This window comes from Micromonospora halophytica (genome assembly GCF_900090245.1).
In the GTDB taxonomy this organism is placed as follows: Bacteria; Actinomycetota; Actinomycetes; order Mycobacteriales; family Micromonosporaceae; genus Micromonospora; species Micromonospora halophytica.
Window position 1 is genome coordinate 115,344 of record NZ_FMDN01000013.1, and the last position, 57,671, is coordinate 173,014.

At 73.8% G+C, this 57,671-nt stretch carries 34 protein-coding genes and 2 pseudogenes (2 of these 36 cut by a window edge); 10 read left to right on the plus strand and 26 right to left on the minus strand.

The annotated features are described in order from the left end of the window. The 5 genes in view from GA0070560_RS17830 to GA0070560_RS17850 are tightly spaced (each overlapping or abutting the next) and all read left to right on the plus strand, a layout consistent with a single transcriptional unit that may run on beyond the window. A protein-coding gene (locus GA0070560_RS17830; RefSeq protein ID WP_091298749.1) for an HAD family hydrolase crosses the window boundary here: on the plus strand, window positions 1-689 show its 3' portion. 76 nt of this gene lie to the left of the window's left edge; the window shows 689 of its 765 coding nt (coding positions 77-765); the start codon falls outside the window, past its left edge; its stop codon occupies window positions 687-689. After that, the gene (locus GA0070560_RS17835; RefSeq protein ID WP_091298752.1) at window positions 686-1,837 is read left to right on the plus strand and encodes a hypothetical protein; all 1,152 of its coding nucleotides are present in this window, start codon (window positions 686-688) and stop codon (window positions 1,835-1,837) included. The genes GA0070560_RS17830 and GA0070560_RS17835 overlap by 4 nt, the downstream gene beginning before the upstream one ends. Next, window positions 1,834-2,568: an SDR family oxidoreductase gene (locus GA0070560_RS17840; protein ID WP_091298753.1), complete on the plus strand. Its 735-nt coding sequence runs from the start codon at window positions 1,834-1,836 to the stop codon at window positions 2,566-2,568. Before GA0070560_RS17835 ends, GA0070560_RS17840 begins: the two co-directional genes overlap by 4 nt. Further along, the gene (locus GA0070560_RS17845) at window positions 2,565-3,509 is read left to right on the plus strand and encodes an ACP S-malonyltransferase (protein ID WP_091298756.1); all 945 of its coding nucleotides are present in this window, start codon (window positions 2,565-2,567) and stop codon (window positions 3,507-3,509) included. The genes GA0070560_RS17840 and GA0070560_RS17845 overlap by 4 nt, the downstream gene beginning before the upstream one ends. Further along, a complete protein-coding gene (locus GA0070560_RS17850) occupies window positions 3,506-4,768 on the plus strand; it encodes a glycosyltransferase (protein WP_091298759.1) in 1,263 nt (420 codons plus the stop codon). The genes GA0070560_RS17845 and GA0070560_RS17850 overlap by 4 nt, the downstream gene beginning before the upstream one ends. 49 nt (window positions 4,769-4,817) lie before the next feature. On the opposite strand, the gene GA0070560_RS17855 is transcribed toward GA0070560_RS17850, so the two are convergent. The 9 genes from GA0070560_RS17855 to GA0070560_RS17895 form a co-directional block, all read right to left on the minus strand. Continuing rightward, window positions 4,818-6,197, minus strand: coding sequence for a class I adenylate-forming enzyme family protein (locus GA0070560_RS17855; protein ID WP_091298762.1), 1,380 nt, complete (start codon window positions 6,195-6,197; stop codon window positions 4,818-4,820). Further along, the gene (locus GA0070560_RS17860; RefSeq protein ID WP_091298764.1) at window positions 6,194-7,099 is read right to left on the minus strand and encodes a beta-ketoacyl synthase N-terminal-like domain-containing protein; all 906 of its coding nucleotides are present in this window, start codon (window positions 7,097-7,099) and stop codon (window positions 6,194-6,196) included. Before GA0070560_RS17860 ends, GA0070560_RS17855 begins: the two co-directional genes overlap by 4 nt. After that, entirely contained in the window at window positions 7,096-8,484 is a 1,389-nt protein-coding gene (locus tag GA0070560_RS17865) for a beta-ketoacyl synthase N-terminal-like domain-containing protein (RefSeq protein WP_091298767.1), read from the minus strand. Before GA0070560_RS17865 ends, GA0070560_RS17860 begins: the two co-directional genes overlap by 4 nt. After that, window positions 8,477-9,715, minus strand: coding sequence for an aspartate aminotransferase family protein (locus GA0070560_RS17870; protein ID WP_091298770.1), 1,239 nt, complete (start codon window positions 9,713-9,715; stop codon window positions 8,477-8,479). The genes GA0070560_RS17865 and GA0070560_RS17870 overlap by 8 nt, the downstream gene beginning before the upstream one ends. After that, window positions 9,712-10,761, minus strand: coding sequence for a hypothetical protein (locus GA0070560_RS17875; protein ID WP_139131517.1), 1,050 nt, complete (start codon window positions 10,759-10,761; stop codon window positions 9,712-9,714). The genes GA0070560_RS17870 and GA0070560_RS17875 overlap by 4 nt, the downstream gene beginning before the upstream one ends. Then, a complete protein-coding gene (locus GA0070560_RS17880; RefSeq protein ID WP_091298776.1) occupies window positions 10,754-11,005 on the minus strand; it encodes an acyl carrier protein in 252 nt (83 codons plus the stop codon). The genes GA0070560_RS17875 and GA0070560_RS17880 overlap by 8 nt, the downstream gene beginning before the upstream one ends. Before the next feature lies 1 nt (window position 11,006). Beyond that, window positions 11,007-12,128, minus strand: coding sequence for a 3-dehydroquinate synthase II domain-containing protein (locus GA0070560_RS17885; protein WP_091298780.1), 1,122 nt, complete (start codon window positions 12,126-12,128; stop codon window positions 11,007-11,009). A 21-nt stretch (window positions 12,129-12,149) separates the two neighbouring features. Next, window positions 12,150-13,247, minus strand: coding sequence for a class I fructose-bisphosphate aldolase (locus GA0070560_RS17890; RefSeq protein ID WP_091298784.1), 1,098 nt, complete (start codon window positions 13,245-13,247; stop codon window positions 12,150-12,152). Between the two features lie 791 nt (window positions 13,248-14,038). Next, on the minus strand, window positions 14,039-15,502 hold the full coding sequence (locus GA0070560_RS17895) for a multicopper oxidase family protein (protein ID WP_091298787.1): 1,464 nt from the start codon (window positions 15,500-15,502) through the stop codon (window positions 14,039-14,041). Between the two features lie 186 nt (window positions 15,503-15,688). Between GA0070560_RS17895 and GA0070560_RS17900 the strand changes: the two genes are divergently transcribed. Next, window positions 15,689-15,892 carry a glycosyltransferase family protein gene (locus GA0070560_RS17900; RefSeq protein ID WP_091298792.1) on the plus strand — a complete coding sequence of 68 codons (204 nt, stop codon included), beginning with the start codon at window positions 15,689-15,691 and terminating at the stop codon, window positions 15,890-15,892. On the opposite strand, the gene GA0070560_RS17905 is transcribed toward GA0070560_RS17900, so the two are convergent. The 5 genes from GA0070560_RS17905 to GA0070560_RS17925 all read right to left on the minus strand — a co-directional run bounded on the left by GA0070560_RS17905 (window position 15,882) and on the right by GA0070560_RS17925 (window position 19,939). Beyond that, on the minus strand, window positions 15,882-16,247 hold the full coding sequence (locus GA0070560_RS17905; protein WP_211565894.1) for a DsrE/DsrF/TusD sulfur relay family protein: 366 nt from the start codon (window positions 16,245-16,247) through the stop codon (window positions 15,882-15,884). The genes GA0070560_RS17900 and GA0070560_RS17905 overlap by 11 nt on opposite strands. Before the next feature lie 122 nt (window positions 16,248-16,369). After that, entirely contained in the window at window positions 16,370-17,035 is a 666-nt protein-coding gene (locus GA0070560_RS17910) for an ArsR/SmtB family transcription factor (RefSeq protein ID WP_091298796.1), read from the minus strand. Continuing rightward, window positions 17,028-18,335, minus strand: coding sequence for an MFS transporter (locus GA0070560_RS17915; RefSeq protein ID WP_091298800.1), 1,308 nt, complete (start codon window positions 18,333-18,335; stop codon window positions 17,028-17,030). Before GA0070560_RS17915 ends, GA0070560_RS17910 begins: the two co-directional genes overlap by 8 nt. Continuing rightward, window positions 18,332-18,973 (minus strand): rhodanese-like domain-containing protein, encoded by a 642-nt coding sequence (locus tag GA0070560_RS28205; protein ID WP_139131518.1) that lies wholly within the window; start codon window positions 18,971-18,973, stop codon window positions 18,332-18,334. Before GA0070560_RS28205 ends, GA0070560_RS17915 begins: the two co-directional genes overlap by 4 nt. A 354-nt stretch (window positions 18,974-19,327) precedes the next feature. Continuing rightward, window positions 19,328-19,939: a TetR/AcrR family transcriptional regulator gene (locus GA0070560_RS17925; protein WP_091298803.1), complete on the minus strand. Its 612-nt coding sequence runs from the start codon at window positions 19,937-19,939 to the stop codon at window positions 19,328-19,330. On the opposite strand from GA0070560_RS17925, the gene GA0070560_RS17930 reads away from it, so the two are divergent. The 4 genes and pseudogenes from GA0070560_RS17930 to GA0070560_RS29080 all read left to right on the plus strand — a co-directional run bounded on the left by GA0070560_RS17930 (window position 19,901) and on the right by GA0070560_RS29080 (window position 22,613). After that, window positions 19,901-21,397, plus strand: coding sequence for an MFS transporter (locus tag GA0070560_RS17930; protein WP_211565895.1), 1,497 nt, complete (start codon window positions 19,901-19,903; stop codon window positions 21,395-21,397). The genes GA0070560_RS17925 and GA0070560_RS17930 overlap by 39 nt on opposite strands. 58 nt (window positions 21,398-21,455) lie before the next feature. Next, complete coding sequence (locus GA0070560_RS29070; RefSeq protein WP_211565897.1) at window positions 21,456-21,743, plus strand: ATP-grasp domain-containing protein; 288 nt, start codon at window positions 21,456-21,458, stop codon at window positions 21,741-21,743. Then, a pseudogene (locus GA0070560_RS30070) lies at window positions 21,740-22,066 on the plus strand (ATP-grasp domain-containing protein); the annotation flags it as partial. The gene GA0070560_RS29070 and the pseudogene GA0070560_RS30070, both read left to right, overlap by 4 nt. Before the next feature lie 127 nt (window positions 22,067-22,193). After that, on the plus strand, window positions 22,194-22,613 hold the full coding sequence (locus GA0070560_RS29080; protein ID WP_211565899.1) for a hypothetical protein: 420 nt from the start codon (window positions 22,194-22,196) through the stop codon (window positions 22,611-22,613). Window positions 22,614-22,628: 15 nt separating this feature from the next. Here GA0070560_RS29080 and GA0070560_RS17940 read toward each other — a convergent pair whose 3' ends face one another. The 12 genes and pseudogenes from GA0070560_RS17940 to GA0070560_RS18025 form a co-directional block, all read right to left on the minus strand. Then, window positions 22,629-23,108 carry a peptidylprolyl isomerase gene (locus GA0070560_RS17940; RefSeq protein WP_091298807.1) on the minus strand — a complete coding sequence of 160 codons (480 nt, stop codon included), beginning with the start codon at window positions 23,106-23,108 and terminating at the stop codon, window positions 22,629-22,631. A 78-nt stretch (window positions 23,109-23,186) separates the two neighbouring features. Next, window positions 23,187-24,308: a cytochrome P450 gene (locus GA0070560_RS17945; protein ID WP_170839461.1), complete on the minus strand. Its 1,122-nt coding sequence runs from the start codon at window positions 24,306-24,308 to the stop codon at window positions 23,187-23,189. A gap of 64 nt (window positions 24,309-24,372) precedes the next feature. After that, a complete protein-coding gene (locus GA0070560_RS17950) occupies window positions 24,373-25,419 on the minus strand; it encodes an SAM-dependent methyltransferase (RefSeq protein WP_091298862.1) in 1,047 nt (348 codons plus the stop codon). After that, window positions 25,409-26,605, minus strand: a complete 1,197-nt coding sequence (locus tag GA0070560_RS17955) for a pyridoxal phosphate-dependent aminotransferase (RefSeq protein WP_245675576.1) — start codon at window positions 26,603-26,605, stop codon at window positions 25,409-25,411. Before GA0070560_RS17955 ends, GA0070560_RS17950 begins: the two co-directional genes overlap by 11 nt. Further along, complete coding sequence (locus tag GA0070560_RS17960) at window positions 26,589-27,617, minus strand: isocitrate/isopropylmalate dehydrogenase family protein (RefSeq protein WP_091298814.1); 1,029 nt, start codon at window positions 27,615-27,617, stop codon at window positions 26,589-26,591. Before GA0070560_RS17960 ends, GA0070560_RS17955 begins: the two co-directional genes overlap by 17 nt. Window positions 27,618-27,622: 5 nt before the next feature. Next, window positions 27,623-28,225: a 3-isopropylmalate dehydratase small subunit gene (leuD, locus tag GA0070560_RS17965; protein WP_091298817.1), complete on the minus strand. Its 603-nt coding sequence runs from the start codon at window positions 28,223-28,225 to the stop codon at window positions 27,623-27,625. A 28-nt stretch (window positions 28,226-28,253) separates the two neighbouring features. Next, entirely contained in the window at window positions 28,254-29,654 is a 1,401-nt protein-coding gene (gene leuC, locus GA0070560_RS17970; RefSeq protein ID WP_091298820.1) for a 3-isopropylmalate dehydratase large subunit, read from the minus strand. Next, the gene (locus GA0070560_RS17975; protein WP_091298823.1) at window positions 29,651-30,823 is read right to left on the minus strand and encodes a LeuA family protein; all 1,173 of its coding nucleotides are present in this window, start codon (window positions 30,821-30,823) and stop codon (window positions 29,651-29,653) included. The genes leuC and GA0070560_RS17975 overlap by 4 nt, the downstream gene beginning before the upstream one ends. Window positions 30,824-30,828: 5 nt before the next feature. Continuing rightward, window positions 30,829-31,635 (minus strand): SAM-dependent methyltransferase, encoded by an 807-nt coding sequence (locus tag GA0070560_RS17980; protein ID WP_091298826.1) that lies wholly within the window; start codon window positions 31,633-31,635, stop codon window positions 30,829-30,831. Window positions 31,636-31,658: 23 nt separating this feature from the next. Next, window positions 31,659-32,930, minus strand: a complete 1,272-nt coding sequence (locus GA0070560_RS17985) for a lysine N(6)-hydroxylase/L-ornithine N(5)-oxygenase family protein (protein ID WP_091298829.1) — start codon at window positions 32,928-32,930, stop codon at window positions 31,659-31,661. A 211-nt stretch (window positions 32,931-33,141) separates the two neighbouring features. Beyond that, window positions 33,142-51,627 (minus strand): annotated as a pseudogene (locus GA0070560_RS29085) (SDR family NAD(P)-dependent oxidoreductase); the annotation flags it as partial. A 41-nt stretch (window positions 51,628-51,668) separates the two neighbouring features. Continuing rightward, window positions 51,669-57,671, minus strand: the 3' portion of a protein-coding gene (locus tag GA0070560_RS18025) for a type I polyketide synthase (RefSeq protein WP_091298831.1). Its footprint extends 2,997 nt past the window's final position; 6,003 of the gene's 9,000 nt are visible here — the last part of the coding sequence; its start codon lies beyond the right edge, outside the window; it ends in the stop codon at window positions 51,669-51,671.

Genomic DNA, 57,671 nt, shown 5'->3' on the forward strand with positions numbered 1-57,671 from the left:
ACATGTCCGCGATGGCCGCCGCCATCGCCGACGTCTGCGGAACGGCCGAGGAGTTCCGCTACGCGGGCGGCCAGCTCTGGTACGCCGACATCGACCTCGCGGGTTTCACCGACGCCGGCACGGTGTGCGCGGCCCTCCGTCATCACGGGATCGGGGCGGCTCGGGTGCGGCACCTCACCCGGCAGGTCATGGCCGCCCTCGATGCGCGCCTGGGCCAGGACCCGGAGCAGATCGGCAACCAGGCGGGGGACCTGCTTCCCGGCTGCCGCGCGCTGCTGGAGGCGCTGCGCGGGCACGGCTGCCCCCTGGGCATGAGCACCGGCAACGCCCGGTCGGTGGCCCGGTGGAAGATGCGCCGTACCGGCCTGGCGGACCTGCTGTACGACGGCGGCTTCGGCGACACCGCGCGGGACCGCGACGACGTCGTGGCGGCGGGGGTGGCCGCGCTGGGCGCACCGGGCAACGGCGTCGTGATCGGCGACACCGCCAAGGACGTCACCGCGGCGCACGCGGCCGGCCTGCGCTGCCTCGCGGTCACCACCGGGGCGACCTCGCCGGAGGACCTGCACGCGGCCGGGGCGGACTCGGTCGTCACCGACCTGACCGGTGGCCGCGCGTTGGACGCGGTGCTCCGGCTGCTCGCCAATCCGACGGGCTTCCCGAGGCCACGAAAGGTCTGCCACCTATGAGCGAGACACTCCCCCGCGTCGACGTCGTGATGACGACCATCGGTGACGGCGCCGCGTTCCTGTCGGCCTACCGCACACTGTTGGGCCGCATCGACGCGTCCGACCGCGTGCGAATCGTCATCATCCCGGACCGCAAGACGCCGGCCAGCCTGTTCGAGACCGTCGAGCAGGCACGGCGATCCGGCCTCGACGTGGTCTGCCCGACGGTCGCCGAGCAGGACGCGATGCTGGCCGCGCTGGGCGCGCCCACCCTCGTTCCCTACGACTCCGACAACCGGCGCAACATCGGCTACCTGATGTCCTGGCAGTCCGACGCCGACTTCCTCATCTCGGTCGACGACGACAACTTCCCCGTGGACGACCAGTTCTTCGCCGCGCACGCCGTGGTCGCCGCGGGTCCCCGTCCCGCACGGGTCGTCTCCGCCGACTCCGGCTGGTGGAATCCGTGCGACCAGCTCGCGGTCGAGCCGATGCCGGTGTACCCGCGCGGCTTCCCCTACGCGCACCGCACGCCCACCCCGACCACGGAGCGCACCGAGACCGTCGACGTGCGGATCAACGCCGGACTGTGGCTCGGCGATCCCGACGTCGACGCGATCACCCGGATCGCCGTGCGACCGGACGTGACCGCGATGCCGGCCCCGGCCGTGGTCTTCGACACGGACACCTGGGCGCCGGTGAACTCGCAGAACACCGCCGTGCACCGGGACGCCCTGCCGGCCTACTACTTCCCCCGGATGGGCTACCGGCACCACGGCCAGGAGATCGACCGGTACGCCGACATCTTCAGCGGCTACTTCGTCCAGGCGTGCGCGAAACATCTCGGTCACGCCGTACGCTTCGGCGACCCTCTGGCCATGCACGCCCGCAACGAGCACCTGCTCCTGCGCGACCTCCAGCAGGAGCTGACCGCGATCGCGCTGCTGGAGGACGTCCTCGCCTGGCTGCCCGGCTGCAAGCTCGACGGCGACACCTACACCGAGGCGTACCTGTCGCTGTCGTACCAGCTCCAGGATGCCGTGGAAGGGATGTCCGGCCGGTTGTGGACCCACGAGCTGCGAGGTTTCGTCCACCAGATGGCCCACCTGATGCGGCAGTGGATCGGTGTGCTCCAGCGCTGCCAGGGCACCGGTCCGGCGCCGGCATGACGCGCCGTACCGTACTCGTGACCGGCGCGACCGGGGCCATCGGTCAGGCGGTCGCCGCAGCCTTGGCCGACGCGGACACGTCCCTGGTGCTGCACTACCACCGCGACGCCGAGACGGCTGCGCGGCTCACGGACGAGCTGGCGCCGCGCGCCGCCGCTGTCACCACGGTCCGCGCCGACGTCGGCTCCGCGGCCGGGCTCGCCACACTCCTGGCGGCTGCGCGGCGGGCCGGGCCGGTGGACGTGCTCGTCAGCAACGCGGCGACGCTGCGCCCCGCCGCCGTGTCGCGGCTGCGCGACGAGGACTGGTCCGCGAGCCTGGCGGTCAACCTGACGGCGGCGATGACGCTCATCCGAGGGGTGGCGCCCGACATGACCAGCCGGGGCTACGGCCGGATCGTGGTCACCACCTCCGTGGCCGGGCTGCGGGGTTGGCCGTTCCAGGCCGCGTACGCCAGCGCCAAGGCCGGCCTGGTGGGTCTGGTCAAGTCGGTGGCCCGGGAGACCGCGCGGTTCGGGGTGACGGCGAACGCGGTGGCCCCCGGCTACGTCCCGTCGGCGATGAGCACCCAGGGTGGCGAACGGGCGCGCGAGGCGATCCTGGCCCAGACACCGATGGGGCGGGTCGGTACGCCCGCCGAGGTGGCGGCGGCGGTGGCGTTCCTGGCCTCGCCCGCAGCCTCGTACATCACCGGCCAGGTCCTGGCGGTCGACGGAGGGATGAGCGCATGAGGTCGCCCCGGTATGCCCTGCTCTTCCCGGGACAGGGCGCGCAGTTCCCCGGCATGGCCGAGCGGTTCCACGACAGGTCGCCGACGGTGCGCGACCTGTTCGACACGGCCGAGCGGCAGACCGGCCTGCCGCTGCGCCAGATCTGTTTCCACACCGACCGGATCGACCAGGCGCGTACGGACTGGAATCAGCCGGCGGTGTTCCTGGCCGGGCTCGCCGGTTGGTACGCGCTGACCGAGGAGTGGGAGCGCCGCGGCGTGACCAACCCACCGGTCTGCGTGGCCGGGCACAGCCTCGGTCATTTCACCGCCCTGGCCGCGGCCGGTGCGCTGTCCACGCCCGACGCTCTCGAACTGGTCCGCCGCCGGGGTGAGCTGATGCACGCGGCGAGCCTCGCCTCGGGGGGCGCGATGGCCACCCTGGTCGGGCTGGCCGAGTCGACCGTCGCCCGCCTCGTTCGGGAAGCCGACGACCGGGCCGTGTCGGTGGCCGCCGTGAACGGTCCCGACCAGGTGGTGGTCTCCGGCGCGGACAGCGCCGTCGAGAAGGTGATGGACCGCGCGCTGCACGCGGGCGCCGAGCGGGTCGTCCGGCTCGCCATCGCCCTCGCCGCGCACTCACCGTTGATGGCCTCGGCCGCCGCGCAGTTCGCGCCGTTGGTGTCCGCCGCCGCCCTGCGCGAACCCCGGACGCCGGTGCTGCTCAACACCACCGGCCACGCCAGCCGCGACGTCGCGGAGATCCGGGCCGACCTGCACCGGCACATGCTGGCTCCGGTGCAGTGGTGGCGGTGCCTGCAGACCGCCCGGGACGCCGGCGTCGAGCTGCTGGTCGACGGAGGACCTGGCCGCACGCTGAGCAAGGTCATGCGCCGGGATCTACCGGCCGGCGCCGTGCATTCGCTGGATCATCCCCGTGGAGCGGAGGCGTTGCTGCCATGAGCCCCAGAGTTCTCTTCTGCCCCTGGTCGGCCGGGGGCGGCGCCGGGTACACCGGGCGGGCACTGGCCGCCGCGGCACGCCTGGACGGGCGCTTCGAGTGCGCCTTCGGCCCGTCCGGAGTGGCCCGGATGGTCGCCGAGGGCGGCCACCGGATGATCGGCGAACCGGCCGGCGACACCGCGCCGGAGGTCGTGCCCGCGTTCCTGCCGTTCGCCAACGTCGAGCGGGTCTTCGCGGTCACCGCGCGCTACTACCGTCCGCGTGTGCTCTCCGAGCACCTGCGGCGCGACCTGGCCGCGATCGACGAGTACCGGCCGGACATCGTGGTCACCGACATGCAGCCGACGGCGGTGCTGGCCGCGCGGCTGCGCGGGCTGCCACTGGTGTCGATCGCCGACACCGACTTCCTCGACCCGTCTCCGAACTCGTGGATGCCGTGGAGCTGCGCCCCACCGACGGCCCTGCTGCCGCATCCCAGCGCCCTGGACGCCATCAACAGCGTCGCCACCGGGCTGGGGCTGGACCCGATCGGGAGTGTCCCCGAGCTGTTGTGGGGTGACCTGACGGTGGTGCCGAGTTCGCCGTTGGTGGAGGCGCCACCCCCGGCGCCGCCGGGACGTGCTGGCCCGGTCTACGTCGGCCCGCTCTACTGGGACCCGCCCGGAGCGCCGTACCTGCCTCGCGCGGCTGCCGGTACCCGGCGGGTGTACGTCTCCATCGGCAGCGGCGGTATGGTCACCGACACGGCACTGCGCGAGGTGCTGGCCGCCTGCGACCGTCCCGACCTGTCGGTCTTCCTCTCGGCCGGCTTCCAGCGGCGGGACTGGCTGGCCCGCCACTCGAACGTCGAGCTCGGTGGCTTCACCGGGATCACCGGACCCATCACCTGGGCGGATCTGATGGTCAACCACGGCGGCTACTCCACGGTGATCGCCGGCCTGCTGCACGGCACCCCGCAGGTGGTCCTGCCGTTCATGTCCGAACAGGAGGCCAACGGGCGGCTGTTCCTGGCCGACCACGGAGCGGGCCTGGTGGCGCGGACGACCCGGGTGGAGCAGGACGGCCGGATCCGGTACGTCAACCGGCACTCCGGGGACACCGACGACCCGGTGGTGCCGGCGGCCGACCTGCGGCTGACGATCCAGGAGGCCCTCGACGACCCGACGCTGGCGCAGCGGGCCGACTACGCTCGCGACAGCCTGACCCGGCTCCGCGCCGACGCCGATCTGGCGGAGCTGTTCGCCACGCTGCTGCGCTGACGGAGCGCGCCTGCTCGGCGACGAGCGGGGCTGCCCGCCGGCCGGCCGGTCAGCGCCACGTCCCGTCGGCCAGCCCGCGCAGCAGTTCGGAGCGGAGCAGCTTGCCGTTCGGGTTGCGGGGCAGCCGGTCGACGACCACGATCCGGGTCGGCACCTTGTACGGTGCCAGCCGTCCGCGCAGGAACGAGACGAGCGAGCGGTGGTCCAGCTCGTGCCCGGTCTCCACGAACGCCACGACCTCCTGGTCCCCCACGGCGCCCGGCGCACCCACGACCGCGCACTCCCGTACGGCGGGGAACAGCCGCAGCGCTTCCTCCACCTCGACGGTCGAGACCTTGTTGCCGGCCACGTTGAGCGTGCCGCCGCGGCGTCCGAGCAGGTAGAGCCGGCCGTCGGTGTCGAGCCGGCCGATGTCGCCGGTGGAGGTCGGGCCGTCCGGCGCACCGACGGTGACGCCCGTCGACGGTCCGCCGGTGTGCACCCGGGTCGCCGGGCCGGCGCAGCGTACGACGACGTCACCGGGGCCGGGGGCGGGATCGACGCCGAGGGTGACCCCGGCGAGTGGCCGCCCCACCGAGCCGGGCACCGACTCGGTGTCGAGCGTCAGCATCCCGTGCTCCGAGGTGCCGTAGTGCTCGCCGATGGGCCAGCCGACCGTCGCCGTCCAGCGCTGCCGGTCTTCAGGCGGCAGCGGCGCGCCCGCCGAGACACACAGCCGGGGCCGCTGTCGGGTGCTGAGTCCGGCGGAGAACCACCGGTACAGCAGCGGTACGGAGAGCAGCACCGCCACCCGGCGTCGGTCGAGGGCGGCGGCCACGGTACGGGGACCGGGCTGCCGGTCCAGGGCCACGTAGGTGGCGCCGGCGGTCAGCGTCGTGACGATGCCACCGCAGAGGGCGTAGCTGTGGTGCGGCGGCGTGGTGCAGGCGAGAGTCTCGCCCTCGGACAGTTCCAGCGCTTCGGCGAACGCGCGGGAGTTGGCGGTCACGGCCGCCCAGGGTCGCTCCACGCATTTCGGCCAGCCCTCGCTGCCGGAGGTGGACAGCCCCAGGCCGGCGGGGCTGCCCGGCTCGGGCGTGCCGCCCTGCTCGGGACGGTGCGGCGCCCGGACCGGCTCTGCGTCCAGGGGCAGGATGTGGTCGGCGCGGAACAGCGCAGCCGCGCGGGTGCGTTCGGCCTCGCTGGCCTTCGGGTCGCCGACCAGCAACGGCACATCCGCGATCGTGGCGGCCGTGACCGCCTCGGCGACCCGGGCGGCACACCGCGCGAGGACGGCCGGTCGGCCGCCCAGGCGCGACGCGAGTCGCTCCGCCCTTCGCATCAGCTCGGCATAGGTGAGGATCTCCTCGGCGGTGACGACCGCTGGCCGGCCGGGATGGCGGCGGGCGACCTCGGCCAGCGCGTCCACGAACCAGGGCGCGTCGCTCATCGCAGCAGCACCACGTCCCACGTGCGGGCCCGGCCGGCCACCACGATGACCGCGCCGGGGGGTTCGTCGCCCGGCGGACCGACGGCCTCGGCCAGGGCTCTGATCGGGCCGACCGCCGGCGAGGAAGCACCGCCGACCCAGGTCCGGACCCGGGGCAGGGTCACCGCGAAGTCGGCCCTGGCGGCGTGCTGATCGGCGACGGTGCCGCCACACAACCGAGCATCGGAGACGGCGTCCGGCGCGACCCCGGCGGCGTCCAGCACGTCGTGCAGGTCCCGGCTGTTCGTCACCCCCCGAGCGACGAAGAGCCGGCGGCCGGCTCCGTCGGCCTCCCGGCCGAGCAACACCGCCGCCACCTCGCCGAACTCGGCGTGATGCGGCACCGCGAGCCGATCCAGCGCCGCGTCGGCGAACGGGGTCAACGCCTCGTAGCCGCCCACCACGACCGTCTCGGCCTGACCGGTCGTCAGCCGCCGGACGGCGTGGCCGAGGGCCTGTGTCCCGCCGTCGCGCCCGAGCAGCGTGGTCGCCGCGCCGCCCAGCCCGTGCGCCATCGCCGCGGCGGAGACCAGCGAGTGCGGCGAATAGTAGACGAACATCTCCGGCGCCAACCACCTCGGGCCGGCGAGGTCGAGCTGCTCGTGCATGACCTCGCCGACCCGCGCCATGCCGTACAGGGTGCCCACCGCCATCTCGGTGTCCCGGCGAGCGGCCTCGTCCAGCCCTGCCGCCTTGACGACCCGACCGACGACGTCGGTGAACCGGTCGACCACGATGCGAGCGAACGCGGGCTCGGCGGGCCAGCCGTCGCGCCCCCGCCGCCGGTTCGCCGTCGCCTCGTCGAGGTCGAATCGATCGCTGCCACCGGCGGCCAACCACGCCGTGGAGATCGTGGCCGTCATGCCCGCTCCCACACCAGGGCGGTGTTGACGCCGCCGAGGCCGCAGGAGACGGAGATGGCCGACCGGGCGTCGGCGACCTCACGTTGCTCTGTCACGATGTCGTAGCCCTCCCACTCCGGATCGAGCGGTTCCGCCCCGGTCGTCGCGGTCAGCGTCCCGTGCCGCAGCGACAGCAGACAGGCCAGCGACTCGATGATCCCCGCCGCGCCCTGGCAGTGCCAGAGCAGGCCCTTGACGCTGTTGATCGGCAGCGTGCGCACGCGGTCCCCGAAGACGTCCGCCAGCGCCCGCATCTCGGCGACGTCGCCGAGCTTCGTGCCGGGGCCGTGGGCGTTGACGAACGAGACGTCCGACGGCGTCAGCGCCGCGGCGGCCAGCGCCCGGCGCAGCGCCAGCTCGATCCCGGCGGACTCGGGCGCCGCCATGTGGGTCGTCCAGCTGCTCGCCCCGTACCCGGCGAGACGGCCGAGGACGGTGTCGCCCGCCTCCGGGGTCGGGCGCCGCAGCAGGCAGGCCGCGGCGGCCTCGGACAGGGCGATGCCACGCCGGTTCGCGTGGAACGGCCGGCAGCCGTCCACCCCGAGCGTTCGCAGCGCCGCCAGCCCGTGAAAGGCCGATCGGGACACCGTGTCGGCGCCGACGACGAGCACCTCCTCGGCCTCGTCGGCGAGGAGCAGGTCCCGCGCGTAACCCAGCGCCACGGCACCGGAGGCGGAGGCGCTTCCGACGGTGGCCGCCGCACCGAGACCGAGCTGTTCCGCAGCCCGATCGGCGATCCAGCCGGCCAGCGCCGCCGCGTCGTCGCCCTGCGCCCGCAGCGCGTGCCCCAGGGCGTTGCCGCCGGTGTCGGTGGTCCCGACGACGAGTGTGACACCGCTGCGCCGGTCCGGATGCCGGCCGCTGAGACACTCCTGCGCCGCGACGAGGACCAGCTCCAGCAGACGGTCGGGCGCCACCACGTCGGCAGGGGACGCGCCGGGCACCGCGCCGAGGCGGTGCCCGCGGGCGGGCTCGTACGGCATGGGCAGCCGGTACGCCCGTTCGGACAGCAGGCCCGCCCAGAGTGCCGGCACGCCACGGCCGGCGGGTCCGACCGCGCCCATGCCGACCACGTCGAGTCGGCCGTCGTCCCGGCCGGCCGGTGCGACAGCCGCGTCGGCGAGGGACGCCAGTGAGGCGGCGGGATCGAGCACGGCGTCGTCCGGGACCGTCAGATCCCACCGCTGGTTCAGCTCGGCGGCGATGGTGATCAGGGTGACGGAGTCGATTCCGAGCACGGCCACCGGCTCGTGCTCGCCGAGTTCGTCGACCTCGGTTCGGGTGCGTTGCCGGGCAAGCAGCTCGCGGATCCGGTCGACGACCTCTCGCCGGCGCGACTCAGCCATGGGCGGCCCTCTCGGCGGCACGGAAGCCCGCTGCGGTCGCCTCCAGCGCGGCGTCGACGTCGTCGTCGGTCATCGCTGCCGACACGTACCAGTGGTGGTTGGGATGCAGCAGCAGACCGCGACGGGTGGTCTCGGTGTAGAACGCGTCGTGCGCGCGGGTCCGCGTCGCCTCGTCGGGGTCGGTGAACCGCAGGAACGGCATCTGGGGCACCCCGAGCACCCGTCCCGGCACCCCGTGCCCGGCGAGTTGGTCACGCAGACCCGCCTGGAGCCGCTCGCCGAGACGCTCGACGTGGGTGAGGAGACGACCGTCGCGGAGCTGGTTGATGGTCGCCACCGCGGCTGCCATCTCGGCGCCGTTGACGTGGAACGTGGAACTGATGTGCACCTCGCCCACGGCCCGCATGACCTCCTCGCGACCGACCAGGGCGGCGATGGGGTAGCCGTTCGCCATGGCCTTGCTGAAGGTCACCAGGTCGGCCCGGACGTCGTAGCGCTCCTGCGCCCCACCCGGCGCCATCCGGAAACCGGAACGCATCTCGTCGAGCACGAAGAGCGCACCGTGCTCCCGGGCCAGCTCCGCCGCGCCGGCCAGGAATCCCGGCGCGGGCGGCTCCACCTCGAACGGCATCATCAGCAGACACGCCGTCTGACCGGGATGCTTCTCGAACACCCGCCGCAGGCTGTCCAGGTCGTTGTAGTCGAAGGTGTCCACCACGGCCTGGGCCTCGGGGGGCACCCCGCCCGGTCTGGTGGCGCACCAGTCGTGCCAGCCGTTGTATCCCCACCGGATCACCCGGTCACGTCCGGTGTGCACGCGACTGAGCCGGACCGCGGCGCTGGTGGCGTCCGATCCGGTCTTGAGCAGGAACACCTTCTCCGCATGGGGGATCATCGCGGTGAGCAGCTCCGCGAGTTCGACCTGGACCCGCTTGCGCAGGGTGATGGCGAAGCCGTCGCGGATCTCCCGCACCACCGCCTCGGAGACCACCGGGTCGGCGTGACCCAGGATGATCGTGCCGTAGGCCAGGATGAGGTCGAGGTAGCGGTTACCGTCGACGTCCCAGACGTGGGCGCCGGATGCCCGCTCGCCGAACAGCGGGTACGCGCCGTCCACCAGACGGTCGCGCTGCAGGACGTAGCCCTCGTAGGCGAGGGTGGCGTCCACCGCCACCGCGCGCCGCCGCAGCGCCGCGGATTCGCTCAGGTCGAGTGGCGCGGCTCCGGTCATCGCGTGCTCTCCTCGCTCCGGGCCGGGGCGACCTGGTCGCCGTAGCACCACGCCTGGTTGCGCACGACCCGTCGCCAGACGCCGTCGTCATCCTGGTCCGGGTCGGCGGCGGGCGGCGGTTGCAGGCCGAGTTGCCGGTGCAGCTCGTCGCTGAGCCGGGTGAGCGCCGCCTCGCAGGCGGTGAAGGCGCCGAGCACCGGGTCGTAGACGGACGTGTCGTCGGCCTGCGCCCCGGCCCACCGGTGCGCCCCGATCAGGGCCTTGCCGAGCCGCTGCGCCGCCCGTGAGGCGGTCAGCAGCTCGTCGGCCAGCCCGGGGTGGGTCTGGCGGACGGCCGTGGCGATCAGGAACAGCGATGGCTGCACCGCGCCCAGTACCACCACGTGCAGGGCTCGGGCGGCGGAGCCGGTGAGGCCGTCGCGTCGCCACCGCCGCTCGATCGTGCGCAGCGCCGGCAGGTCCTCCCCCAGCGCGGTCGCGGTCGGCTCCAGCAGCGTGGCACGCAAGGTGGCGGCGTCATCCGGCACCGGTGTGACGTGCACGGTGGCGAACCGGCAGCAGCCACGCACCACCTCCGGTGTGACCGGGATCCACCGTCGGTACCCGTCGGACGGCGGCGCGTCGGTGTCCAGCACCTCGAGCACCCCGTCGGCGTGTGCGACCGCCAGGACCATGTGGTCGAGGAAGTGCTTGACCCCCTCGAACTCGTCGCCGGGCCAGTAGTAGCGGTCCGGCATCAGCACGCAGGGCGTGCCGGATTCGACCAACGCGACGAACTCGGCCCAGTGCTGCCGGCCGTCCACGGCGTTGCGCCAGTGCAGGTGTCCGTGCCGGAACGACGAGGACCTCCGCCGGTCACCGCGCAGGTCCAACGGCACCGCGAGGGCCTGCGCGATCTCCGGATTGGAGAGGCCCTGCGCCCGCAGCGCCGACTCGACGCAGCGCAGCAGACAGCTCAGGCCGTCCAGCGGACCGTCATCCCAGCCGAGGGAGAGTTCCGGGTCGAGCACCGGGGGGCGGCGGAGAGCCGCCGCACCGTCAACCATGGATCCGCGCGTCGATCGCCTTGGCCAGGTCGGCCACCGTGACGTACCGGGTCAGCTCGAAGTCCTCGTCGGCGAAGTCGGCGTCGTAGCGGCGCTCGAAGTGCGACATCAGGTATGCCATGTCGATCGAGTCGACCCCCAGGTCGAGCAGCCGGTCGTCGGCGCCGATCGAGTCGGCCGGGTTGCCCTGCCGTTGCAGCAGCAGCGACACGAGCTGGTTGAGGGTGCTGTCGCCGTCGGCCATGTCAGTTCTCCTTGATCGCTTCGCTGACCGGAATGCCGACGTGACGACCGGGTGCGGCGGCCATCGCCAGCATCCGGTCACCGACGGCGATGGAGGTGCAGTTGCGTACCGCGCCGTCGGCGTCGAACAGCCGTACGTGCCAGTCGTCCTGGACGATGGTGTTGATGGTGGAGTCGCCGAGCCGGCACTCGATCAGGCGCAGCGGGCGCATCTCGGACTTGATCCGGCCGACCAGCACCGGCCGGGCGCGCCCGGTGGTGGAGACGGCGAGCACCTGCTCACCCGCGCTGAGGTCGGTGATGTAGGCGGTTCGTCCGGCCGGGGTCCAGACGTAGGAGTGCACCGCGCCGGCGTTGACCCGGAACGGACGCAGGTTCATGTACGGCAGGTAGTGCACCTCGGCGCAGACCAGCAACCCGCCCGAGGAGGTCGAGCCGACGAGGATCCCCTCGTCCGGCTCGAACAGGTCGGCGGTGTCGACGCAGCCCCGCATGCCCATGCCGATGGAGCGGACGGCGGTCACCTCGGCGGCGACCAGGTCGAGCTGCTCGGTGCGGCGCTCCAGCAGCTCGCGGGAGAGCCTGGCCACCTCGCCGGCGTTGTCGACGCGCAGCAGCATCGCGTCCGGACCGTGTTGGAGTACGCCCCGGGTGACCATGGCGTCCACCGCGTTGTGCACCCGCTTGACGACCGTGGTGCGTCGTGACTGCGCCTCGGCCACGATGAGTTCCAGCGGGATGTTCGTCTCGTCGGCGAAGCTGACCAGGAGGACGTCGACCTGGCCCAGAGCCGCCACGGCCTCCTGCATCGTCTCGGCGTCGGTGACGTCGATCCAGCGGCCTCGGCGCCAACGGCCGCCGCCCGGGATCGCGGCCAGTGTCGCGGTGTCAGCCGCGATGACGGTCAGCGCCCGGGACGGGTCGAGTTTGTCGAGCTGAGCCGGCTCGGTGGCCAGCACCGCCACCTCCACCCGCTCGGGCAGCGCGGTCTCGGGCACCGCGTCCGGCGGCACCATGACGCCCCGGACGGGTGCCTGCACGACTGCGGCCACCATGTCGTGCAAGCCCTCGCGCAGGTGCGACAGGTCGCACCAGAGGGGGATCAGCGGATCGCTGTCAGACACGGTCGTGCCTCCTTCGTCGGGTCAGCCGAGGTTGTTCGCGTGCACCAGCGCATGCAGATCCGCCAGGGCCTCGTCGGGCGCACTGTGCTGCTGCACCTTGCGCCCGATGCAGACACCCGCGGCTCCGGCCGACAGGGCGTCCTTGACGTCGAGCAGGACGTCTTCCCAGGAGTCGGAGGGCTCACCTCCAGCCATCACCACGGGCGCGAAGCAGCCGGCGACGACGGTCGCGAAGGAGTCGGCGGAGCCGGTGTAGGGAACCTTGACGATGTCGCTGCCCAACTCCGCCGCGGCGCGAGCACCGTGCGCGATCTTCTCCGGAGCCTCGGCCGGATCGATGCCCGCCACGTACACCATCGCCAGCAGCGGCATGCCCCACCGAGAGCAGCCGGCGGCCACCTGTGCGAGGTCGTGCAGCATGTCGGTCTCCTCGGGTACGCCGAAGGTGACCTGCACCGAGACCGCGTCGGCACCGAGCTGTACGGCTTCGACGACGTCACCGGTGAGCTTCTTGACGTGACCGCGACCCGACAGGGCGGTGCCGGCGGAGAGGTGCATGACGACGCTCGTGGAGCGAGCAGCCTCGGCCGGAACGCGGCGCAGCACACCGCGATGACCGATGATGGCGTTCGGCGCGCCTGCCAGCAGCCGGGTGAGCTGCGCGTCGATGGCGTCGAGTCCGGCGATCGGTCCCATCGTCACCGGTTGGTCGATCGGCATGAGCACGGTGCGCCCGCTGACCGAACCCCACAGCCGTCGCAGTCGCCGATCCCGACCCGTTGCCTCCATCTGTGCCTCCTTCGGGTGGACATGCACGACCAGCGAATCAGTGACGAGTGACCAGGCCTGCGCTCCGGACTGGCAGCCGGCTGCGGCGCACGACCCTGTGCGTCGATGCCTGCCGATCGATGGACACGGCGGTGCAGAGATCCCGGAGCGGTCGGGTGGCAGGTGCGACGGTGCGGCCGACGGCATCGACCCGTGCCACCTCCGGGCGGCGCGAGCGGCACTGCACGCGATCCCGCCATTCCCCCGCGCGAACCAGCATCGTTGGTTGCCAACCGCCTGTCGTAGCCAATTCGATTGCCGCCAGAGCAGCGACAGTCCATCGATCAACATGGACGTTCGCCGGGCCAGTGTAGCGAGGATCTTGGTGCGATACACCCCTCAGTTTCAGGCGCTGCACGCCCCGGCGAACCCAACTGGCCCATACACGGCAGCCCGCGCATTGCAATCACATGCTTAAATCTGTCGCGTTGCGTGGCAGATCGATGGCGGTCAGACCGGCGACATTGCTGGAATCACCGATCCATTCCGGCCTGACGTGCACCTCAGGCCGGAAGAGCGGGGGTGGCGAATCGAGGAGGACGAGACCCACGAGGTGGGGGTGGCAGATGCGGGGGTTCACCTTCCGGGTCCGGGTCAGTCCGGTGCCCGTGCTGTTCCTGCTGGCCGGTGCCGTCACGCCCGCCGTCGCGGTCACGCCCGACCGCCCGCGCCCCGATGTTCCCAGGCCGAGCGGGCCGTGCCGACGTCGGCAGGGAGGTTGCCCGCCACGGACAGCGTCGACACCAGCCTGGCGCCTCGCGGTCGACCGGTCGGGTGGCGCCGGACATGCCGCCACTCAGGGTCGGCCACGCCGGCGTCGCGGCGTGCGCGGCGGCAGGAACTGCCGGGACCCCGCCCACCCGGTCCGGACCGTCACCAGTATCAGGACGGCGGTGAACATCTGCCAGAGTTGAACAAGCGGCGAAACGCTATCGCCAAGCCTCCGCGAGCCGGGCCGCCCGCAGGACGTCGCTCACGGCGGCCCGGAGGCCGCCGTGAGCCCGCCGCCGCACGCACGCTGGCCGCCGGCCCCGGCGCCGCCGACCAACGTTACGCGCAGCCACCCTTCTCAAGGTCCTGGATCAGATGATCCTGAGATTGGCCATCATGCCCATCGCGCTGTGGTCGACCATGTGGCAGTGGTACGGGTAGACGCCACGCCAGGTGTCGAAGGTGGCCTGCAGCCGCACGCTCTGCCCGGGCCAGACGATCACCGTGTCCTTCAGGCCGGACTCGGTGGGATCGGCCGGTGCGCCGTTGCGGTCGAGCACCCGGAACTGCACCAGGTGCATATGGAAGTTGTGCGGCATGAGGACGTTGGCGTTGGTCACCGTCCACTCCTCGGTGCTGCCCCAGGCGATGGTGGTGTCGATCCGGGCCGGATCGAAGACCTTCCCGTCGATGTACGCCTGGTGTCCCCCGGAGCCCGGCTCGTCCATCCGCAGCTCGATGTTGCGGCGCACGGTCGGTGTCGGCAGCGGAGGCAGGGCACGTAGCCGCTGCGGCACCGAAGTGCGGTCCGGCCCCTTGGCCCGTACGACGTCGAAGCGCATCACCTGGCCGACCTGCTCGGCCGGACCCGGCCCCATCAGGTTCTGCAGCACCACGGAGGTGCCCGGCTGGTAGCGGGCGAAATCGACCACGACGTCGAGCCGTTCCCCCGGTGAGAGCAGCAGGTACGGCATGGTGACCGGCGCCTCCAGCAGGCCGCCGTCGGAGCCGATCACCGTGATCTCCCCGCCGTCGGCGAGCCGCAGCAGGAAGAACCGCAGGTTGCTGGAGTTGACCAAGCGGAACCGGTAGCGGCGGGCCTCCACCTCGAAGCGCGGCCACGGCCGCCCGTTGACCAGCAGGGTGGTCCGGCTGTCGGCGTCGTCCATCGTCCAGACCAACTGGGCGTTGGCGTCCAGGTGCGCGTCGCGCAGCATCAGCGGGACATCGAACCGGCCCCGCGGCAACGGAAGCGCCGCCTCCGTGCGGTCGGTGAGCAGGTAGAGGCTGGACAGGCCCCGGTAGAGGTGCTCGGCCTCCATGTGGTGGGTGTGGTCGTGCATCCAGAGCGTGGCGTGCGGCTGCCGGTTCGGATAGTTGTAGACGCGCTCGCCGCCGGGCGGAATCGTGGCGTCGCCCGAGCCGTCGTCGCCGGGGGCGTTGGCGCCGCCGTGCAGGTGCACCGCCGTGGGCATGTTCAGCCGGTTGCGCTGGCGTACCACCACCCGCCGACCCGACGTGGCGCGGATCGTCGGACCGGGCAGGTCACCGTTGTAGGTGTACACCTCGGTACGGGTGCCCGGCACGATCTCCAGCCGCCTCCGGTGCATGGTGACCGAGTAGTAGTCGGTGGTGGCGGTCCGCAGCACCGGGCGCAGGGTCTGCGGCACCGTCAACGGCACGGTGAACGGGGTCACGGGCGTGGTCGTCGGGGAGGCGACTCCTGCCCTGGCCGGAGCTGCACCCAACTGTCCGGCGAGGCTGGCCAGGCCACCCGTCGCCCCGACGATGCCCGACGCCGCGCCGAGGCGCAGCAGTTGACGACGAGTGGACAAGGTAGTTCCTTCCCACAGAAGGGTCGCGAGAGTTCCGGCAGCCGCCGTCGGCTGGTGGACGGGGCGGTCGTCGCAGGCACGATGATGCCGGGAACCCCGCCGGGGGGCGACCCCTATCGACCGCACAACCACTTACGCTGACCGCGCCGGGGTCGGGGCCGAGGGCGACACCCCTACCGGGAGCAGGTGACCACGCCTGCTGAACCGGTCGCGCTCCCCTACGACGGATCCACCGGCGACACGGTCGTCGAGCGCGGCCGGCGCTACACCGCCGAGCCGCGGCTGCGGGTGATCACCCGCGCCGACGGCGGTCCGGCGGCCGCCCGCAACACCGGCATCGACTCCGCCCGTGCCGGGTGGGCCGCGATCAGACACCCCGTCAGAAGGTGAGAACCCGGTCGGCTTCGACCGTCCATGCGGCGAGTTCGTCCATTGTGGAGCGGGTTGCCTCGGGGATGAGGTGGCCCTCGGTCAGGCCGCGGGCGTCCAAGCAGGTTCCGCAGCAGGCGATCTGGCCGCCGTGGCGGGCGAACGATTTCAGCATGCGGTCCAGGGTGTAGTAGCCGTCCGGGGTCTTCTGTCCGGCTATCGCGCACGTGACCGCGTCACCCATGAGAAACAGCCGGGGCTCGGTGTCTTCGCGCTTGGCCAGGGCCATGGCGAGCCGTACGGCGTTGAATGTCTCGTCAGAGCCGTAGGCCGGGCCGTTGATGATGAGCAACACCTTCATGCCGTCAGTAAACATCGCTGGTAGTGGACCGAGTAGGGCAAAAGGCCCCTAACGCATGCCTTTCGCTGGATTGCCGCGACTGCCGGGGCGCACACTCGTGGCGGGCGGGGATGCCGAACAGGTTTCGGTGGCCGGGTTCAGGCGGCCTGGGCCTGGACGGGCAGGCCGGCCACCCGCCATTCCAGGACGCCGTCGGTGGCGCGTCGTGCCTGCCGGCCGTGGGCGGTGAGTAGCCGGACCGCGTCGTGGGCGAGGGCGCAGTAGGCACCGCGGCAGTAGGCGATGACCTCTCGGTCTTCGGGCAGTTCGATCAGCCTGTCCTCGAGTTCGTCGAGTGGTATGGACACCGCGCCGGGCAGATGCCCGGCGGCGTACTCCGGTGCCGGTCGGACGTCGAGGACAACGACGTCGCCGGCCTCGGCCCAGCGGAGCAACTCAGCCACGTCAACCTGCTTGGTGTCGTCGGGGCCGAGGTAGGCCCGGCGGGCTTGCTCGGTGTGCGGTCGGTGCCGCTGCGCCACGCTCCGGAGGTTCGCGAACAGGGCGGCGACGTCCTCGCCGGCCAGGGAGTACCAGATCCGGGTGCCGTCGCGGCGGGTGGCGACGAGCCCGGCTGCGAGGAGACGTTGCAGGTGTGCCGAGCAGGTGGACAGCCCGAGGTCGGCGGCGTTGGCGAGGTCCTCGACGCTGCGGGGGCCCTGGGCGAGCAGGTCGAGCAGTTCCAGGCGCTTCGGGCTGCCGAGGGCTTTGCCGACGGCGGCGAACTCGGCGAACAGGGCGTCCTTGGCGGCTCGGTCACCCATTGGCGCCTCCCTGGGGTGCTGACGGAGCCGAGGTCCGGCGTTGGTGGGTCTCGTACATTCTGACGGCGACGACCAGCCCGGACGCGGCGGTGAGGGCGGCGACGGTCCAGACTGCGGCCCGGATTCCGAAGGCGTCGGCGACGACACCGGCGAGCAGGGCACCCACCGCGAAGCCGCCGTCGCGCCAGAGCCGGTAGATGCCGACCGAGCGGGCCCGCCACGCCGGGTGCGCGACGTCACCGATGGAGGCCAGCAGCGTCGGGTAGACCATGGCGGTGCCGGCGCCGAGCAGGACCGCCGCGACCGCCCACCAGGTGAAGGCGTCGGCGAGGGCGATCAGGGCCAGGCCGAGGGCCTGGACCCACATGCCGGTGGCGATCAACCACTTGCGCCCCCACCGGTCCGACAGTGCGCCGGTGAACAGCTGCCCGAAGCCCCAGACCACCGGGTAGAGCGCCGCCAGGATGCCGATGCGCCCGACGGACAGGCCTGCGGCGGCGAACAACACGGGGAACAGCCCCCATGCGAGACCGTCGATGAGGTTGTTCACCAGCCCGGCCTGGCTGGCCGACGACAGCGCGGGCTCGCGGAAGCTGGTCTGGGTGAACACCTGCCGGTTGCTCAGCTCCTGATGCAGGTGATCGTGGCGGCCGTCGGCACGGGCGACGTGGTTCGCTGCCTCCAGACGGGCGTGCCCGCGGGTTTCTCGCACCAGGAGCGTCGACAGGCCCAGCCCGAGCGCCGCGTACGCGATCCCGAGCAGGAACGGTGCCGGGCGCAGCCCGTACGCCTCGGCAAGGTACCCGGTGGCGAGCGCGGTCACGGCGACGGCCACGTAGCCGGCGGCCTCGTTGAGCCCCATCGCGAACCCGCGGCGGGCCGGCCCGACCAGGTCGATCTTCATGATCACTGTGGTGGACCAGGTCAGGCCCTGACTGATGCCGAGCAGCACGTTGGCGGCGACGACCCACCCCCAGGTGGGTGCCCAGATCAGCAGCAGCGGTACCGGGACGGCGATCAGCCAGCCCGCGACCAGCACCGGTTTGCGCCCGTGGCGGTCGGACCAGGTGCCGGCGAAGTAGTTCGTCGCGGCCTTGGCCACGCCGAACGCCAGGATGTAGGTCAGCGCGGCGGTGTACGCCTGCTGACCGAACTCGGACTCCGCCAGCAGCGGCAGCACCGTCCGCTCCTGGCCGAGCATCCCGCCCACGAGGGCATTGACCGCGACGAGCAGAAAGAACTGCGCGGCATTCTGCCGCAGGCCCAGGATGATCGGGCGTTGAGTGGCGCGCAGACTCATGCTCCCACCTCCAGCTTCGAGCCGGTCGCGGTGGACCAGTCCGACCAGCCGGCGGCAGGGCCGCCGAGTTCGATGTTCCGGGCACCCGGGACGTGACCGGCGGCGAACTCGCTGGTCTGCCGGATGTCCAGCACGCAGGCGCGGGCCAGCGCCGCGGCGTCGACCGAAGGAATCGACCTGCGCTGCCCACCGGCCGCGTCCGGATCCTGGTCGGCGTTGCGAACCACGGCCAACGGGCGGCCGGGGTCGACGAGCCATCCCAGCCAGGTGGCGAACGCCCCGCGCAGCGGGATGGACACCGAATCCAGGAAGTACGGCGGGAGCGTGCCCAGGGAACCCGGCAGCGCTGTCAAACGCGTCCTCGGACTCGGCGCGCAACAGCGCGTTCGTCGCCTTCTGAGCCCCGAGGCCAGCACCCGCGCACCGTCGCCGGCCGCCAGGTCACGGGCGCCGGACAGGAGATCCGCATGCAGGTGCGTGTCAGCGGCATACGCGATCCGCAGGCCACGACGCTCGGCGACCGCCCGCAGGTCACGGCTCGCGTCCACCGCCAGCGCCCGACCACCACCGAGATCCAGCAGATACGCCGAGTTCCCCAGGCCCTCATCGAGCAGCGGAGACACGTTCACGTCAGTCATCACATCCTCTTCGCCGAGCCACCCACGTCGGCAACCACCACCCAATATACAATATTCCAAAGAACATTGGAGGAGCTGCAGGCGAGGTGCCGCCTGAACGGCGCCCGCAGTGGGTCACCTCTCGCCAGGTCGCCCAGCCTGGTCCGGACCGACGGCGGCCACGTCAACCGCGTCGACGCCGGGCTGCCGGCATGGGCCCGCACCCACGCCGGGATCGACCTGCAGACCGTGGCCCGATCGGAACCGAAGCAGCCCGACGCCTCGACGACGAACTCAACCAGAAGTAGCCACCGAGTTACCCGACACTCTCTGACGCCTGGCCGGGTCGTGGGTCAGCAGCAGGCTGATGGCGTGTCACCGCTCGACCTCGGTGAACAGTTGATCGAGGTGATAGGTGACGGCGTCTCGCGCGGTGTCGACGCTGTGGTGGCCGACGAGCAGGCTGGTGCCGAGCCCGTGGGTGAGCGCGAGCAGACGGGTGGCTTCAGCGGCCGGCTCACGGCCGGCGGGCAGCCGACCCTGGTCCTGGGCGCGGCGCAGGATGTCGGCGAGGTGGGTTTCGAGGCGTCGTGGACCGTCGACGAACGGTTGAGCGGCAAGGTCGGGGTCGGTCATCGCGAGGACGGCGTAGGAGGTCCAGACAAGGTGGAAGTCTCGGCTGGCCCCGTCGGTGGGCAACGCCTCGGCCAGGAACGCCTCGACAACCGCGCGGGGATCAGTGTCCTGTGGCAGTGCCGCGACACGTGCGGCCCATCGCTGACTGCTCTGCTGCTCCAGTTGCCGCAGGGCGGCGAGCAGCAGCTCGGCCTTGGTGTCGAAGTAGTACTGCACCAGTCGCAGTGACACCCCCGCCTCGGCGGCGACCGACCGCATCGTCACCGCGTGCAGCCCGTGACGCGCCGCCACCCGCAGGAGCGCGACCACCAGGTGGCCGCGTCGCTCGGCGTGGTCCACCCTTCTCGGCATCCGCTCTCCCCTACTGCCGGCACCCTTTGTGATACGTGCGTATACGATACATTCGTATCACAACATCAGGGGGTGGAGCAGGTGGGAGACACCCGCTCATCCCCCGGCGCCCTGATCGCACTGGCATGCGCGGCACAGTTCATGGTGGTGCTCGACGTCTCCGTCATCAACGTCGCGCTGCCGTCGCTGCAGCAGGAACTGAGCGTCGCCGCCATCGACCTGCCCTGGGCGGTCAACGCCTACACGCTGGTCTTCGCCGGCTTCCTGCTGCTCGGCGGCCGACTCGCCGATCTGCACGGCCACCGGCGGGTCTTCCTGGCCGGGCTCGGGCTGTTCACCGGAGCCAGCCTGCTGGGCGGCCTGGCACCGACGGTGGCGCTGCTCGGCGTCGCCCGGGCCGGGCAGGGCCTCGGCGCGGCCATCCTCGCCCCCGTCACCCTGACCCTGCTCACCACGACAGTCACCAGCGGCCCGGCACGACACCGCGCCCTGGCCGTCTGGACCGGCGTCGGCCTGGCCGGTGGGACCGCGGGCAACCTGCTCGGCGGCCTGCTGACGGAGTACCTGTCCTGGCGATCCGTGCTGCTGATCAACGTCCCGCTCGGCGTCATCGCCCTGGCCGTGGCGCCGCGACACCTACCGCCCGGCCGGCCGGCGCGCCGCCGCCGGCTGGACGCGCCCGGCGCAGTCCTGGCCACCGCAGGCCTGACCTGCCTGGCGTACGCGATGGTGCAGGCACCGGCACGCGGGCTGACCACTGCGCCGACCGTGACCGTCGCAGCAGCCGGTGTCCTCGCCCTGGCCGTTTTTCTCGCCGTCGAGGTGCGCGCCGCCGACACCGCGCTCGTTCCCGCGCGGCTGCTGCACGCCCGGCACATCGCGCTGGGAAACCTGACGATGCTGCTGGCCGGCGCCGCCCTCAATCCGATGTGGTACTTCCTCGCCCTGGCCATGCGGGACCTTCTGAACTTCTCGCCACTGCAGACCGGGCTCGGCTTCCTGCCCCACACCGTGCTCACACTCGCCGTCGGCATCCTCGTCACACCGCGGCTGATGCGGCGGATGCCAGCCCGGCGCCTCGTCGTCGCCGGGGCGCTCGTCGCCGCCGCAGGCTTCGCCTGGCAGAGCCGGCTCGCGCCCGACGGCGGGTACCTGAGCGGGATTCTCGGACCGGCAGCGCTGATCGCCGCCGGTGGCGGGTTGCTGACCACGCCCCTGACCGCAATCGTGACGTCCCGCATATCGCCGGAAGACGCCGGCGCGGCGTCGGGACTGATGAACACCGCCAAACAGGCCGGCGGCGGACTCGGCCTGGCCGCGCTGGTCGCGATCGCGGCGCAGCCGGCCGGCACCGGTACGGGATACCGGACAGCATTCCTCGGCATCAGCGCAGTCTGCGTGTGCGTAGCTGCGGCGGCATCGCTTCTGCCCCGCGTGGTCGACGGCCAACAGGAGTAGCCACGACGCTGCCTCCGGCAGGGATGCCTGGATATTCGTTACTCTGCGCCGGCGTCGCGTGCCGGCAGCAGGGCGGCGGCGAACCGCCGGCGGCCTCACCGCGCAACGCGCCCACGAGACCAACGACCTGCCGAGACTGCCGTCCTTTGCGGACAACGTTCGTCGGGTGCTGCGCTTCGACGGGGTGGTCACCTCCTGCGACCACTACCTCGGCACCGCCGCCCGGTTCGCCGCGCACCTGGGCCTGCCCGGCGCAGCACCGGAGGCGGTGGATTGCGCGTACCGCAAGGGCCTGGCCCGCGCGGCGATGCATCGGGCCGGGGTCCCCAGCCGGCGTTCGCGGTGACCGAGGGCTGGACCGCTACCAGCGACGCGGCCGACGACATCGGATACCCGCTGGTGGTCAAACCCGTCGACCTCTGCGCCGGGATGTACGTCCGCCGGGTGCACGACCGGGCCGAACTGCGGGCGGCGTACGACGCACCGGCCGGCTTCCCGGTCAACGCCCGACGCCAGCCGAGGACGCCGCTGGTGCTGCTGGAGGAACTGCTGGACGGGCCGGAAGCGAGTGTGGAGGCGGCCACCGTGGACGGCGTCACCACCGTGATCGGGGTGACCGACAAGAGCCTGGCCGGCACCTCCGGATTCGTGGAGATCGGGCACATGTTCCCCGCGCCCCTCGACCCGACCTCGCCCGCGCCGTCGGCACGACGGCCACCGCCGCCCTGGCCGCGGTCGGGTTCGACCACGGCATGGCCCACACCGAGCTGCGACCGACCCCGGACGGCCCCGGGTGGTGGAGGTCAATCCCCGGCCCGCAGGCAACCAGATCACCGAACTGGTCCGCCGGGTCAGGGGCATCGACCTGCCGATGGGGTACGCACAACTGGCGCTCGGCGAGCGGCCCGACCTGACCCCGACCGACACCGGGGTACGCAGCGCGGCGATCGCGTTCCTGCTCCCCCCACGCCCCGGCACGGTCACCGGGATCACCGGCACCGAGGCGGTGGCCGCCGAGCCCCGGGTGGTGGACTGGGCGGTGAAACCGGCCGAGCACCGGGCCGGGGAGGCCAGCAGCAACAACCACTACCTGGGTCACGTCATGGTCGTCGACCCCGCGGGTGCCGACGCCCGGTCGCCGGCGGACCGTACTCGTCTTTGTCATACGTTGATCTCATCACTTCAACGAAGTGTTGTTGACACTTCGTTGAAGTGATGAGGAGGGCGGACTCTACTCGACCGTGGCCGACTCGATGACGATCTGCTCGCGCGGGACGTCCTGGGCACCGGTCGGCACCTGGGCGATCCGGTCGACGACGTCGAAGCCCTCGGTCACCTTGCCGAAGACCGCGTACCCCCACCCGTCCTGGCCCGGGTAGTCGAGGAACGCGTTGTCCACAGTGTTGATGAAGAACTGCGCGCCGGCCGAGTGCGGATCGGACGTGCGAGCCATGGCCAGGCTGTACTTGACGTTCTTCAGTCCGTTCTTCGCCTCGTTCTCCACCTGGTGGGGAGCGGGCTTCTGGCGCATGTTCGTGTCGAAACCGCCACCCTGGATCATGAAGGTCCCGATCACCCGGTGGAAGATCGTTCCGGTGTAGTGGCCTGAGTTGACGTAGTTCAGAAAGTTCGCGACGGTCTTTGGCGCGTTCGCCTCGTCGAGCTCGAGCACGATGTCGCCGTAGCTGGTACGCAGTCGGACAGTAGACATATCGGCAGTTTCTCACAGGTGCCGGACCCCCGTGGCCGCGCCCGGGGCAACGAACCCCGGGCACGGCCGGACGGCCGGCTATCCGACGAGCAGATGGAGCTCCTTCGGCCCGTTCATGGTCGGGTCCGGATGCGGTCGCATCGGGCGGTCCGGATCGAGCCGGATCCGGTCGAAGCGGCGCAACAGCACACCGAGCGCGACCTGCGCCTCGAGCCGGGCCAGCGGCGCGCCGAAACAGAAGTGGATACCCTTGCTGAAGGCGAGATGCGGGTTCGGCGAGCGCTCGGGGTCGAACTCGTCGGGCCGCTCGAACTGCCGCTCGTCGTGGTTGGCCGACAGCACCGAGCACACCACGATCTGGCCCGGCTCCATGGCCACGCCGCGCAGCTCGGTGGCCTTCTTCGTCACCCGCGGCACGATGCCCACGGGACTGCGGTAGCGCAACACCTCCTCCAGCGCGGTGGGAATGGCCTCCGGCCGCCGGCGCACCAGCTCCTCGGCCTCGGGGTTCTCCCCCAGGCACAGGATCGCGTTGCCGAGCCACAGAGTGACCGTGACGTGCCCGGCCAGCAGCAGCACGGTGGCGAACCCGGCGATCTCCCGGTCGGTGAGCCGCACGCCGTCGACCTCGGCCGTCACCAGATCGCTGAGCAGGCCGGGCTCGGGCTTGGCGCGGCGCCGGACGGCCAAGTCGAGCAGGTAGTCGTGGAACGACTTGGACGCGTTCACCGCCGACTCGTTGTTCGGGTCGAAGGCACCACCGGCGTACAGAGCGTCGGCCCAGTCCTTGAACTGCGGCCGGTCCCCCACGGGCACACCGAGCAACTCGGTGATCACCGTGAGCGGCAGCGGGTAGGCGAAGTCGTCCACGAACTCGAGCCGGTGCGGGTCGGGAGCGCGGTCGAGCAGCTCCCCGGCCAGCTGCTCGATCCGGTCCTTGAGCCGCGCCACCGACCGCGGCGTGAACGCCTGGCTGACCAGGCGCCGCAGCTGGTGGTGCCGCGGCGGGTCGAGCGTGCCGATGTGGCCCTCCATGAGCTGCACCTGGTCGGGGTAGACGGAGCCGAAGTCCGACGAGAACGTCTCCGGGTCGTTGAGCACGCTCACCGCGTCGTCGTACCGGAAGACCTGGTACACGCCGCTGGCCGGGTCGCGGACCACCGGGCTGCCATCGCGCATGGTCCGGCACAGGTCGAGCATCTCGAGTCCCGGCCGCGTGGCTGGCGCTTCTGCCGACATGATCAAAACCTCCAAGGTGTACGGCTCAGCCGGCCACGATCTCGTAGTAGGCGAACCGGAACGCGGTGTTCGGAGCGGAGAGGATCCGCCGGCAGGTGAGCCCGGCGGCCTCGATGACCTTCAGCCAGCCGTCGCGCGGCCGGGGGAAGCCCTGCTCGGTGAGGACGTGCACCAGGTAGAAGTCGGCGTCCGAGCCGTCGACGTACAGCTCCGGCTCGCACAGCAGCATGCCCCGGTCCGGCCCGGCGCGGAGCATGTCCGCGTACCGGCGCAGCAGGTCGACGACCGCGTCCTCGCCGTCGCGGAAGTGTTCGTGCAGCGCGCCCACCGCCACGTACAGGTCGGCCGTCGCGGCTACGTCCGCCGGCCACGACTGCGGTTTGAACGCGTCACCGACCACGAACGAGAGGCGGTCGGCCACCCCTTCCTCGTGGGCGCGACGGGAGGCGTACCCGATGGCGTCCTCGGCGATGTCGAGGCCGAAACCACGCAGGCCGGGCTCCGAGCGCACCAGGTCGAGCAGCAGGCCGCCGGTGCCGCACCCGAGGTCGAGCACGCCACGCGCGCCGCGGTCGCGGACCACGTCCCGGACGATGCTGCCGCCGAAGCTGCGGAACAGGACCTCACAGCGCAGGCCGAGCGCCTCGGTGTCGCGGTTGACGTCGATGCCGTAGGTGCGGCTGCCGTCGACAAGGCCGGCGATGTTGTGCAGCACCGGCCCGTACGCGTCGACGTAGTAGCCGATCAGCGACTCGGCCACCTCGTTGAACAGCCCCGCGCCGCGCTCGGTGAGACGCCAGCGGTCGCCGTCGGACTCGACCACCTCGCGCAGCTCCAGGTAGCGCAGGACCTGGCCGGTCTTGTCGGTCCGCGCGGGGTCGACGGCCAGCCGGTCCAGGGGTGTGAAGTCCCGGGACATCCGGTCGGCCACTCCGGAGCGGGCGAGGCCGACAATCGCCGTGCACAGCACGTAGGACGACGCGAGCTCGCCGGCGCCGGCCCGCGCCACTCCCTTCCAGGTGCTCTGCACCTCGTCGTCGAGAACCTTCTCGGACTTGTTGTCAACGGTCATGGTGTCCTCCACTCAGAAATTTCCGCATCCGATCCAGGGCCTCCTCCGTACGGCCCTCGTCCCGGACGAACGTCATGCGCACCCACCGCCGGCCGTCGGCCGGGTCGGTGAAGAAGCTGGTGCCCGGAGCCACCAGCACGCCGGCCGAGCGCACCAGATCCTCGGCCAACAAATCGCTGGGCCGGCCGAAGGCGTCCACCGCGGCCAGCACGAACCAGCCGCCCTCGGGCCGGAACACGGTGAGGCCGAGCTCCTCCAGCCGGGCCACGAGGTGATCGCGGCGCCGCTGGAAGTACGCCGAGTCGTCGGCCAGTGCGGCCACGTCGACAGCGGCCGCACCCACCTGCAGGGGACCTGGCGCGCCGACCGTGGTGCGCTCGTGCACCCGCCGCACCGCTTCGGTGAGCGCCGGCGACGCGAGGCAGTAGCCGAGCCGCCAGCCGGACATCTGCAGCGACTTCGACAGGCTCCCGACGACTATCGCGTGCTCGCCTGCGCCGGGCAGGCCCAGCGGCGACACGTGCCGGCGGCCGTCGTAGACGTACCCCTCGTACACCTCGTCGGTGATCAGCACGAGGCCGTGGCCGGCGCAGAGCCCGAGCAGGCCGGCCACCTCGTCCTCGTCGAAGGCGCGGCCGGTCGGGTTGTGCGGGGTGTTGAGCAGCACGGCGCGGGTGCGCGGGGTCAGCGCGGCGCGCACGGCGCCCAGGTCGAGACGCCAGCCGGGCCCGGCCAGCGGCACCGGGCGCGGAACGGTACCGGCCAACTCGATCATGCCGGGGTAGTTCTCGTAGCAGGGTTCGAAGAGGATGACCTCGTCACCGGGGTCGGTGACCGCCAGCAGCGCGTTCAGCACGCCTTCGGTCGCTCCGCAGGTGATGGTCACCTCGGTCGCCGGGTCGACGGTCACGCCGCGCCGGCGCTGGGCCAGCTCGGCGATCACCTCCCGCAGGGCGAGGAGGCCTTCCGGCGGCGCGTACTGGTTGCGGCCACCGGTGAGGGCCGCGGTGGCCGCCCGTACGACCTCGGCTGGCGGCTCGCCGGGCGGGATGCCGAGGGCGATGTCGATGGCGCCGATCTCGGTGGCGAGCCGCATCAGCCCGGCCAGCCGCATCGACCCGATGCCGGAGACCCGGCGCGAGAGGCGGGCGCCGGCGCGTGCCGGATGCTCAAGCGAGGAGGTCACGGATTGCCTCCCCCGCCGCCCGGGTGCCGAGCGAGCCGCCGATGTCGGCCGTGCACCGCCTGTCGGCCACCGCGCGATCGGTCGCGGCGCCTACGGCAGCGGCCTCGTCCCGGTAGCCGAGCTGGTCGAGCAGCAGCGCCGCGGACAGCACGGCACCGATCGGGTTGGCGGTGTCCGTGCCGGCGATGTCCGGCGCGCTGCCGTGCACCGGCTCGTAGAGACCGAACCCGGTGCCGGGGTTGAGGTTCACCGAAGGGGCCATGCCGAGGCCCCCGGCTAGTTCGGCCGCGAGATCGCTGAGGATGTCGCCGTAGGAGTTGTTGGTGACGATCACCTCGAACTGGGTCGGGTCCTGCACCAGCCGCATCGCCGCAACGTCGACGTACAGGTGTGAGGTCTCCAGGTCCGGGCGCTCGGCGCACGCCGCGCGCCACAGGCGCTGCCAGACCCGTCCGCCGTTGGGCACGGCGTTCGACTTGTCGACCATGCACACCGCCCGCGACGCGACCGACATCGCGTAGTCGATAACCCGGTACACGCCGAGGTGGGTGGTGACCTCGGTGTCGACAGCGACCTCGGCCTCGGTTCGCGACCGCAGCGCGCCACCGATGTCGACGTACAGGCCCTCGGTGTTCTCCCGCACGACGGCGCAGTCGATCTCCCGGCGGCCGGCCCGGCGCAGCGGGCTGAGCCGGGCGTCCGGCAGGCGCACCGGCCGGTAGTTGACATAGAGGTCCAGCTCGAAGCGCAGGCGGAGGAGAACGTCCCGCGCGTACCGGGTGCCCGCCGCGCGCGGGTCGCCGACCGCGCCGAGCAGGGTGCCCGCGCTGCCGGTGATCCGCTCGACGTCGACGTCGGAGAGCGCCACGCCGGTCTCCAGGAAGGTGCCCGCGTTGACGTGGTCGAGGACGTCGAACTCGAGGCCCAGGCCGAAGGCGTCGAGCACCAGCAGGGCCTGCTCGGTCACCTCCGGTCCGATGCCGTCGCCGGGTATCACGGTGATCCGGGTCATCGCCCTCACCCGGCCCGGGCCGGGCCGAAGACCGGCAGCCAGTGCGGCCGCCCGCGCTCGTACGCGGCGATGCGGTCGCCGTCGGCCAAGGTCACCGCGATGTCGTCCTGCCCGTCGAGCAGCAGCCGGCGAGCCCGTACATCGACCTCGAACGCCTGCCGGCCGCCGTCCCAGCGCACCTCGCACGCCAGCAGGTCCACGGTGACCAGGAACCGCGGATCCCGGTCGGCCGCGTCCAGCAGGCCGGACACGACCGCGTCCGGCAGCTGCACGGCGAGCAGCCCGTTCTTCAGCGCGTTGCGCCGGAAGATATCGCCGAAGCTCGGCGCCAGCACCGCGGCGATGCCCCAGTCCCGCAGGGCCCAGACGGCGTGCTCGCGGGAGCTGCCGGTGGCGAAGTTCGGTCCGGCGACGAGCACCGAGCCGCCGGCGCGGGCCGGGTCGTTGAGCACGAAGTCGTCCGCCTCCCGCCAGCGGGCGAACAGCCCGTCCGCGTACCCGGTCTTGGTGAGCCGGCGACAGAAGCGGCTCGGGATGATCTGGTCGGTGTCCACGTCGCTGCGGCGCAGCGGCAGGACACGCCCGGTGTGTTCGGTCAGCGGTTCCAAGCGTGTGCCTCTCGCTTCCATTCGTCGTTCAGCTCAGGTCCGCGGGCGCGGCGAGACGCCCGGCGACCGCGGTGGCCGCCGCGACCGCGGGCGACACCAGGTGGGTGCGGGCGGTGTCGCCCTGCCGGCCCTCGTAGTTGCGGTTGGAGGTGGACGCACAGCGCCGCGGCCCGCTGAGCCGGTCGGCGTTCATGCCCAGGCACATCGAGCACCCGGACAGCCGCCATTCGGCGCCCGCCGCCCGGAAGACGTCGTGCAGGCCCTCCTGCTCGGCCTGATCGCGCACCCGCATCGAGCCGGGCACGACCAGCATGCGCACCGACGGCGCCAGCACCCGCCCGCGCAGCACCGCGGCCGCCGCCCGCAGATCCTCGATGCGCCCGTTGGTGCAGGAGCCGAGGAAGACGGTGTCGACCTCGATGTCGCGCATCCGCGTGCCGGGCTCCAGGGCCATGTACTCCAGCGCGCGGCGGGCGGCGGCCCGCTCGGCGGCGTCGGTGAACTGCGCCGGGTCCGGCACCGCCTGGCTGAGCGGGACCGCCTGACCGGGGTTGGTGCCCCAGGTGACGACCGGGCTGAGCGCACCGACCTCGAGCGTCACCGTGCGATCGAAAACGGCGCCGGGGTCGGTGCACAGGGTCGACCAGTGTGCCAGCGCCTCGTCCCAGTCCTTTCCGACCGGCCGCCGGGGGCGGGTGGCGAGGTACTCGAAGGTGACCTCGTCCGGCGCCACCATGCCGGCTCGCGCCCCGGCCTCGATGCTGAGGTTGCACAGCGTCATCCGGCTCTCCATGGAGAGACCGCGGATCGCCGCGCCGCGGTACTCCAGGACGTAGCCGTGTGCGCCGTTCGCCCCGATCTCGGCCAGCAGCGCCAGCATGAGATCCTTGGCGGTCACGTCCGGCGGGAGGGTACCGGTGAACTCCACGGCCATCGTGCGCGGCCGCGGCATCGGGAGCGTCTGCGTCGCCAGCACGTGTTCCACGTCGCTGGTCCCGACGCCGAACGCGAGAGCGCCGAACGCGCCGTGCGTCGAGGTGTGGCTGTCGCCGCAGACCACCGTCATGCCCGGCTGGATCGCGCCCAGCTCCGGCCCGACCACGTGCACGATGCCCTGCCGCGCGTCGCCGTGCGGGAACAGCTCGATGCCGTGCTCGGCGCAGTTGGCGCGCAACCGCGCGACCTGCTCGATGCTGATCGGGTCAGTGATCGACAGGCTGTCGGTGGGCACGTTGTGGTCCTCGACGGCCAGCGTGAGATCGGGCCGCCGCACCGTGCGGCCGGCCAGGCGCAGGCCGTCGAAGGCCTGCGCCGAGGTCGCCTCGTGCACCAGGTGGACATCGACGTAGAGCAGATCGGGGCCGTCGGAGCCGGACGGGATGCGGTGCGCGTCCCAGATCTTCTCGACCAGCGTGCGCGGTTCGCTCACGCTCGCGCTCGCAGGGTCGCCGCCAGCCGCTCGCGCACCACGTTCAGCTCGTCGGCGCGGCCGTCCGGGCGCTCGGAGACATATTCGAGGTACAACCGGTCGACCACGTTCTCGTCAACCGGCTCGCCGAGGTCCTCGAGCAGGTAGCGGATGATCGCGCGGCCGGAGTGCCGGCCGACCAGCAGCGAGCGCTCCCGGTCGAACCGGTACGGGTTGATGAACTCGTACGTCGCCGGGTTCTTGAGAATGCCGTCCTGGTGGATGCCGGCCTCGGTGGCGAAGGCGTTCTCCCCGAAGATCGCCTTGTTGCGCGGCGCCGGCATGCCGATCGTCTCGGAGAGCATCTGGAACGTGCGGTAGAGGTGGTCCAGCCGGACGCTCGTGGTGGCGCCGAAGCACTCACCCTTGTAGGACAGCGCGGCCGCGAGCTCCTCGACCGGTGTGTTGCCGGCCCGCTCCCCGATGCCGGCGAGCGTGGCCTGCACCTCGTCGGCGCCCGCCTGGATGCCGGCCAGGGCGTTGGCCAGCGACAGCCCGAGGTCGTCGTGGCAGTGCGTGGAGAGCTTGACGTCGTCCGGCAGCAGCGATCGCACCATGGCACACAGGTCGCCGTACTCCTGCGGGGTGGCGCAGCCGGTGGTGTCGGCCAGGATGACGGTCGTGACGCCGGCCGACAGCGCCTCGGTCACCAGCGCCTCGATCAGGTCCTTCTCGCCGCGGCTGGCGTCCTCCACCCCGTACGAGACGTCCTGTGCGCCCATCTCGTGCGCGAACCGGATCGCTTCGCCGGTCTCGCGCACCGCCTCGGCCCGGGAGATGCCGCGCTTGTACCGCAGGTGCAGATCGCTTCCCGTGCCGCAGATCTGCACCTGGTGATTGGGGCCGGTGCCGCCCGCCTCGATGGAGAGCTTGACGTCGGCGATCGACGTACGGTTGAAGGTGGCGAACCTCGCGGTGGTGAGCGCCGCGGCGATGAGCCGGGTCGCCTCGAAGTCCACCGGGGACGAGCCGGGGTAGCCGGCCTCGATGATGTCGGCGCCGTAGGCCTCGATGGCGAGCGCCAGCCGGACCTTCTGCTCGGCCGTCATGGCGTTGCCCGGAGCCTGCTCGCCGTCGCGCAGCGTCGCGTCGAACAGCGAGATGCGCCGTGGGGACGTCGCTTCGTTCATCGTGTTCAGCCCTTCCGGGCCGCGACGATCAGCACGCAGCCCAGTTCGCCCGTCATCTGGCCGACCATGCTCTCGGCCGCTTCCGCCTGCTCGGGTGTGAAGTTGAGGATCTTCGCCAGCTCGTCACGGTTGTCGTAGGTGATGTCGGTCATCATCGAGAAGGAGGGCGCCACGTTCGCCGAGATGTCCTCGAGCTCGACGACCTCGAGGCCGGCCTCGGCCAGCAGGGCCGGATATCCGTCGAGCCGGGGCAGCGCGCCCGGCTGCCCGGCGCGGTGGCGGGCCTCGTCGGCACTGATGTCCTCGCGGTCGAACAGGTCGGTGAGGACCACCCGGCCGCCCGGCTTCACCACCCGGCCCGCCTCCTTCAGGGCACGGGCGCGGTCCATGTGCACGATGGACTCGAACGCCAGCACCGCGTCGAACGAGGCGTCCGGGAACGGCGTGGCCATGCCGTCGGCGACCTGGAACCGCACCTGTCCGGCCAGTCCCTCGGCCGCCGCCCGCTCGCCGGCCACCCCGATCTGGTACGGGCTGATCGTGATACCGACGACCTCGGCGCCGGTCGCCCGCGCCACCCGGACCGCCGGCTTGCCCAGCCCGCAGCCCACGTCGAGGACCCGCTGCCCGGCGCCCACGCCGAGCTTGGGGATCAGCAGGTCGGTGAAGCGGTCGGTCGCCTCGGACACCGACGCCTTGTCGTCCGGGCCGAGCCAGTAGGCGAAGTGGAAGTTGTCGTCCCACACCCGGCGCAGGAGCGGGCCGACCATCTCGTAGTAGTCCATCGCCGGGAAGGCTTCCTGGGTTTCCATGGTTCTCCTTCGGATCGGTGTGATCACTGGGGTGTGCTGGCGGTCAGGGATTCGACGATGTGACCGGCCCGCTGCGCGGTGGTCGACAGCAGGCTCGACGAGATGCCGTGCGTGTGTTCCGTGCCGCCCTGCAGGTAGATGCCGCAGGTGAGCTTGTCCGAGGTGCACAGGCGGTAGTCGCGGCCGACCCGGACCATGCCGTCATCGTCCAGCTCAACGAACTCCATGAGCTCGCCGAGCAACGGCCGCGGGTCCAGCGGGCGGTACCCGGTGGCGAAGACGACAACGTCGCTGCGCAGGTCGGTGCGTTCACCCGTGGGCAGATACTCGACGTCGACCGAGACCCCGCCGCCGCTCTCGCGGACCTGCCGCACCCGCGAGACGTTGACGATCCGCAGCCGGTCCACCCCGCGCACGCGCTCCTGGTACTGGCGGCGGTAGAGCGCACGGATCAGGTCGAGGTCGACGACCGAGTAGTTGGTGTTGGCGTGGTAGTTCATCAACGACTCACGCACCGGCGGAGCAGCCAGGTAGTAGTCGTCGACCGCGGCGGCGTCGAAGATCCGGTTGGTGAACGGGCTGTCGTCGGCCACGCTGTAGCCGTACCGGGGAAACACGGCGTGGACGGTCGCCTCCGGGAAGCGCGACATCAGATCATTGGTGATCTCCGCGGCGCTCTGCCCGGACCCGACCACGGTGAAGCTGCCGGTCGCCTCCGGCGGCAGCCCCGCCAGCCGGTGCAGGTAGTCCGCGCTGTGCCAGACCCGGTCGGAGGCCCGCACGCCGTCCGGCAGCCGGGGCCGCAGGCCGGTCGCGAGCACGACGTTGCGCGCCCGGCACACGTACGGCTCGCGGTGCGCACCGTCGCGCACCACCAGCTCCAGCTGGTCCACCACGCCGTCACCGGAGACCGGGCGGATCGCCAGCACCTCGCTGTCGTAGCGGACCACGCCGCCGACCCGCTCGGCCGCCCACCGGAGGTAGTCGTGGAACTCCAGACGGGAGGGCACGAGCGTCTGGTGGTTGATGAAATCGGCGAGCCGGCCGCGGTCATGCAGATAGGCCAGGAAGCTGAACGAGCTGACCGGGTTGCGCAGCAGCACCAGGTCCTTCAGGAACGAGATCTGCATGGTCGCGTCATCGAGCAGCATGCCGCTGTGCCATCCGAACGACGGCTGCCGCTCGAAGAAGACCGCCCCCGTCCCGGCCGGGCGGCACTCGCGCAGCGCGATCGCGAGCGCGAGGTTGGACGGCCCGAAGCCAACCCCGGCGACTTGCACAATGTCTTCCCTCACGTCAGTCGTTCCCCCACTTGTCGGTCAGCGTCCGCAGCAGCGTGGTGATCCGCGTCCGGGCCGCGTTGTCGGGCGGCAGCGCGGTGACCGCGCCGTCGAGCTTGGTGAGCTCCTCCAGCACCATCAGCGCGGCCGCCACGTCCGCGGGGATGTCGCTGTCGGCGGTCGCCGGCGGCTCGGCCGGCACCAGCGCGGCGTGCAGGTGCTGGGCGAGCGCGGCGGGCGTCGGGTGCTCGAAGATCAGGCCGGCCGAGAGGCGCACGCCGCAGCCGGCCGCCAGCTGGTTGCGCAACCGGACAGAGCCGAGCGAGTCCAGCCCGAGCTCGACGAAGCTGCGTGCCGGTTCGAGCCGGCCGGGATCGGCGTAGCCGAGCTGCGTGGCGGTGGCGCCGAGCACCAGTTCGAGCACCATCTCCTCGCGGTCGGCCGGGCCGGCGGCCCGCAGGCGGCTGAGGAACGCGCCGGAGTCCGCGGCCGGCGGCTCCTCCACCGACCGGTCCCGCCGCTCGCCGGGCAGGCCGGCCAGGATCGGCGGCAGCAGGCCGGCCCGGTGCTGGGCGCGCAGCGCCGCCAGGTCGACCGGCATCGGCACCACCGCGGCGGAGCCGGCCGAGAGCGCCCGGTCGAACAGCGCGAGCCCGGCTTCGGCGGTCAGCGGCACCACGCCACCGTGCCGGGACAGGTCACGGGCGACGTGGCCGGTCATCGCGGTGGCGTCGGCCCACAGGCCCCAGGCCATCGACACGGCGGGCAGCCCACCCGCCCGCCGGTGCGCGGCCAGCGCGTCCAGGAAGGTGTTCGCGGCCGCGTAGTTCCCCTGGCCGGGGTTGCCCAGGACGCCGGCGGCCGCGGAGAAGAGCACGAAGGCGGCGAGGTCCCGGTCGCGGGTCAGCTCGTGCAGGTTCCGGGCGCCGTCCACCTTCGGCCGCAGCACCGCGTCCAGCTGGTCCGGGCGCAGCGAGCTGATCAGCGCGTCGTCGAGGACACCCGCCGCGTGCACGACCGCGGTCAGCGGGTGCTCGGGCGGGATCGCGTCCAGTGCGGCGGCGAGCTGGGCGCGGTCGGCCACGTCACAGGCCCGCACGGTGACGTCCGCGTCGATCTCCGGCGCCGGGCCGCCGCGGCGGCTGAGCAGCAGCAGGTGCCGCACTCCGTGCTTCTCGGCCAGGTGCCGCGCGACCAGGGCGCCGAGGCCGCCGGTGCCACCGGTGACCAGGACCGTGCCGTCGGGGTGCAGCGGAGGCTTGGCCGTGGTCGCCGGAGGGACGGGCGCCAGGCGCGGCGCGCGAAGTCCCGGACCGCGCACGGCGATCTGCGGCTCGCCGGTGGCCAGCGCGCCGGCCAGCACGGGGACCGGGACGGCCGGCTCGGCGTCGATGAGCACGATCCGGCCGGGCTCCTCGGACTGCGCTGAGCGGACCAGGCCCCACACTGCGGCGGCGTCCAGGTCGGTCACGTCCTCGCCGGGCGCCGTCGCGACCGCGCCCGACGTCACGACGGCCAGCATGCGGGCGGCTGTGGCCTCGTCGGCGAGCCATCCCTGCACCAGCGCCAGCACCTGCCGGACGTCCACGGCGCGCGCCAGCAGGACGTCGGGAACCGGCCCCGCGTCGCGGAGCGCGGCGAGATCCGGGTAGGTAGGTAGGTCCCAGTTACCGCCGAGCGCGGCCCAGCGCCCCGGCGCCGCCGGGGCGGCCGGCAGTGCCGGCCAGTCGACCTGGAGCAGGCCGGTGCGGGCGGGAGTCACCGTGAGCCAGTAGCGCTCGTGCTGGAACGGGTAGGTGGGCAGCTCCACCGGGCGTGCCCCGGTGCCGTCGAACACGCGTGGCCAGGCGACCGGTACGCCGTAAGCGAAGGCCTCGGCGGCCGACTCGAGCAGGCGGCGGGCACCGCCCTCGCCCCGGCGCAGAGTGCCGCAGGCCAGCACGTCCCCGTCGAGCTCCTGCACCGCCGCCGCGAGCACCGGGTGCGGGCTGACCTCGACGAAGCAGGCCGGCCCGGCACCGGCCGCGGCCTTCGCGGCGGCCTCGAAGCGGACCGTGCCGCGCAGGTTGCGGTACCAGTAGCCCGCGTCCCACTCCGTCGTGTCGGCTGGCTCCCCGGTCACCGTCGAGTAGCACGGCACCTCGGCCACGCGCGGCCGCACCGGCGCCAGGGCCTCGAGGACCTCGGCCTGGATCGGCTCGACGAGCGCGGAGTGCGAGGCGTAGTCGACCTCGATCCGCCGGGTGCGGATGCCCATCGCGGTGGTCCGGTCGACGAGCTCGTCCAGCGCCGCCGGCGTGCCCGACACGACCACCGAGGCAGGGCCGTTGACGGCGGCCAGCGAGAGGCCGTCGCCGATCAGCTCCCGGGCCCGCTCGGCCGAGACCGCCACCGACACCATGCCGCCCCGGCCGGCCAGCGCGATCAGGGCGCGGCTGCGCAGCGCCACCACGCGGGCGCCGTCGTCGAGCGACAGCGCCCCGGCGACCACGGCGGCGGCGATCTCGCCCTGCGAGTGGCCGATCACCGCGTCCGGCTCGACTCCCCACGAGCGCCACACCTCGGCCAGCGAGACCATCACCGCGAACAGCACCGGCTGCACGACGTCGACGCGGGCCAACGCCGCGGCGTCGGTGAGCGCGTCGTGCAGGGACCAATCCGCGTACGGGCGCAGAGCTGCGGCGCACTCGGCCATCCGGGAGGCGAAGACCGACGAGGTGGCCAGCAGCTCGGTGGCCATGCCGGCCCACTGTGCGCCCTGTCCGGGGAACACGAACACGACCTTCGGGGCGGGCCGGGCCCGGCCGGTCACACCGGCCCCGGCCTCGGCCGCACGCAGCAGTTCGCCGCGGTCGGCGCCGATCAGGACCGCGCGGTGCTCCATCGTGGCCCGGCCGGCGGCGAGCGTGTAGCCGACATCGACGGGGTCCGCCCGCACCTCCGCCAGCCGCGCGAGCTGTTCGGCCAGGGCGGCCTCGTCGCGGGCGGAGACCACCCACGGGATGGCGGGAAGCCGTCCCGGCTGCCGCTCCTGTTCGGGTTCGGCGGGCATTTCGAGCACGACGTGCGCGTTCGTGCCGGTCACGCCGAAGGCCGAGACTCCGGCCCGGCGCGGGCGGCCGGTCTCGGGCCAGGCCACAGCGTCGCTGAGCAGCTCGACCGCGCCGGACGACCAGTCCACGTGCGAGGTCGGCCGCTCGGCGTGCAGCGATCTCGGCAGCATGCCGTTCCGCATGGCCAGCACCATCTTGATCACGCCGGCCACGCCGGCGGCCGCCTGGGTGTGGCCGATGTTCGACTTCACCGAGCCCAGCAGCAGCGGGCGCGCCCGGTCCCGGCCGTAGGTGGCCAGCAGCGCCTGCGCCTCGATCGGATCGCCGAGAGCGGTGCCGGTGCCGTGCGCCTCGACCGCGTCCACGTCGGCCGCCTCGAGCCGGGCGTCGGCGAGCGCCCCGCGGATCACCCGCTGCTGCGCCAGCCCGTTCGGCGCGGAGAATCCGCTGCTGGCACCGTCCTGGTTGACCGCCGAGCCGCGGACCACGGCGAGCACCCGATGGCCGTTGCGGCGCGCGTCGGAGAGCCGTTCGAGCAGCAGGACGCCGACGCCCTCGCCCCAGCCGGTGCCGTCCGCCTCCTCGGCGAACGGCTTGCAGCGGCCGTCGGGGGCCAGCGCGCGCTGCCGGCTGAACTCGACGAAGGCCGCCGGGGTGGCCATCACCGCGGCCCCGCCGGCCAACGCCAGCGTGCTCTCGCCACGGCGCAGCGACTGGGCGGCCAGGTGCAGCGCCACCAGCGACGAGGAGCAGGCCGTGTCGACGGTGAGCGCCGGGCCCTCCAGGCCGAACGTGTATGAGACGCGGCCGGAGACCGCGGCCGCGCCGTTGCCGGTGCCCACGTAGCCGCCGAGGTCTTCGCCGGAGGCGTGCGCCAGGAACGCGTAGTCCTGCCCGTTGGTGCCGACGAAGACTCCCGTGCGGGTGCCGCGCAGCCCGTGCGGGTCGAGGCCCGCCCGCTCCACCGCCTCCCAGGCCGTCTCCAGCAGCAGCCGCTGCTGGGGGTCCATCGCCAGCGCTTCGCGCGGACCGATCCGGAAGAAGCCCGCGTCGAAGCCCGGCGCGTCGCTGAGGAAGCCGCCCTCGCGGGTGTACGACGTGCCGGCGCGCTCCGGGTCCGCGTCGTAGAGCGCCTCGAGGTCCCAGCCCCGGTCGCCCGGGAACTCGGAGATCGCGTCGGTCCCGTCGCGGACCAGGCGCCACAGGTCGTCGGGGGACCGGACGCCGCCGGGGAATCGGCACGCCATCCCGATGATGGCGACCGGCTCGTCCGTGCCCGGCCGCTCACCCACCTCGTCGGCGGCGGGCTCGCCGGCCCCGGTCAGCTGCGCGAGGAGATGATCGGCGAGCGGACCGGCCGCCGGGTAGTCGAAGGCGAGCGTGGTGGGCAGGGCCAGCCCGGTGGCCGTGGCGAGCCGGTTGCGGAACTCGACCGCGATCAGCGAGTCGAAGCCGAGGTCCTGGAACCCGCGGTCAGCCGGGATCGGGTCGGTGTGCCCGAGCACGGCCGCAGCGTGGGCCCGGACCAGGTCCAGCACCCGCCGGTGGCGGCGTGGCCCGGAAAGTCCGTCGAGGTTCACGGCCGGCGTGGGCGCGGCCGAGGCGTCCCGGGCCTCCGGCAGGTCGCCGAAGAGCGGCGCCGGCCGGACCGAGGCGAACAGCGGGGCGAACCGGGCCCAGTCGATGTCGGCCACGGTGACCGTGGTGTCGCCGTTCCCGACCGCCCGCACGAGGGTGGCCACCGCGTGCTCCGGATCCATCGGAAGAACCCCGCGGCGGACCAACTCGTCCCGGTCGGCCATGCCGTCACCGGCCCACGCGCCGAAGGCGATCGACGTGGCGGCCCGGCCGAGCGCCCGCCGCCGGCGGGCCAGGCCGTCCAGGAAGGCGTTGGCCGAAGCGTACGCGCCCTGGCCGCCGGCTCCCCAGGTGGCGGCGATCGAGGAGCACAGGACGAACGCGTCCAGCGGCCGGTCGGCCAGCAGCTCGTCCAGGTGAGCCGCACCGGCCACCTTGGCCTCGATGACAGCGGCGAACGCGGCCGGATCCGTTCCGGCCAGCGGGGCCACGGTGCTCAGGCCGGCCGCGTGGATCACCGCGGCCGGCGGGTGCTCGGCCAGCACGGCCTCGAGCACGCCGCGGTCGGCCACGTCACCGGCGATCAGCGTCACCTCGGCACCGCGGCGCCGCAGGCCGGCGGCGAGCTCGTCCGCGCCGGGCGCGTCGGGACCGCGACGGCTCAGCAGGACGAGGTGCTCAACTCCCGCCTCGGCCAGGTGCCGCGCGATGTGCCCGGCCACCGCGCCGGTGCCGCCGGTGATCAGCACGGTGCCGCGCGGCGTCCACGGTGGCCGGCCGTCCGCCACCGGCCGCGCCCGGACCAGCCGGCGCGCATACGCCGCGCCGGGCCGCAGGGCGACCTGGTCCTCCGGCCCACCGAGCACGCCGGCCAGGCGGGCCAGCGACGCGGCATCCGGGTCGGCGGGGAGGTCGACGAGACCGCCCCACCGGTCCGGGCGTTCCAACGCGATCACCCGGCCGAGGCCCCACAGCAGGCTCTGCGTGGGCCGCACCGGCGCGTCCGCGCCACCGCCGGCGTCCGTCGCCGCGCGGGTCACGCTCCACACCGGGGCTTGGACCCCGGCCTCGGCCAGCCGGTCGATCAGCGCGAGCGTCGCGGGCACGCCGAGCGGGACCACGGGGTGCTCCGGTGAGGGCCGGTCGTCGAGGGCGAGCAGCGAGAGCACGCCGGTCACGTCGCCGTGGCCGGCCAGGTCGCCGTCCGTCGCGGCGGTGCGGATCCGCGCGCCGCGCGCGGCCAGCGTGGCCCCGATGCCCGCGTCGTCCGGCCCGACGAGCAGCCAGGTGCCCTCCAGCGTGCCGGGTTCCGGCTCGGCGAGCTCCCGCCAATGCTCGCGGTACCGGCCGGCACCGACACTCACGGGTGCCGCGACGGCGTGCGGTTCGAGCCAGAAACGGCGGCGCTGGAACGGATAGGTGGGCAGGTCTGCCCGCGGGCCCTCGGCGCCGAACAACCGTGCGCTGTCCAGGGGGACGCCGCGGACGTAGAGGCCGGCGACAGCCGACAGCACCGTCACCGTCTCGTCCCGGTCGGACCGCAGCGCGGCGAGCGAGGCGACATCCCCACCGAGCGTCTCGGCGACCAGCGGAGCCAGGCCGCCGCCCGGGCCCACCTCGAGGAACGTGCCGGTGCCGAGCTGGTCCAGCGCCCGGACGCCGTCGGCGAACCGCACGGTGGCCCGGACCTGTTCCACCCAGTACTCGGCCGAGGTGGCCTGCTCGGCGGTGAGCACCTCACCGGTCACCGTGGACACCACGGGCAGGGTCGGAGCGGCCGGGCGCAGCTCGCGCACCACCCGCTCGTAGTCGGCCAGCATCGGGTCCATGAGCGGTGAGTGGAAGGCGTGGCTCACGCGCAGCCGGCGGGTCCGCCGGCCGCGCCCGGCCCAGAGCCGGGTCACGCGCTCGACGGCCCCGCTCTCGCCCGAGATCACGGTCGAGGACGGCCCGTTGACCGCGGCCACGCCGACCATCGCGGGAAGCGTCGCGGCCACCTCGCCGGCCGGCGCCTGGATCGCGGCCATCGCGCCGCCCGCCGGCAGGTCCTGCATGAGCCGGCCGCGGGCCGCGACCAGCCGGCAGGCGTCGGCGAGGGAGAAGACCCCGGCCACGTGCGCGGCCGAGATCTCGCCGATCGAGTGCCCGATCAGCCGGTCCGGCCGGATCCCCCAGTCGCGCAGCAGCGCGGCCAGCGCGACCTCGACGGCGAACAGCGCGGGCTGGGTGTGCCGGGTCATGTCCAGTGCCGTGCCGTCGAGCACCAGCGGATCGCCGAACGCGGCGGCCACGGCGTCGAACGCGGCTGCGTAGGCCGGAAACGTCTCGTGGAGGCGGCGTCCCATCCCGGCGTACTGCGCGCCCTGGCCGGAGAACATGAACGCCAGGCCGCTGGTGGTGACCGTTCCCTCGATCACCCCTGGCGCGGGCGACCCGGCGGCGAGCGCGGCGAGACCGGCGGCCAGCGCGCCGGCGTCCGCGGCCACGATCGCGGCCCGCTGGTCGTGGCCCGCGCGAGAGGTGGCGAGCGTGGCGGCGACGGCGTTCGGGTCCTGGCCGAGGTGACCGCGCAGCCGGCCGGCCAGCGCGCGCAGCGCCGGCCGGGTCCGCGCGGACAGCAGCCACGGCAGCAGCGGCCCGGGCGCCGGCTCGGGGGTGTGCGCCGGGGCGGGATCGGCCTCTTCGAGGATGACGTGCGCGTTGGTGCCGCTCACGCCGAACCCGGAGACGCCGGCGCGGCGGGGCCGGCCGCGCTCCGGCCACGGCGTGCGCGCGGTGGCCAGCCGCACGGCGCCGCTCTCCCAGGGCACCTGCGGCGACGGCTCGTCGGCGTGCAGCGTGCGCGGCACCACGCCGTGCCGCAGGGCGAGCACGGTCTTGATCACGCCGGCGACGCCGGCGGCGGCCTGCGTGTGCCCGAGGTTCGACTTGACCGAGCCGAGCAGCAGCGGCTCGTCCCGGTCCTGGCCGTAGGTGGCGAGCAGCGCCTGTGCCTCGATCGGGTCGCCGAGCCGGGTGCCGGTGCCGTGTGCCTCCACGACGTCCACCTCGGCGGCCGAGATCCCCGCCCCGGCCAGGGCCTGCCGGATGACCCGTTGCTGCGCGGGCCCGTTCGGCGCGGTGAGGCCGTTCGACGCGCCGTCGGAGTTGACCGCCGAGCCGCGGATCACGGCGAGCACCGGGTGGCCGTTGCGGCGGGCGTCGGAGAGCCGTTCGAGCAGCACCATGCCGGCGCCCTCGGACCAGCCGGTCCCGTCCGCGCCGGCGCCGAACGACTTGCACCGGCCGTCGTTGGACAGCCCGCCGTGCCGGCTGAACTCGACGAACACCGCCGGGCTGGACATCAGCGTGACACCGCCGGCCAGCGCCAGTGAGCTCTCGCCCTGGCGCAGCGACTGACAGGCCAGGTGCAGCGCCACGAGCGACGACGAGCAGGCCGTGTCGACGGTCACGGCGGGGCCCTGCAGCCCGAACGTGTAGGCCACCCGGCCCGACGCGACGCTGCCCGCGCTGCCGTTGCCCAGATAGCCGACCAACTCGTCGGGCACCACGTCGTGCAGGCGGGACGCATAGTCGTGGTACATCACCCCGGCGAAGACGCCGGTCGGCGTGCCGCGTAGCGAGGTGACGTCGATGCCGGCCCGCTCGAACGCCTCCCACGCCGTCTCCAGCAGCACCCGCTGCTGAGGGTCCATCGCGAGGGCCTCGCGCGGCGAGATGCCGAACGCGTCCGGGTCGAAGTCGGCCATGTCGTGCACGAAGCCACCCTCGCGGGCGGACGACCGCACCGTGCGGCTCGTGTCGAACAGCCGGTCGAGGTCCCAGCCGCGGTCGGACGGGAACTCCGAGATCGCGTCGACCTCGTCCAGGACCAGCTGCCAGAGATCCTCCGGTGTCCGCACGCCGCCGGGATAGCGGCAGCTCATCGCGACGATCGCGATCGGATCGCCGGCGGTGCCCGTGGTGGCCGGGGCGGCGGCCGGGACCGTCCCGCCGGCCAGCTCGTCGACCAGGTGGCGGGCGACCTCGGCCGCGGTCGGGAAGTCGAAGACCAGCGTGGCGGGCAGGCGCCGGCCGATCGCGCCGGCCAGGCGGTTGCGCAGCTCGACCGCGGTGAGCGAGTCGAAGCCCAGCTCCTGGAACGGCCGGCCCGGGGGAACGGCGTCCGGGCCGTCCTGGCCGAGCACCGCGCCGACGTGGCCGCGGACGAGCGCGAGCATCAGCTCGTCGCGCTCGCGCTCCGGCAGCCCGAGCAACCGGCGGCGGAACGTGTCGCCGTCCTCCGCCTGCCCGGCCGTGCGCCGGGCGGGCCCGTGGACCAGGCCGCGCAGCAGCGGCGGGACCGGCTGCTGCCGGCCGCGCGCGCCGGCGCCGGTGAAGGCGACCGGCACCACGACCGGCACGTCCCGGCTCAGCGCGTCGTCGAACATGGCCAGGCCCTCGGCGGCCGGCAGCGGGCGGATCCCGGTACGGGTCAGGCGGTCGAGGTCGCGGCCGGCCAGCCGGCCGGTGAGCCCGGTGCGGTCGGCCCAGAACCCCCAGGCCAGCGACTGCCCCGGCAGTCCCAGCGCCCGGCGGTGGGCGGCCAGCGCGTCGAGGAACGCGTTGGCGGCCGCGTAATTGCCCTGTCCGGCGCTGCCGAGCGTGCCGGCCGCCGACGAGAACAGCACGAACGCCGTCAGGTTCAGGTCGCGGGTCAGCTCGTGCAGGTGCCAGGCGGCGTCCACCTTGGGCCGCAGCACCGCGTCGAGCCGGTCCGGGGTGAGCGATCCGATCAGGCCGTCGTCCAGCACGCCGGCCGCGTGCACGACGGCGGTCACCGGGTGCTCGGGCGGCACCGCGGCCAGCGCGGCGGCCACGTCGGCCCGGTCGGCGACGTCGCACGCCCGGACGGTCACGTCGGCGTCGAGGCCCTCGACCCTCCCGCCGCCACGGCTCAGCAGCAGCAGATGGCGGACACCGTACGCGGTGACCAGGTGCCGGGCCAGGAGCCGGCCGAGCACGCCGGTGCCGCCGGTGACCACGACGGTGCCGCCGCCGAGCGCGGGCCGCTCCCCGGCCGGCGCGGAGAGCCGGGCCAGCCGGGCCGCGAACACCCGGCCGTCGCGGACGGCGAGCTGGTTCTCGTCGCCCGCCGCGGCCACGGCGAGGGCCGCGCGGGGCACCGGCCCGGCGCCGGCGTCCAGCAGCACGAGGGAGCCGGGGTGTTCGGACTGCGCCGAGCGGGCCAGTCCCCGCACGGCCGCGTCGGCCAGCGTGCCACGGGTGGTCAGCACCAGCCGGACCCCGGCGAGCCGCGGCTCGGCCAGCCAGGACTGCAGCAGCGCGAGCACGGCGCGGGTGTTCTCGTGGACGGCGGCGGGAACGTCGTCGCCGGAGGTGGCCGGGGCGGCGGCGAACACCACGTCCGGCAGCTCCTCGGCCTCGAGCACGCCGGCCAGGTCTGCGTAGCGGTCGCCGCCGACGCCGAGGCCGGTGTCGCCGAGCTCGGCCCAGCGCCCCGACTCGGCCTGCTCGGCGGCCTCCACCCAGTCCAGGCCGTAGAGCGGCGCGGTGGTGGCGACGCCACCGGCGGCGACCGGCCGGGCGGTCAGCGCGCCCACGTACGCCACCGGCGCCCCGGTCCCGTCGGCGAGCAGCACCGTCGTCGCGTCCGGGCCGGCCGGCGTGATGAGCACCCGGGCGGCGGTGGCACCGGACGCCGACAACTCGACGTCCGACCAGGTGAAGGGCAGGCGTGCGGCGCCGTCGCGGTCCGCGGTGAGCCCGGTGGCGTGCAGCGCGGCGTCCAGCAGCGCGGGATGCAGGCCGAACGAGGCGGCCGCGCCGCGCTGCGCCTCCGGCAGCTCGACCTCGGCGTAGACCCGGTCGCCGTCCCGCCAGGCCGCCCGCAGGCCGCGGAACACCGGCCCGTAGTCGATGCCGGTCACCGCCACCCGCTCGTAGAAATCGCCCAGCGGCACCGCGGTGGCACCCGGCGGTGGCCAGGCGGCGAGGTCCTCGGGGGCCCGGTCCGCGCCCGGGGCGAGCACTCCGGTGGCATGCCGGGCCCAGTCGCCGCCGTCGCGGCAGGCGTGCACGACCAGGCTCCGGCGACCGGCCTCGTCCGGCGCGCCCACCGTGACCTGCAGCCGCACCGCGCCCTGAGCCGGCACGACCAACGGTGCCTCGAGGACCAGTTCCTCGATCCGCGGGCAGGAGACCTCGTCACCGGCGCGGATCGCCATGTCCACGTAGGCGCTGCCGGGCAGCACCGCCGAGTCGTGCACCCGGTGGTCGGCCACCCAGGGGTGCGCTCGCATCGACACCGAGCCGCTGAGCAGGCGGGTGTCGGTGTCGGCCGGCGTGGTCACGGTCCGCAGCAGCGGGTGCCCGATCCCGGTGAGCCCCAGCCCGGTCACGTCCCCGGCGGTCGCGAGCAGCGTGTCCGGCCAGAAGCGGCGGCGCTGGAACGCGTACGTGGGCAGGTCGACCACCCGGCCGCCGGGGTAGAGCACGGCCCAGTCGACGGCCACGCCCCGCACGTACGCCTCGGCCAGGGCGGTGCGCCAGCGGCGCGGCCCGCCCTCGTCGCGGCGCAGCGTGCCGAGCACCGCGACGTCGTGGTCGAGGGTTTCGGCGATCTCCCGCATCGCCGGCACGAGCACCGGGTGCGGGCTCACCTCGAGGAAGACCGTGTGACCGTGCTCGGCCGCGAGGCGCACCGCGGGCTCGAACCGGACGGTGTGCCGCAGGTTGCGATACCAGTAGCCGGCGTCGAGCGCGGCCGTGTCCAGCAGCTCTCCGGTCAGCGTCGAGTAGAACGGCGTGGCCGAGGAACGCGGCCGGATCGGGGCCAGGGCCTCGGCGAGCTGTCGCTCGATCCGTTCGACCTGCGCGGAGTGCGATCCGTAGTCCACGTCCACCCGCCGGACGCGGAGGTCGCCGCAGGCGGCCACGAACTCGTCGAGCGCGGCGGTCTCACCCGAGACGACGACCGAGGCGGGACCGTTGACGGCGGCGACCGCGAGGCGCTCGCCCCACGGCCGGATCCGCTCGGCGACCTGCTCCGGCGGGGCCGGCACGACGGCCATGCCGCCCTGGCCCGCCAACGCGGCCAGCGCCCGGCTGCGCAGCGCGACCACGCGGGCCGCGTCGGCCAGGGTCAGGCCGCCGGCGACGCAGGCGGCGGCGATCTCGCCCTGGCTGTGCCCGATGACGACGGCCGGTTCGACGCCGTACGCGCGCCAGGTCCCGGCCAGCGACACCATGACCGCGAACAGGACCGGCTGCACCACGTCGACCCGGGCCAGCGCGGCGGGGTCGTCGAGCACGTCGAGCAGCGACCAGTCGGTGTGGTCGCTCAGCGCCGCCGCGCACTCGCGCATCCGCTCGGCGAAGGTGGCGTCGGCGGCGAGCAGGTCGCGCGCCATGCCGACCCACTGCGACCCCTGCCCGGGGAAGACGAACGCCACCCGGGAGCCGGTGACGGCGGTGCCGCGGACGATTCCCAGCGCCTCCGCACCGCGGGCGACGGCCCGCAGCAGAGCCGGCCGGTCGTCGTCGCTCTCCGGCAGCAGGACGACCCGGGTGCCGAACGAGGTGCGGGTGGTGACCAACGATCGGCCCGCGTCGAACGGATCGCCCTCGTAGGCCAGGAGGCGCTCCGCCTGCGCGGCCAGGGCGTCCTCGGAGGGCGCGGACAGCACCCAGGGCACGACGTCGTCCGGGCGCTCAGCCGGTGCCGCCTCCTCCGGTGCGGCCTGTTCGAGGATCACGTGTGCGTTGGTGCCGCTGATCCCGAAGCTCGACACCCCGGCTCGGCGGGACCGGCCCGAGTCGGGCCACGGCACGGCCTCGGCGGCCACTTCGACGGTGCCGGAGGACCAGTCCACCTGCGACGACGGCGCGTCCACATGCAACGTCGACGGCACCACGCCGTGCCGCATCGCCATCACCATCTTGATGACGCCGGCCACGCCCGCGGCGGCCTGAGTGTGACCGAGGTTCGACTTGATCGACCCGAGCAGCAGCGGTGTCTCCCGGCCCTGCCCGTACGTGGCGAGCAACGCCTGTGCCTCGATCGGGTCACCCAGCCGCGTGCCGGTGCCGTGCCCCTCGACCGCGTCGACCTCGGCGCCGGTCAGGCCCGCGTTCGCCAACGCCTGCCGAATGACCCGCTGCTGCGACGGACCGTTCGGGGCCGTCAGGCCATTGGACGCGCCGTCCTGGTTGACCGCCGAACCCCGCATCACCGCCAGGACCCGGTGACCGTTGCGCTCCGCATCTGACAGCCGCTCCACCAGCAGTACACCGGCGCCCTCGGACCAGCCGGTGCCGTCGGCCCCGTCCGCATACGACTTGCACCGGCCGTCCACCGCCAGGCCGCGCTGCCGGGTGAACTCGACGAACGGCATCGGCGTCGCCATCACCGTGACGCCGCCGGCCACCGCGAGGTCGCATTCCCCGGACCGCAGCGACTGCGCCGCCAGGTGCAGCGCCACCAGCGACGACGAGCACGCGGTGTCCACGGTGACCGCCGGGCCCTCCAGGCCGAACGTGTACGCCACCCGGCCGGAGAACACCGCCGCGCCGTTGCCGGTGCCGACGTATCCCTCCAGTTCCTCCGGCAGGTCCTGGAGCAGCAGCGGGTAGTCCTGCCCGTTGGTGCCCGCGAACACGCCGGTGCGGGTCCCGCGCAGGGTGGCCGGGTCGATGCCGGCCCGCTCGAACAACTCCCAGCTCGTCTCCAGCAGCAGGCGCTGCTGCGGGTCCATCGCGAGGGCCTCGCGCGGCGAGATGCCGAAGAAGCCGGGATCGAAGTCGGCGGCGCCGTCGAGGAAGCCGCCGTACGCGACCCCGGAGCGTCCCTCGCCGAACAGCTGGTCGGTGTCCCACCCCCGGTCGTCCGGAAACGGCCCGATGCCGTCACGGCCGTCGGCCAGCATGCTCCAGAGGTCCTCGGGCGACCCGACGCCACCGGGGAAGCGGCAGGCCATACCGACGATGGCGATCGGCTCGTCGGCCGCGGCCGCCGCGGTCGTGGCGACCGGCGCCGCTGCCGATCCCGCGAGCTCCGCGGCCAGGTGGCCGGCGAGGTGGGCCGGCGTCGGATAGTCGAAGATCAGCGTGGCCGACAGGCGCAGCCCGGTCTCGGCGGTCAGCCGGTTGCGCAGCTCGACGGCGGTGAGCGAGTCGAAGCCGAGGTCGCTGAAGAGCCGGTCCGGTGCGGCGGCCTCGGAGGAGGCGTGCCCGAGCACGGCGGCCGCGTGCCGGCGCACCAGGCCGAGCATGGTCCGGCGGCGCTCGTCGTCGCTCATCCCCGCCACCGCCACCGCGGGAGCCTCGGCGCGGGCCGGCGCGGCGATCAGGCCGCGCAGCAGCGGGGGCAGCTCGCCGGCAGCCGCCCGGGCGCGCCAGGCCGCCAGGTCCAGCGGGGCCGCGACGACCACGGGCGGCACGACGGTGGTGAAGACCGTGTCGAAGAGCGCGAGGCCCTCCTCGGCGGACATCGGCAGGATGCCGGCGCGTCCGGCCCGGACCTGGTGCGCCTCGCCGAGCGGGGCGGTCATCCCGCTACGCTCGGCCCACAGTCCCCACTCGACGGCGACCATCGGCCGGCCGGCGTCCGCGCGGCGGGCCGCGTAGGCGTCCAGGAATGCGTTGGCCGCCGCGTAGTTCGCCTGCCCACCGGCGCCGATGCTGGCTGCCGCCGAGGAGAAGACGACAAACGCGGCCAGGTCCAGGTCCGCGGTCAGCTCGTCCAGATGCCGGACGGCGTCCGCCTTCGGCCGCAGCACCGCGTCGATCTGCTCGTGGGTCATCGCGGTGAGCAGGCCGTCGCGGACCACGCCGGCGCTGTGCACCACCGCGGTGAGCGGGTGGCCGGCCGGCACCTGCTTGAGACAGGCGCGCAGCTGATCGCGGTCGGCGACGTCGGCCGCGACAATCGACGTCTCGGCGCCGGCGGCGGCCAGGTCGTCGAGCAGCTCGGCCGCGCCGGGTGCCGCCGCCCCGCTGCGGCTGACCAGCAGGAGGCGCCGGACGCCGTGCCGCCGGACCAGGTGCAGGGCGACCAGCCGGCCGATGCCGCTGGTGGCGCCGGTGATCAGGACGGTGCCGTCGGGGTCGGGGGCCCGGGTCGCGACCGGCTCCGGCATGCGGGCCAGCCGCGGCGCGAGGATCCGGCCGCCGCGCAGCGCCAGCTGAGGTTCGCCGGTAGCGAGGGCGGCGTCCAGCACCCGGTCGGAGGCCTCGGCGCCGTCGGTGTCGAGCAGCGTGAGGCGCCCGGGGTGCTCGGACTGCGCCGACCGCAGCAGTCCCCAGGCCGCGGCACCGGCCGGGTCGGCGCCCGCTCCGGTCGCGCCCCGGGTGACCACCACCAGCCGGGCCGGCTCCAGGGCGTCCGCGGCGAGCCACGCCTGCACCAGGTCGAGGGCGGCGCCGACGGTGGCGCGCACCGAGCCGGAGCCGGCCGGGGCGGCCAGCACGATCTCCGGGACCGCGGCGCCGTCGTGCACGGCGGCGGTCAGGCTCGCGAGGTCCGGGAACGCCGGTGTCACCCCGCACACGCCGGTCTCGCCGATCGCGGCCGGGCCGCCGGTGTGCCGGGTCTCCCCGGCCGGGACCTCGGCCCAGTCGATGACGAACAGCGAGTCGCCGCGCCGGTGCCGCACGGGCCGGTCGGCGGTGCTGACCGCCGTCGCCGAGAACACCGGGCGTCCGTCGGCGTCGCGCAGGTCGAGCGCGAACGTGTCGTCACCGGCCGCGGTCAGGTGGGCCCGGGCCGCGGCGGCGCCGGCCGCGGCCAGCACCACGCCGCGCCAGTGGACGGGCAGGCGCACATGGCCCTCACCGGCGGACCGCAGCCGCTCGGCCATCGCGACCGCGGCGGCCAGCAACGCGGGGTGGATGCCGAAGTGTACGGCCTCCGGCAGCCGGTCGGCGGGTAGGGCCACCTCCGACCAGAGATCGTTGGCGGCCGCGCCGGCCGGCTCCGACGTGCGGGGCACGACCGCGCCGGCGGCGTGCCGGGTCCACGTCGCACCGGGCCGGTCGTCGCGTGAGTGCACGCCGACCGGCCGCCGCCCGGCCTCGTCCGGCGCGCCGAGCAGCACCTGCAGCTGCACGGCGCCGCGCTCGGGCAGCGTGAGCGGTTCCTCCACGGTCAGCTCGGCGAGCTCGTCGCAGCCGGTCTGCCGGCCGGCGTGCAGGGCCAGCTCGACGACTGCGGCGGCCGCGGTCAGCGGGTCGGCCAGGGCCGGTCCGGCGGCGCCTGCGATCCGGCCGGTCAGGACGAGCCCGTCGCCGTCGGCCAGCCCGACGGCGGCGCCGAGCAGCGGGTGATCGACAGTGCCGACGCCGAGCCGGGTCACGTCGCCCGTCGCCGAGAACGGGTGCTCCAGCCAGTACCGCTCACGCTGGAACGCGTACGTGGGCAGCTCCACCGCGCAAGCGCCGGTGCCGTCGAACACCGCCGCCCAGTCCACCCGGCTCCCGTTGGTGTGCACCGCCGCGATCGCCTCGACCACGCCGTCGCGCTCGGGCCGGTCACGGCGCAGGGTGGGGATCAACGCGACGCCGGTGCGGTCGGCCGGCACGCAGGCGGCGGCCATCGCGGTCAGCACCGCGTCCGGGCCGAGCTCGACGAACGTGGTCACCTCCCGGTCGAGCAGGAGCGCGACGCCGTCGGCGAAGCGCACCGCCGAGCGGACGTGCCGGACCCAGTAGTCGGCGGTGCCGATACCACCGAGCCGGCCGGTCACGTTGGACACCACCGGGATGCGGGCGGGCTGGAAGTCGAGCCCTTCGGCCACCGCCCGGAAGTCCGCCAGCATCGGCTCCATGGCGGCCGAGTGGAAGGCGTGCCCGGTCCGCAGGCGGGTCGCCTTGCGGTCCGGCAGCGCGGCGGTCACCGCGGTGACCGCTTCCTCGGTGCCCGAGACGACGACCGACCGCGGGCCGTTGACCGCGGCGATCGACACGTCACCGGTCAGCAGCGGCGCCACCTCGTCCTCGGCGGCGGCCACCGTCACCATCACGCCGGGGGCCATCGCCTGCATGAGCCGGCCCCGCATGACGACGAGCACGGCCGCGTCGGTGAGTGACAGGACACCGGCCACGTGCGCGGCGGCCAGCTCACCGACCGAGTGACCCAGGACGAAGTCGGGCTGTACGCCCCAGTCCTGCCAGAGACGGGCCAGCGCGACCTCGAGCGCGAACAGGGCCGGCTGCGCGTGCTCGGTCCGGTCCAGCCGGCCGTCGCCGGCGAACAGCGCCTCCCGTACGGACCAGCCGGCGACCGGATCCAGCGCGGCGCACACCTCGTCCAGGTGGGCGGCGAAGCGCGGCACCCGCTCGTAGAGGTCCCGACCGGCGGCGAGGTGGCGGGCGCCCTGGCCCCCGAAGAGAAACGCGGTCCGGCCGTTGCCGGCCACGGTGGCCGGGCGCTCGCCGCGGGCCAGCTCGGCCAGGGCGTGCCGGGCCTCGGCCGGGCCGGCGGCGAGCACGGCGGCCCGGTGCCGCCGCGCCGACCGGGTGGTGGCCAGCGACGCCGCGACGTCGAGCAGGCCGGGCTCCGGCGTGCCGGCCAGCGTGCCGAGAAGCCGCTCGGCCTGCTCGCGCAGGGCTGGCTCGCTGTGCCCGGACAGCAGCAGCGGAACGGGCCCGGCGCCGAACAGGCCGTTCCCCGGAGCCGGCGGGGCGGCCGGCGCGGGCGCCTGTTCGAGGATCACGTGTGCGTTGGTGCCGCTCACTCCGAACGAGGACACGCCGGCGCGGCGCGGCCGGTCCAGCTCGGGCCACGGAGTGAGCGTGGTGGGCAGCCGGACCGAGCCGGACGACCAGTCCACGTGCGTGGTGGGCCGGTCCACGTGCAGGGTGGCCGGCACGCTTCCGTGCCGCAGGGCGAGCACCATCTTGATCACACCCGCCACGCCGGCCGCGGCCTGCGTGTGCGCGATGTTCGACTTGACCGAGCCGAGCAGCAGCGGCCGCTCGGGCGAGTGGTGGCGGCCGTAGGTGGCCAGCACGGCGTTGGCCTCGATCGGATCGCCGAGCCGGGTGCCGGTGCCGTGCGCCTCGAGCACGTCGATCTCGTCCGGACCCAGGGCCGCCGCCGACAGCGCGGCCCGGATGACACGTTCCTGCGCGGGGCCGTTGGGCGCGGTGAGCCCGTTGCTGGCGCCGTCCTGGTTGACCGCGCTGCCGCGGACGACCGCGAGGACCCGGTGGCCGTTGGCGACCGCGTCGCTGAGCCGTTCGAGCACCAGCACGCCGACGCCCTCGCCCCAACCGGTGCCGTCGGCCTGGTCGGCGAACGGCTTGCAGCGACCGTCCGGCGCCATGCCGCGCTGCTTGCTGAACTCGATGAACGCGCCCGGCGTCGACATCACCGTGGCGCCGCCGGCCAGCGCCAGCGTGCATTCGCCCTGCCGCAGCGCCTGTGCGGCCAGGTGCAGCGCCACCAGGGAGGAGGAGCAGGCGGTGTCGACCGTGACGGCCGGGCCCTCCAGGCCGAGCGTGTACGACACCCGGCCGGACAGGACGCTCGCGGTGTTGCCGGTCAGCCGGTGTCCCTCCAGCGACTCGGACTCGTGCGAGGTCATCAGCAGGCGCACGTAGTCCTGGCCGTTGGTGCCGGTGAAGACGCCGGTGGGGGTGCCGGCCAGTGCCGACGGGTCCAGGCCGGCCCGCTCCAGGGCCTCCCACGACACCTCGAGCAGCAATCGCTGCTGCGGGTCCATCGCGAGGGCCTCGCGCGGCGAGATGCCGAAGAGGCCGGCGTCGAAGTCGGTGGCGCCGGACAGGAACGCGCCCTCGTTGGTGTAGCTGGTGTTCGGCCGGTCGGGGTCCGGGTCGTACAGCGTGTCCAGGTCCCAGCCGCGGTCGACCGGGAACTCACCGACCGCGTCGCCGCCGGCCGTGATGAGCCGCCAGAGGTCCTCGGGCGACGACACTCCCCCGGCGTAACGGCAGGCCATGCCGACGATCGCGATCGGCTCACGTCGCTCCTCCCGCGCCGCCCGCAGCTGCCGCCGGGTGTCCTGCAGGTCCGCCGTGACCCGCTTGAGGTAGTAGCTGAGCTGTTCCTTGTCCACCATGGTCGTTCGTTCCTCCGGGTCGGAAAGCGGGTGCGGGCGGATCAGGAGATCCCGAGTTCCTTCCCGATGAAATCGATCAACTCCTCGTCGGAGGCGGCCGTCAGGTTGTCGGCGGCGGTCTCCTCCGCGTCGCCGGTCAGCCGCGCGAGCATCGTCTGCAGCCGGTCGGTGACCGCCCGGCGCGCCGGCGCGGAGGCCGCGATCGCCGGAAGCCGGTTCTCGAGCTGGTCGAGCAGCGCGGTGGCCGGATCCGCGCCGTCCGGGCCGGCGTCCGGCCGCAGCTCGTCGTGCAGCCGGTGAGCGACGGCCCGGCAGGTCGGATGGTCGAAGACCAGCGAGACCGGCAGCCGGAGCCCGGTCGTGCGCCCGAGCCGGTTGCGCAGCTCGACGGCCATGACCGAGTCGAGCCCGAACGAGGTGAGCGGTTCGTCGGCGGCGAGCATGTCCGGCGTCGCGAAGCCGAGCACGGCGGCCAGGGTGGTCCGCACCAGATCGAGCAGCGCGTCCTCGCGTTCCGGGTTGGTGAGCGCGGCCAGCCGCTCGCGCAGCGCGGCGCCGGCGTCCCGGTCGGCGGCGCCGTCCTCGGCGCCGGCCCCGGCCAGCGCCTGGCGGGCCGCCGGGACGCCGGTCAGCAGCGGCATCGGGCGCAGCGCGGCCAGTCCGCCGGCGAAGCGGTCCCACTCGATGTCGGCCACCAGCAGGAAGGTCTCGTCGCCGCCGACGGCCCGGTCGAGCAGGTCCAGCGCGGTCCGCGGGTCCATCGCCCGCACTCCCCGGCTGCGCAGCCGGGCCTCCACCTGGTCGCGTCCGTCGAGGCTGCCGCCGCCCCAGGCCCCCCACGCCACCGAGGTGACCGGCCGCCCGGCCGCGCGCCGCTGCCGGGCGAACGCGTCCAGGTAGGCGTTGGCGGCCGTGTAACCCGCCTGGCCGGTGCTGCCGAACGTGCCGCCGGCTGCCGAGAACAGCACGAAGGCGTCCAGCGGCAGATCCGCCGTCAGCTCGTGCAGGTTTCGCACGGCCGCCACCTTGGCCGCGAAGACCGGGGTGAGCCGGTCGGCGGTGAGCTCGTCGAGCCGCGCGTCGTCGATCACGGCAGCGGCGTGCAGGACCGCGGTCAGCGGCGCGTCGGCGGGCACGGCCGCGAGCAGGCGGGCCAGCGCGGTGCGGTCGGCCATGTCGCAGTCGGCCACGGTCACCCGGCTGCCGAGCTGCCGAACCTCCTCGGCCAAGGCGGGCAGGCCCGGTGCGGCGCTCGCGTGCCGGCTCGCCAGAACGATGTGCGGTGCGCCCTTGTGGGCCAGCCAACGAGCCAGGTGTGCGCCCAGCGCGCCGGCGCCGCCGGTGACCAGGACCGTGCCGGACGGCTGCCACGTCCGGTCGCCGGCGGGCCCGGCGGGCTCCAGCCGGCAGCCGTAGGCCCCCGTCGCACGGATCGCCACCTGGTCCTCCGGTCCGCCGAGGACGGACAGCGTGCGGGCCAGCGCCGCCTCGTCGAGGACCTCCGGCAGATCGATGAGGCCACCCCAGCGGTCCGGGTGCTCGAGGGCCGCGGTCCGGCCGAGGCCCCACACCTGCGCCGAGGCCGGATCGCGCAGCGGGTCGGTGGCCCCGGTCGACACCGCGCCGCTGGTGAGGCACCAGAGCGGGGCGGGCAGCGCGGCATCGCCGAGCGCCTGCACGAGCGCGAGCGTGGCCGTGGTGCCGACCGCGGCGCCCTCGGCCGAGAGCTCCGGCGAGTCATCGAGGGCGAGCAGCGACAGCACCCCGGTCACCGGGGCGGTGCCGGCGGCGGCCCGCAGGCGCAGGGCCAGCTTCTCCCGGTCGGCGTCGGAGCACTCCACCGTCGTCACGGTGGCGCCGGCGCCGGTCAGAGCCGCCAGGACCGGGTGCTCGCCGAGGCCCTCCGGTACGACGGCCAGCCAGGTGCCGGCCGGCGCGGCCGAACCGGTGATAGCCGGCCAGGCGACCGTGTAGCGCCACGAGACCGGCTCGTCCGCGCCCGCGACCGGTGTCTCCAGCCAGAAGCGGCGCCGCTGGAACGGATAGGTGGGCAGGTCGGCCCGGCGGGCGCCGGTGCCGGCGTACAGCACGGCCCAGTCCACGTCCACGCCCTGCACGTACGCCTCAGCGGCCGAGGTGAGGAACCGGCGCAGTCCGCCGGCGTCCCGCCGCAGGGTCGAGACGATCACCGGCTCCCGCTCCGGCCGGCCGGGTGCCGCCTCCACATTCTCCTGTATCGACAGGTTCAGCAGCGGATGCGCGCTGACCTCGATGTACGTGTTGAGCCCGGCAGCCTCCAGGGAGCGCATCGCGCCCTGGAAGTCGACCGTCTCGCGGATGTTGCGGTACCAGTACCGGCTGTCCATCGTCGTCATGTCGAGTTCGGCGCCGGTCACCGTCGAGTACAGCGGGACGTGCCCGGCCTGGGGAGCGACCGGGGCCAGGTCGGCCAGCAGGCGGTCGCGGAGCACGTCGACCTGCGCGGAGTGTCCGGCCGTGTCCACACCGGGGATGCGCCGGGCGCGGATCCCCTCCGCCGCGCACTCGGCCACGAGCTCGTCGCACGCCTGTGGGTCGCCGGCCACCGCGCAGGACGCCGGGCCGTTCACCGCGGCCACCGACAGCCGGTCGCCCCAGCGGGTCAGGCGGGCGGCCGCCTCCTCGGCCGGCAGCAGCAGCGAGGCCATGCCGCCGCGCCCGGTCAGCTCCAGCCAGGCCAGGCTGCGCAGGGCCACGATGCGGGCCGCGTCGGCCAGCGTGAGGCCACCGGCCACGTACGCGGCGGCGATCTCGCCCTGCGAGTGCCCGACCACCGCGGCGGGCTCGACACCGTACGACCGCCAGAGCGCGGCCAGCGACACCATCATCGTGAACAGCGCGGGCTGTTTGACATCGACCCGGTCCAGCGGCAGCTCGGAGTCGCCGGTGAGCACCTCCAGGACGGACCAGCCGGTGAAGACTCGCAGGGCCGCGTCGCACGCCTCGGCCTCCGCGCGGAAGGCCGGCACGGTGGCCAGCAGCTCGCGCCCCATGGCGGGCCACTCGGCGCCCTGACCGGGGAAGACGAAGACGGGGCGGCGGTCGCCGATCGCCACGCCCCGTACGGCTTCGGCGTCGCCGAGCAGAACCGCCCGGTGCGCGAAGGTCGAGCGGCCGTGCACCAGCGAATAGCCAGCGTCGACCGGCTCGAGCCCCGGATCCGCCGCCAAGCGGGCGCGTAGCCGCTCGATCGCCTCGTCCAGAGCCGGCTCGACGCGGGCCGACAGCACGAGCGGAACGGCCGGGGGCACGACGCGGGCGGCCACGGCCGGCGGGTCGTGCGGCGGCTCCTCGATGATCAGGTGTGCGTTGGTCCCGCTGATGCCGAACGAGGACACCGCGCCGCGCCGGGTCCGCACGCCGCGCGGCCACGGCTGTTCCCCGGTGAGCAGTTCGACGGTCGCCGACTCCCAGTCCACGTACGGCGTCGGCGAATCGACGTGCAGGGTGCGCGGCAAGGTCTCGTGGCGCAGCGCCAGCACGAGCTTCATCACCCCGGCCACGCCCGCGGCGGCCGCGGTGTGGCCGATGTTCGATTTGACCGAGCCCAGCCACAGCGGACGGTCGCGGTCGCGGCCGTAGCTGGCGAGCAGGGCCTGCCCCTCGATCGGGTCGCCCAGTTTCGTGCCGGTGCCGTGCGCCTCGACCACGTCGATGTCGTCTCCGGCGAGGCCGGAGCCGGCCCACGCCTGCCGGATGACCCGCTCCTGGGAGGGCCCGTTCGGCGCGGTCAGGCCGTTGCTCGCGCCGTCCTGGTTGACGGCGCTGCCGCGGATCAGCGCGAGCACCGGATGGCCGTGGCGGCGGGCGTCGGAGAGCCGCTCGACCAGCAGCATGCCGGCCCCCTCGGACATGCCCATGCCGTCGGCGGCGGCCGCGAACGGCTTGCAGCGGCCGTCCGCGGCCAGCACACCCTGACGGCTCAGCCCGGTGAAGCCGCCGGTCGAGGCCATCACGGCGGCGCCGCCGGCCAGCGCCAGGTCGCATTCGCCGCGGCGCAGCGCCTCGACGGCCAGGTGCAGCGAGACCAGCGACGAGGAGCACGCGGTGTCGACGGTGAGCGAGGGGCCTTCGAGGCCGAGCACGTACGACACCCGGCCCGACATCACGCTGGTGAACACGCCGGTCATCAGATGCGCCTCGAGGCGCTCGCTCGGCTGGGTGGCGGCGCCGTAGAACGAGTACATGCCGCCGATGTAGACGCCGGTACGGCTGCCGCGCAGCGTGGCCGGGTCGATGCCGGCCCGTTCCACGGCCTCCCACGAGGTCTCCAGCAACAGGCGCTGCTGCGGGTCCATCGCGAGGGCCTCACGCGGCGAGATGCCGAAGAAGGCCGGGTCGAAGTCGCCCGCGTCGTGCAGGAAGCCGCCCTCGCGGGCGTAGGTGCGCCCGGCCCGGTCCGGGTCCGGGTCGTAGAGCTGGGCCAGGTTCCAGCCGCGGTCGGTCGGGAACGGTGTGATCGCGTCCCCGCCGTCGTCCAGCAGCTGCCAGAACTCCTCGGGGGTGCGGACACCGCCCGGGAACCGACAGCCCATGCCGACGATCGCGATCGGCTCGTCGGCGCGGGCCGGCGCGCTGGTGACCGCCACCGCGCCGGCCGAGCCGGTCACCCGGCCGAGCAGGTGACGGGCCAGCGTCCGGGCGGAGGGGTGGTCGAAGACCAGGGTGGCAGGCAGGCCGAGGCCGGTGGCGGCGGAGAGCCGGTTGCGCAGCTCCACGGCGGCCAGCGAGTCGAAGCCCAGCTCGCGGAACGCCCGGTCGGCCTCGATCGCGGCGGCGCCGGAGTGGCCGAGCACCACGGCCGCCTCCGCCCGGACGAGCTCGAGCACGACCCGCTCGCGTCCGTCCTCGGGCACCTGCTCGAGCCGGGCCGCCAGGGCCGACGACCCGGCGTCCCCCGTCGCGCGGGTGCCGTCGAGGGCCCGGCGGGCCTCCGGGATTTCCCGGATCAGCGGGCTGGGCCGGGCCATCGTGAACACCGGCGCCGCGCGGTCCCACTCGACATGGGTGACCACGAGGTAGGTCTCGTCCGCGGCCATCGCGCGGTCGAGCAGGTCGAGGGCCAGGCCCGGGTCGAGCGCGGGAAAGCCGCGGGTCCGCAGCCGCTCGGCGACGTCCGCGGCCATGCCGGCGCCCCAGGATCCCCACGCGATCGAGGTGCCCGGGAGTCCGCGCTGCCGGCGCTGCCGGGCCAGCGCGTCCAGGTGCGCGTTGGCCGCGGCGTAGTTGCCCTGCCCCGCCGCTCCGAAGCTGCCGGCCACCGACGAGAACAGCACGAACGCGTCGAGCGGCCGGTCGGCCGTGAGCTCGTCGAGGTGGCGCGCGCCGTCCACCTTGGGCGCCCGGACGGCGGCGAACCGCTCCGGGTTGAGCGTCTCCAGCATGCCGTCGGCCAGGACACCGGCGGCATGCACCACCGCGGTGAGGCCGGGCAGGGTGTCCAGCAGCGCGGCCACCTGCTCGCGGTCGGCGACGTCGCAGGCCACCACGTCGGTGCGGGCGCCGAGCGCGGTCAGCTCGGCGGCGAGCTCGGCGGCGCCCGGCGCCGCGGGGCCGCGCAGGCCGGCCAGCACGAGGTGCGGTGTGCCCCGGGCGGCCAGCCGACGGGCCAGGTGGGCGCCGAGCAGGCCGGTGCCGCCGGTGATCAGCACCGTGCCGTGCGGCCGCCACCCGGCCGCCTCGGCCAGCGGCTTACGGACCAGGCGGCGCACCAGCGCCCCGCCGTCGCGGACGGCGATCTCCTCCTCGCCGTGCTGCCCGGCACCGGCGAGGAGCGCGACGAGCCGGGCGATCGCGCGGTCGTCCGGGCCGGCCGGCAGGTCGATCAGTCCGCCCCATCGGCGCGGATGTTCCAGCGCGGCGACCCGGCCGACCCCGCACACCTCGGCCTGGGCCGGGTTCGCCAGCGGGTCCTCCGGGCCGGTCGAGACGGCGCCCGAGGTGACGCACCACAGTGGCGCGTCGGCGCCGCTCTCCCCCAGCTCGCGCAGGAGCGCGGCGGTGGC

Coding starts and splice junctions, on each gene's coding strand:
- GA0070560_RS17835 (WP_091298752.1), top strand. CDS start 686: ATGAGCGAGACACTCCCCCGCGTCGACGTCGTGATGACGACCATCGGT.
- GA0070560_RS17840 (WP_091298753.1), top strand. CDS start 1,834: ATGACGCGCCGTACCGTACTCGTGACCGGCGCGACCGGGGCCATCGGT.
- GA0070560_RS17845 (WP_091298756.1), top strand. CDS start 2,565: ATGAGGTCGCCCCGGTATGCCCTGCTCTTCCCGGGACAGGGCGCGCAG.
- GA0070560_RS17850 (WP_091298759.1), top strand. CDS start 3,506: ATGAGCCCCAGAGTTCTCTTCTGCCCCTGGTCGGCCGGGGGCGGCGCC.
- GA0070560_RS17855 (WP_091298762.1), bottom strand. CDS start 6,197: ATGAGCGACGCGCCCTGGTTCGTGGACGCGCTGGCCGAGGTCGCCCGC.
- GA0070560_RS17860 (WP_091298764.1), bottom strand. CDS start 7,099: ATGACGGCCACGATCTCCACGGCGTGGTTGGCCGCCGGTGGCAGCGAT.
- GA0070560_RS17865 (WP_091298767.1), bottom strand. CDS start 8,484: ATGGCTGAGTCGCGCCGGCGAGAGGTCGTCGACCGGATCCGCGAGCTG.
- GA0070560_RS17870 (WP_091298770.1), bottom strand. CDS start 9,715: ATGACCGGAGCCGCGCCACTCGACCTGAGCGAATCCGCGGCGCTGCGG.
- GA0070560_RS17875 (WP_139131517.1), bottom strand. CDS start 10,761: ATGGTTGACGGTGCGGCGGCTCTCCGCCGCCCCCCGGTGCTCGACCCG.
- GA0070560_RS17880 (WP_091298776.1), bottom strand. CDS start 11,005: ATGGCCGACGGCGACAGCACCCTCAACCAGCTCGTGTCGCTGCTGCTG.
- GA0070560_RS17890 (WP_091298784.1), bottom strand. CDS start 13,247: ATGTTGATCGATGGACTGTCGCTGCTCTGGCGGCAATCGAATTGGCTA.
- GA0070560_RS17905 (WP_211565894.1), bottom strand. CDS start 16,247: ATGTTTACTGACGGCATGAAGGTGTTGCTCATCATCAACGGCCCGGCC.
- GA0070560_RS17910 (WP_091298796.1), bottom strand. CDS start 17,035: ATGGGTGACCGAGCCGCCAAGGACGCCCTGTTCGCCGAGTTCGCCGCC.
- GA0070560_RS17915 (WP_091298800.1), bottom strand. CDS start 18,335: ATGAGTCTGCGCGCCACTCAACGCCCGATCATCCTGGGCCTGCGGCAG.
- GA0070560_RS28205 (WP_139131518.1), bottom strand. CDS start 18,973: ATGACTGACGTGAACGTGTCTCCGCTGCTCGATGAGGGCCTGGGGAAC.
- GA0070560_RS17925 (WP_091298803.1), bottom strand. CDS start 19,939: ATGCCGAGAAGGGTGGACCACGCCGAGCGACGCGGCCACCTGGTGGTC.
- GA0070560_RS17940 (WP_091298807.1), bottom strand. CDS start 23,108: ATGTCTACTGTCCGACTGCGTACCAGCTACGGCGACATCGTGCTCGAG.
- GA0070560_RS17945 (WP_170839461.1), bottom strand. CDS start 24,308: ATGCTCGACCTGTGCCGGACCATGCGCGATGGCAGCCCGGTGGTCCGC.
- GA0070560_RS17950 (WP_091298862.1), bottom strand. CDS start 25,419: ATGACCGTTGACAACAAGTCCGAGAAGGTTCTCGACGACGAGGTGCAG.
- GA0070560_RS17960 (WP_091298814.1), bottom strand. CDS start 27,617: ATGACCCGGATCACCGTGATACCCGGCGACGGCATCGGACCGGAGGTG.
- GA0070560_RS17975 (WP_091298823.1), bottom strand. CDS start 30,823: ATGAACGAAGCGACGTCCCCACGGCGCATCTCGCTGTTCGACGCGACG.
- GA0070560_RS17980 (WP_091298826.1), bottom strand. CDS start 31,635: ATGGAAACCCAGGAAGCCTTCCCGGCGATGGACTACTACGAGATGGTC.